Source organism: Rossellomorea sp. y25 (assembly GCF_038049935.1).
GTDB lineage: Bacteria > Bacillota > Bacilli > Bacillales > Bacillaceae_B > Rossellomorea.
The window spans coordinates 310,001-367,671 of the sequence record NZ_CP145886.1 but is presented as its reverse complement, the minus strand read 5'-3'; the positions used below and the strand labels follow the sequence as shown (position 1 = coordinate 367,671).

51 protein-coding genes, 2 rRNA genes and 1 riboswitch (2 of these 54 running past the window's edge) are annotated in these 57,671 nt (G+C 43.7%); of the genes, 7 read left to right on the top strand and 46 right to left on the bottom strand.

From position 1 onward, the window contains the following. A protein-coding gene (locus AAEM60_RS01955) for a diacylglycerol kinase (protein ID WP_299741348.1) crosses the window boundary here: on the bottom strand, window positions 1-747 show its 5' portion. It extends 168 nt beyond the left edge of the window; 747 of the gene's 915 nt are visible here — the first part of the coding sequence; it begins with the start codon at window positions 745-747; its stop codon lies beyond the left edge, outside the window. 285 nt (window positions 748-1,032) lie between these two features. Here AAEM60_RS01955 and AAEM60_RS01950 point away from each other — a divergent pair, with 285 nt between their 5' ends. Beyond that, window positions 1,033-1,488 carry a DUF2269 family protein gene (locus AAEM60_RS01950; RefSeq protein WP_299741347.1) on the top strand — a complete coding sequence of 152 codons (456 nt, stop codon included), beginning with the start codon at window positions 1,033-1,035 and terminating at the stop codon, window positions 1,486-1,488. 49 nt (window positions 1,489-1,537) lie between these two features. Here the strand turns inward: AAEM60_RS01950 and AAEM60_RS01945 are convergent, their stop codons facing one another. The 6 genes from AAEM60_RS01945 to AAEM60_RS01920 all read right to left on the bottom strand — a co-directional run bounded on the left by AAEM60_RS01945 (window position 1,538) and on the right by AAEM60_RS01920 (window position 5,602). After that, the gene (locus AAEM60_RS01945; RefSeq protein ID WP_299741346.1) at window positions 1,538-2,335 is read right to left on the bottom strand and encodes an arylamine N-acetyltransferase; all 798 of its coding nucleotides are present in this window, start codon (window positions 2,333-2,335) and stop codon (window positions 1,538-1,540) included. Between the two features lie 14 nt (window positions 2,336-2,349). Continuing rightward, complete coding sequence (locus AAEM60_RS01940) at window positions 2,350-3,129, bottom strand: class I SAM-dependent methyltransferase (protein WP_299741345.1); 780 nt, start codon at window positions 3,127-3,129, stop codon at window positions 2,350-2,352. Window positions 3,130-3,483: 354 nt separating this feature from the next. Further along, window positions 3,484-3,864: a helix-turn-helix transcriptional regulator gene (locus tag AAEM60_RS01935; protein ID WP_299741344.1), complete on the bottom strand. Its 381-nt coding sequence runs from the start codon at window positions 3,862-3,864 to the stop codon at window positions 3,484-3,486. A gap of 182 nt (window positions 3,865-4,046) precedes the next feature. Beyond that, the gene (locus AAEM60_RS01930; RefSeq protein WP_299741343.1) at window positions 4,047-4,613 is read right to left on the bottom strand and encodes a thioredoxin family protein; all 567 of its coding nucleotides are present in this window, start codon (window positions 4,611-4,613) and stop codon (window positions 4,047-4,049) included. A 430-nt stretch (window positions 4,614-5,043) separates the two neighbouring features. Beyond that, the gene (locus AAEM60_RS01925; protein ID WP_156142419.1) at window positions 5,044-5,208 is read right to left on the bottom strand and encodes a hypothetical protein; all 165 of its coding nucleotides are present in this window, start codon (window positions 5,206-5,208) and stop codon (window positions 5,044-5,046) included. Next, entirely contained in the window at window positions 5,174-5,602 is a 429-nt protein-coding gene (locus tag AAEM60_RS01920; protein ID WP_299741342.1) for a DUF4257 domain-containing protein, read from the bottom strand. Before AAEM60_RS01920 ends, AAEM60_RS01925 begins: the two co-directional genes overlap by 35 nt. A 101-nt stretch (window positions 5,603-5,703) precedes the next feature. Here AAEM60_RS01920 and AAEM60_RS01915 point away from each other — a divergent pair, with 101 nt between their 5' ends. Continuing rightward, on the top strand, window positions 5,704-5,859 hold the full coding sequence (locus AAEM60_RS01915; protein WP_299741341.1) for a hypothetical protein: 156 nt from the start codon (window positions 5,704-5,706) through the stop codon (window positions 5,857-5,859). A gap of 101 nt (window positions 5,860-5,960) precedes the next feature. Here the strand turns inward: AAEM60_RS01915 and AAEM60_RS01910 are convergent, their stop codons facing one another. From AAEM60_RS01910 to gatC, 4 genes are all read right to left on the bottom strand, one after another. Next, on the bottom strand, window positions 5,961-7,631 hold the full coding sequence (locus tag AAEM60_RS01910; protein WP_299741340.1) for a M4 family metallopeptidase: 1,671 nt from the start codon (window positions 7,629-7,631) through the stop codon (window positions 5,961-5,963). A 275-nt stretch (window positions 7,632-7,906) separates the two neighbouring features. After that, on the bottom strand, window positions 7,907-9,337 hold the full coding sequence (gatB, locus tag AAEM60_RS01905; protein ID WP_341357283.1) for an Asp-tRNA(Asn)/Glu-tRNA(Gln) amidotransferase subunit GatB: 1,431 nt from the start codon (window positions 9,335-9,337) through the stop codon (window positions 7,907-7,909). Between the two features lie 12 nt (window positions 9,338-9,349). Continuing rightward, entirely contained in the window at window positions 9,350-10,810 is a 1,461-nt protein-coding gene (gene gatA / locus AAEM60_RS01900) for an Asp-tRNA(Asn)/Glu-tRNA(Gln) amidotransferase subunit GatA (protein WP_341357282.1), read from the bottom strand. A 12-nt stretch (window positions 10,811-10,822) separates the two neighbouring features. After that, window positions 10,823-11,113 carry an Asp-tRNA(Asn)/Glu-tRNA(Gln) amidotransferase subunit GatC gene (gatC, locus tag AAEM60_RS01895; RefSeq protein WP_034760864.1) on the bottom strand — a complete coding sequence of 97 codons (291 nt, stop codon included), beginning with the start codon at window positions 11,111-11,113 and terminating at the stop codon, window positions 10,823-10,825. Between the two features lie 201 nt (window positions 11,114-11,314). Between gatC and AAEM60_RS01890 the strand changes: the two genes are divergently transcribed. From AAEM60_RS01890 to AAEM60_RS01880, 3 genes are all read left to right on the top strand, one after another. After that, on the top strand, window positions 11,315-11,482 hold the full coding sequence (locus tag AAEM60_RS01890; RefSeq protein WP_341357281.1) for a hypothetical protein: 168 nt from the start codon (window positions 11,315-11,317) through the stop codon (window positions 11,480-11,482). Window positions 11,483-11,743: 261 nt separating this feature from the next. Further along, complete coding sequence (locus AAEM60_RS01885; protein ID WP_341357280.1) at window positions 11,744-12,100, top strand: cupin; 357 nt, start codon at window positions 11,744-11,746, stop codon at window positions 12,098-12,100. Window positions 12,101-12,155: 55 nt separating this feature from the next. After that, complete coding sequence (locus AAEM60_RS01880) at window positions 12,156-13,238, top strand: AbrB family transcriptional regulator (RefSeq protein WP_341357279.1); 1,083 nt, start codon at window positions 12,156-12,158, stop codon at window positions 13,236-13,238. On the opposite strand, the gene AAEM60_RS01875 is transcribed toward AAEM60_RS01880, so the two are convergent. The 18 genes from AAEM60_RS01875 to AAEM60_RS01790 all read right to left on the bottom strand — a co-directional run bounded on the left by AAEM60_RS01875 (window position 13,235) and on the right by AAEM60_RS01790 (window position 39,066). Next, window positions 13,235-13,696 (bottom strand): YueI family protein, encoded by a 462-nt coding sequence (locus AAEM60_RS01875; protein WP_341357278.1) that lies wholly within the window; start codon window positions 13,694-13,696, stop codon window positions 13,235-13,237. The two genes, AAEM60_RS01880 and AAEM60_RS01875, sit on opposite strands and share 4 nt — an antisense overlap. A 375-nt stretch (window positions 13,697-14,071) precedes the next feature. Further along, window positions 14,072-15,019: an ornithine carbamoyltransferase gene (gene argF / locus AAEM60_RS01870; protein WP_299741333.1), complete on the bottom strand. Its 948-nt coding sequence runs from the start codon at window positions 15,017-15,019 to the stop codon at window positions 14,072-14,074. Next, window positions 15,016-18,093: a carbamoyl phosphate synthase large subunit gene (locus tag AAEM60_RS01865; RefSeq protein WP_341357277.1), complete on the bottom strand. Its 3,078-nt coding sequence runs from the start codon at window positions 18,091-18,093 to the stop codon at window positions 15,016-15,018. Before AAEM60_RS01865 ends, argF begins: the two co-directional genes overlap by 4 nt. Next, the gene (locus AAEM60_RS01860; protein WP_299741331.1) at window positions 18,086-19,150 is read right to left on the bottom strand and encodes a carbamoyl phosphate synthase small subunit; all 1,065 of its coding nucleotides are present in this window, start codon (window positions 19,148-19,150) and stop codon (window positions 18,086-18,088) included. Before AAEM60_RS01860 ends, AAEM60_RS01865 begins: the two co-directional genes overlap by 8 nt. Before the next feature lie 73 nt (window positions 19,151-19,223). Beyond that, window positions 19,224-20,384, bottom strand: a complete 1,161-nt coding sequence (locus AAEM60_RS01855) for an acetylornithine transaminase (RefSeq protein ID WP_299741330.1) — start codon at window positions 20,382-20,384, stop codon at window positions 19,224-19,226. Continuing rightward, window positions 20,381-21,190, bottom strand: a complete 810-nt coding sequence (argB, locus tag AAEM60_RS01850) for an acetylglutamate kinase (RefSeq protein WP_299741329.1) — start codon at window positions 21,188-21,190, stop codon at window positions 20,381-20,383. Before argB ends, AAEM60_RS01855 begins: the two co-directional genes overlap by 4 nt. Continuing rightward, complete coding sequence (gene argJ, locus AAEM60_RS01845) at window positions 21,153-22,382, bottom strand: bifunctional ornithine acetyltransferase/N-acetylglutamate synthase (protein WP_299741328.1); 1,230 nt, start codon at window positions 22,380-22,382, stop codon at window positions 21,153-21,155. Before argJ ends, argB begins: the two co-directional genes overlap by 38 nt. Before the next feature lie 14 nt (window positions 22,383-22,396). Next, window positions 22,397-23,431 carry an N-acetyl-gamma-glutamyl-phosphate reductase gene (gene argC / locus AAEM60_RS01840; protein WP_299741327.1) on the bottom strand — a complete coding sequence of 345 codons (1,035 nt, stop codon included), beginning with the start codon at window positions 23,429-23,431 and terminating at the stop codon, window positions 22,397-22,399. 224 nt (window positions 23,432-23,655) lie between these two features. Beyond that, window positions 23,656-24,936 carry an isocitrate lyase gene (gene aceA, locus AAEM60_RS01835; protein WP_299741326.1) on the bottom strand — a complete coding sequence of 427 codons (1,281 nt, stop codon included), beginning with the start codon at window positions 24,934-24,936 and terminating at the stop codon, window positions 23,656-23,658. Between the two features lie 205 nt (window positions 24,937-25,141). Then, on the bottom strand, window positions 25,142-26,734 hold the full coding sequence (gene aceB / locus AAEM60_RS01830) for a malate synthase A (protein ID WP_341357276.1): 1,593 nt from the start codon (window positions 26,732-26,734) through the stop codon (window positions 25,142-25,144). Between the two features lie 269 nt (window positions 26,735-27,003). Next, window positions 27,004-28,512 carry a sodium/proline symporter PutP gene (putP, locus tag AAEM60_RS01825; protein WP_299741324.1) on the bottom strand — a complete coding sequence of 503 codons (1,509 nt, stop codon included), beginning with the start codon at window positions 28,510-28,512 and terminating at the stop codon, window positions 27,004-27,006. Between the two features lie 994 nt (window positions 28,513-29,506). After that, window positions 29,507-30,658 (bottom strand): CamS family sex pheromone protein, encoded by a 1,152-nt coding sequence (locus AAEM60_RS01820; protein ID WP_341357275.1) that lies wholly within the window; start codon window positions 30,656-30,658, stop codon window positions 29,507-29,509. 15 nt (window positions 30,659-30,673) lie between these two features. Beyond that, window positions 30,674-32,680: an NAD-dependent DNA ligase LigA gene (ligA, locus tag AAEM60_RS01815; protein WP_299741322.1), complete on the bottom strand. Its 2,007-nt coding sequence runs from the start codon at window positions 32,678-32,680 to the stop codon at window positions 30,674-30,676. Window positions 32,681-32,751: 71 nt separating this feature from the next. Continuing rightward, complete coding sequence (gene pcrA, locus AAEM60_RS01810) at window positions 32,752-34,977, bottom strand: DNA helicase PcrA (protein WP_299741321.1); 2,226 nt, start codon at window positions 34,975-34,977, stop codon at window positions 32,752-32,754. Window positions 34,978-35,061: 84 nt separating this feature from the next. Further along, the gene (locus tag AAEM60_RS01805; RefSeq protein ID WP_299741320.1) at window positions 35,062-35,748 is read right to left on the bottom strand and encodes a heptaprenylglyceryl phosphate synthase; all 687 of its coding nucleotides are present in this window, start codon (window positions 35,746-35,748) and stop codon (window positions 35,062-35,064) included. A gap of 167 nt (window positions 35,749-35,915) precedes the next feature. Then, entirely contained in the window at window positions 35,916-36,215 is a 300-nt protein-coding gene (locus AAEM60_RS01800) for a YerC/YecD family TrpR-related protein (RefSeq protein ID WP_034760840.1), read from the bottom strand. A gap of 21 nt (window positions 36,216-36,236) precedes the next feature. Continuing rightward, on the bottom strand, window positions 36,237-37,274 hold the full coding sequence (locus AAEM60_RS01795; protein ID WP_299741319.1) for a DUF3048 domain-containing protein: 1,038 nt from the start codon (window positions 37,272-37,274) through the stop codon (window positions 36,237-36,239). A 52-nt stretch (window positions 37,275-37,326) separates the two neighbouring features. Further along, window positions 37,327-39,066, bottom strand: a complete 1,740-nt coding sequence (locus AAEM60_RS01790; RefSeq protein WP_341357274.1) for an adenine deaminase C-terminal domain-containing protein — start codon at window positions 39,064-39,066, stop codon at window positions 37,327-37,329. A 125-nt stretch (window positions 39,067-39,191) separates the two neighbouring features. On the opposite strand from AAEM60_RS01790, the gene AAEM60_RS01785 reads away from it, so the two are divergent. Further along, the gene (locus AAEM60_RS01785) at window positions 39,192-39,638 is read left to right on the top strand and encodes a DUF2892 domain-containing protein (RefSeq protein ID WP_341357273.1); all 447 of its coding nucleotides are present in this window, start codon (window positions 39,192-39,194) and stop codon (window positions 39,636-39,638) included. 166 nt (window positions 39,639-39,804) lie between these two features. Continuing rightward, complete coding sequence (locus AAEM60_RS01780; RefSeq protein WP_324746437.1) at window positions 39,805-39,918, top strand: EYxxD motif small membrane protein; 114 nt, start codon at window positions 39,805-39,807, stop codon at window positions 39,916-39,918. Here AAEM60_RS01780 and purD read toward each other — a convergent pair. From purD to AAEM60_RS01695, 17 genes are all read right to left on the bottom strand, one after another. After that, the gene (gene purD / locus AAEM60_RS01775) at window positions 39,896-41,170 is read right to left on the bottom strand and encodes a phosphoribosylamine--glycine ligase (protein WP_341357272.1); all 1,275 of its coding nucleotides are present in this window, start codon (window positions 41,168-41,170) and stop codon (window positions 39,896-39,898) included. The genes AAEM60_RS01780 and purD overlap by 23 nt on opposite strands. Window positions 41,171-41,415: 245 nt before the next feature. Further along, window positions 41,416-42,951 carry a bifunctional phosphoribosylaminoimidazolecarboxamide formyltransferase/IMP cyclohydrolase gene (purH, locus tag AAEM60_RS01770; RefSeq protein WP_299741316.1) on the bottom strand — a complete coding sequence of 512 codons (1,536 nt, stop codon included), beginning with the start codon at window positions 42,949-42,951 and terminating at the stop codon, window positions 41,416-41,418. A 347-nt stretch (window positions 42,952-43,298) separates the two neighbouring features. Next, window positions 43,299-43,874 carry a phosphoribosylglycinamide formyltransferase gene (gene purN, locus AAEM60_RS01765; RefSeq protein ID WP_299741315.1) on the bottom strand — a complete coding sequence of 192 codons (576 nt, stop codon included), beginning with the start codon at window positions 43,872-43,874 and terminating at the stop codon, window positions 43,299-43,301. Window positions 43,875-43,910: 36 nt separating this feature from the next. Next, complete coding sequence (purM, locus tag AAEM60_RS01760) at window positions 43,911-44,939, bottom strand: phosphoribosylformylglycinamidine cyclo-ligase (RefSeq protein WP_341357960.1); 1,029 nt, start codon at window positions 44,937-44,939, stop codon at window positions 43,911-43,913. 11 nt (window positions 44,940-44,950) lie between these two features. Beyond that, a complete protein-coding gene (purF, locus tag AAEM60_RS01755) occupies window positions 44,951-46,372 on the bottom strand; it encodes an amidophosphoribosyltransferase (RefSeq protein ID WP_299741314.1) in 1,422 nt (473 codons plus the stop codon). Next, a complete protein-coding gene (purL, locus tag AAEM60_RS01750; protein ID WP_299741313.1) occupies window positions 46,348-48,582 on the bottom strand; it encodes a phosphoribosylformylglycinamidine synthase subunit PurL in 2,235 nt (744 codons plus the stop codon). Before purL ends, purF begins: the two co-directional genes overlap by 25 nt. After that, a complete protein-coding gene (purQ, locus tag AAEM60_RS01745) occupies window positions 48,566-49,252 on the bottom strand; it encodes a phosphoribosylformylglycinamidine synthase subunit PurQ (protein WP_341357271.1) in 687 nt (228 codons plus the stop codon). The genes purL and purQ overlap by 17 nt, the downstream gene beginning before the upstream one ends. Beyond that, window positions 49,249-49,503: a phosphoribosylformylglycinamidine synthase subunit PurS gene (purS, locus tag AAEM60_RS01740; RefSeq protein WP_299741311.1), complete on the bottom strand. Its 255-nt coding sequence runs from the start codon at window positions 49,501-49,503 to the stop codon at window positions 49,249-49,251. The genes purQ and purS overlap by 4 nt, the downstream gene beginning before the upstream one ends. Next, the gene (gene purC / locus AAEM60_RS01735; RefSeq protein ID WP_299741310.1) at window positions 49,491-50,216 is read right to left on the bottom strand and encodes a phosphoribosylaminoimidazolesuccinocarboxamide synthase; all 726 of its coding nucleotides are present in this window, start codon (window positions 50,214-50,216) and stop codon (window positions 49,491-49,493) included. Before purC ends, purS begins: the two co-directional genes overlap by 13 nt. A gap of 107 nt (window positions 50,217-50,323) precedes the next feature. Next, a complete protein-coding gene (gene purB, locus AAEM60_RS01730) occupies window positions 50,324-51,622 on the bottom strand; it encodes an adenylosuccinate lyase (protein ID WP_299741309.1) in 1,299 nt (432 codons plus the stop codon). After that, a complete protein-coding gene (gene purK / locus AAEM60_RS01725) occupies window positions 51,619-52,779 on the bottom strand; it encodes a 5-(carboxyamino)imidazole ribonucleotide synthase (protein ID WP_341357270.1) in 1,161 nt (386 codons plus the stop codon). Before purK ends, purB begins: the two co-directional genes overlap by 4 nt. Beyond that, entirely contained in the window at window positions 52,766-53,245 is a 480-nt protein-coding gene (gene purE / locus AAEM60_RS01720; protein WP_299741307.1) for a 5-(carboxyamino)imidazole ribonucleotide mutase, read from the bottom strand. Before purE ends, purK begins: the two co-directional genes overlap by 14 nt. A 153-nt stretch (window positions 53,246-53,398) precedes the next feature. Further along, window positions 53,399-53,500: riboswitch (purine riboswitch) on the bottom strand. Between the two features lie 86 nt (window positions 53,501-53,586). After that, window positions 53,587-53,787, bottom strand: a complete 201-nt coding sequence (locus AAEM60_RS01715; RefSeq protein WP_299741306.1) for an NETI motif-containing protein — start codon at window positions 53,785-53,787, stop codon at window positions 53,587-53,589. Further along, window positions 53,784-54,335 (bottom strand): DUF5698 domain-containing protein, encoded by a 552-nt coding sequence (locus AAEM60_RS01710; RefSeq protein ID WP_299741305.1) that lies wholly within the window; start codon window positions 54,333-54,335, stop codon window positions 53,784-53,786. The genes AAEM60_RS01715 and AAEM60_RS01710 overlap by 4 nt, the downstream gene beginning before the upstream one ends. A gap of 233 nt (window positions 54,336-54,568) precedes the next feature. Beyond that, a complete protein-coding gene (locus AAEM60_RS01705; protein ID WP_341357269.1) occupies window positions 54,569-55,219 on the bottom strand; it encodes a peroxiredoxin-like family protein in 651 nt (216 codons plus the stop codon). Window positions 55,220-55,758: 539 nt separating this feature from the next. Next, window positions 55,759-55,875 (bottom strand): 5S ribosomal RNA (gene rrf, locus AAEM60_RS01700). A 100-nt stretch (window positions 55,876-55,975) separates the two neighbouring features. Next, a 23S ribosomal RNA gene (locus tag AAEM60_RS01695) occupies window positions 55,976-57,671 on the bottom strand (it continues 1,239 nt past the right edge of the window).

Here is a 57,671-nt window from a genome sequence, read left to right as displayed (position 1 = left end):
CACGTTAGGATCATTTACGTGCTCGCCACGAACGGCTAATGTCGCAATGCGGATAAACTCAGCCAGATTTGTTTTCTTTAAAATTAAGAGAGAAAATAAGCCATCATTGATCGAGGCATCCGGTGCCAACTTTTCAAAGCCCCCGACAGAGTTCGTTAAACCAATGAGGAATAGCATCGCTTCTCCTTCAAATAGCTTTCCATCATACTCAATGGAAACATCAGTCGGCTTGATGGATGGAAGCATTTCAATTCCTTTTAAATAGTAGGCCAGCTGCCCCATCATCGTTTTAAGCTTACTTGGCACTTCATAGGTCAATTCTGTGATTCTTCCTCCACCGGCTATGTTAATGAAGTAGCGTTCATTCATGCGCCCGATATCGACAGGAATGGATTCACCCTTAGTGATGACATCAATGGCTGATCCAATATCCTTTGGAATGTGAAGAGCCCGTGCGAAGTCATTCGTTGTCCCCATTGGAACAATTCCAAGTTTCGGTCGGTAATCCTGTTCGGCTAAACCGTTGACTACTTCATTTAGAGTGCCATCTCCTCCTGCAGCGACAACAATATCGTACTTGCGTTCTACAGCAATGCGCGCAGCTTCTGTCGCATCTCCTTCGCAAATGGTTGCGTGAACAGAGGTTTCATATCCAGCTTGTTCTAATTTAATTAATACTTCTGCAAGGTGCTTTTTAAATAGCTCTCGGCCAGAAGTAGGATTATAAATAATTCTTGCTCGTTTCATACCCCATCATCCTAATCTGTATTAATTCCAAAAACTCGTCCTGTTATATTCCATCTTTTAACATCATATACTAATTATTTTTTTTCATGCAATTTTAATTCAATAGGCTATCTATTATAAAGCGTCTACCGGTCAATATCATAACTCTTTTCGCTGGAAAAATCTAATGAAAAATGAAAATTGTTATGTCGTATAGCAGCCTCCCCCGCTCATTGTTATAAAAAATACATAAATCGGCACTCTCTTTCGTAATGTTTATAGATTACTCATCATGGAGGTGCTCAGATGGAATGGTTGATTCTTTTACATGTACTGTCTGCCATTATCGGGGTTGGGCCAACGTTTTTCGCACATGTTTTGACCCGGCCTGACAAAAGCGTTGAACAATTGAAGGTGACGACAGAATTGAATAGACGATTAGAATATTTCCCTAAAATTGGTGGAAGCATTGCCGTGTTAACAGGATTTATCCTTTTTTATAAAGGGGATTATGGGAGTTTTGCACAGTTGTGGATTCTGGGGTCTGTTATACTTTATATTCTCATTCAAATCATCGTCATTGGTTTCATCACACCCCTCTCCAAAAAAATAAGCGAATGGATATCCTTGCCGGAGAATGAGCACCTTACAGGGGCGCCACCCGAAGAAATCCAACGTCACTTAGTGAAAGTTGACCGTTACTTTTATATGGCTTCCACTCTCGGAGTTCTACTATTCATTCTTATGATTATGAAACCTTAAGTATAAACAAAAAAACCATCCAGAATATCAGTTCGATATTCCAGACGGCTTATGGGAACAGTTTGATATTCCGCTGATGTAAAAACTGGATGGATTCCTGTAGGGACGAAGAATCAAAGTGGTAGACTTCCCCGACGATATCTTTCCACTTATCAAGATCCTTCATCTGATATTCACGGATGTTCCGGTAGGTCATCACTTTCAATGTCTCATTACGCAGGAAGTAGCACTGATTGCCCTGGAAGCGAACGGCGGTGATTCTTCTCATTGTAATGTTATCATCGGAATCCAAGTAGGATGCTTCTATGTCGGCTTCTAATTCTTCTTCCTCTAATGGGATCCACTCAATGGTTTTTTTCACAAAGGATTTGCCATTTGAACGGCGATCCACTTCAAATTCACGAATGTCTTTCTGGGTGAAAATAATTTCTTCCCCGAAGCCGTGAAGAAGATGTCTTTGTCTCGCTTCAAGCTCGACAGGCTTCATGATCGGTGACCCATATCCCACATCCACGTAGAGCTTACGGTTATCAATGGTAATCATCAATCCAAGGTGACCCGGCTGCACTCTGACAAATTGACAATCAAATCCCAATTTCTTCAATAGTCTCCCAAAATTAATATTTAATGTAAAACAGGTGCCTCCCCACCCTTTGGAGTGGAGATTTTCTGCGAAGGTGTGTAAAGAAGGCACAAAGGATTCACCTTGAGAGAAATAATAAAATTTACTGAAGGTTTCATATGGAATCCTGATTAAGTGCTGCTGGATTAGTCGTTGCAAATAGTTTAACGTTGGGGGCTCTATATCCATATTTAAATAGTTTACATATTTTTTTACTGCTTCCAATCCGATCACTCTTTCTACTTTTTCATCAGGCAGACTGTAAACTGGTGCTGAAGAGTAAACTCATGAAGAGCATCGTAACGTTCGGACAGGAACGTATGTAATGATTGCAGTAATCCCTCTCTCTCACTATCCTCTAAATGAGTGAGCCAGGATAAGGAGCCTACTCGCTCACACCAAGACTGTAACGTAAAGTCGACTGGGTAATAAAATGTGTAAAAATCTTTCAAGTTAAAGTCAGCTTCCTGCCATTCTAACAGCCATTCCACTGGAAATCCATTCAACCGTTTCACTGAATCGACTTTTGATCCTGGTGGGGTTATCTCTATATGTTCATGTAAAAACGTCATCGTATCCTTTACCACTTCGTGATGTGGAAGGAAGCTTGAATCACTCACAATGAACATTCCTTTTTCCTTAAGTATCCGCTTCATTTCGCTAATCGCTTTCGGGCGGTCGAATAAATGCCAGCTTCTGTGGATCATGGTAATATCATAGTATTGATCCGGCAGATTCGTAGATTCAGCTGTACCTGTAAGATATGGGATTTCCAAGTATTTCTTACTCTCTAATGCCTTGGCAGCTTTCCTAAGTTCAATAGACGGCTCGACCCCTATCACTTCGGCTCCACGCTTGTGAAGCTTTCGAGTCATAGCACCGGTACCAGAACCAATTTCAGCCACTTTTCTGCCTTCCCACACAATTCCCCTGACCTTTAACGTATCAAAAAATTGATGCGGTATATCATCACAAGACGCAGCATAACGAGAGGTCACATGACCAAAATTAACTTCCATTTACTCTCTTCCCCTATCATAATTGATTTTCACTAAAATGAACGTTACGATTTCATTTCAACTCCAACACAAAAACCTGGCTATTCCATACATACTACATTCTGTATCCTGTCCCAAAACTCCTGCTGTCTGAATGTTAGAGGGACGGACCTCCATGGTCTTTATATCGTTATAGTTAAAAAACTGCTAAATTATTACTTACCTTAAGGAATTATCCTGTTTTGACTAGTTGTAAACCTTGAAATATATTATATTTCTATCATTTGACATGGGAATATGAATAAGAAATAGAGGTCCGTCCCCAACCTAAAAAAAAACGGCCATCAGAAATGACCGTTTGAGATGCAATGATGTTTAGTTGTTTGCTCCAGCTGCGATTCGCTTTACATTTTGTTCAGCGGTTTTTGTCAGGTCAGGAGTAAATCCGTTTTTCATTCGTTGATTTTCTTCATTGAAGTAGTCCCGAACTTCTTGATCAAATTCTATTTCGATGAGATCACGAATGTCTGTAATTCTAAGGGCGATCATAATGGAAACAAGATGAGCCACCGTTAAGGATTTCTTCTTGAAATTCACTAGCTCATTGATCGTAGCCACTCTTAGCCCTGTTAAGCGATGAAGATCGCCTTGTGTCAATCCTCGTTCACGCAGGATTTCTCCCAATTTAATGTGAATTTTATGGGGAAATTTATTTAGCGCTTCTATAACAATTGTATTTGTCTTTTGGTGAATCATGATGCTTCAACTCCTCATCCTATACCATATTAACGCGAATTCCGTCATTCGTGAACCGGCAAAAAATCCCATGTCGACGGGTACTTTTTACCATTCTATTTTGAGTGAGTATGAAGACATCATGCCTTTTAAAAAAGAAGACTCCAGAAACGACCGGATGTCTTCTTATATTCGGATCCTTTTTACATCAGCACATTCTGGACAAGACTTGTTTTCAAGCTTTCATACACTTCCTGCCATACTTCTTCATCTTTCGAATATTGAGAAGTTAAGCGTTGAATCATTTCCCTCTGCTTTTTTGGAAAAAGCTCATGATCCTTCGGTGGCAGCTTCGCCCGTTCATCATCCACGATCTTCTTTACCATAGGGGCTCTGGGTCCCCATACCAGCTTTTCATTTCCATCACGATCGATGAAAATGAAAATGGGGATCGCTCTCGAGATGCCATTCGTTAAGTATTGATCCATCAGTTCAAGGTTTTCATCCCGTAAAATCATCCGTACGTCCATGTCAGCGGATTTTGCCAGTTTCAACAGAATCGGGATATTCAGCATGGCATCTCCACACCAATCTTCCGTGATGGCAATCACCCGTAAGGAGTGTTCTCCGAGTTTAGCCAAAACTTCTATGTCTTCTTGTGGAATCGTAAAGTTCTTCCTGATCGCTTCGGTATTTTCTTTATGTACACTCATATATTCCAAGTAATCTTCAGGTGTCATCCCTTTAGTGAACCATTGCTCTAAGTTCATGTTTCTTCCTCCTCCAGCCCCACACTCATTCCAGTGAAGCACCAACATCTTTTCTCTCTTAAATTCTCCTTATAGCATATTCATGTTTCTCGTATTTCACAAGGAAAATATAATTTTCATTCTATTCAAAATTTCAATTGTACGATTATGCCTGTAGGAATATAATATAAGAAAAGCACCGTAACGGGCAGGTTTACAGGTTCTTATGAACTCTATTTCTTATAATCCTTCAATCTAAAAAAAGGAATAGCATAGTGCTACTCCCAGACTATTTTTTTCCAGAGGGGGATGGAATAAGTAAGTATGTGAAGAGAACTATCTTTCATACATCTTTTCTTAACAGAAAAAAAGCTGACTCAATTGTCAGTTTCACCCTCACATTTTTTGGTTAAAGTAGATAGGTATAGGACTACTCTTGAATTGAACCATCTTAAACATTTTGTGATTTTTCTATAATTTTTGCCACTTTATTATAGTAGTAGTTCAGCTCGACTAGGCTATCTGCCTCCTTCAGTCTTTTTAGATAATGATTTGCTTTTTCATAATCTTCTGGTGGCAGCTCAACCTTGATTCTCTTTTTCTTCCACTTCGCCAACAGGTTTCACCTCATTATGGTTTGGAGTCCCTCCCTTAGAGGTCGGTTCGAGCTGATAATGAGATAGCTCTTGAATATAAGACGCTTTGGTGCTTGCTAAATTTTGTTCGATTTTTCGTGTGATGACGGAACTTCCCCCGATACCTGATAATAAACTAATATAGATGACATACCAGATCGGGACCGTTTCAACAACCGGTAATACTGACAGATACCCTGCTAGAATGCCTATGATAATATCCTTTGTTGAACCAAAAAGATAGTGCCTCTCACCTTGGTCATCGATAAATTTTCGCGGAAAAGTGAAATGACCATTTTTGAAAACCAGAATATGTCCTAAGCCTCCAATACCACCCATTAACATTGGCAACAAGATCACTTCGAATAAGGACATTCTATCCACCCTCTGGAATCATTTACTATTATTATACATTATTTACAGAAAATTCAGAATAGATAATTGGACGCAATTTTGTCCACTAAAGGAGTGCCGAAATGAGAAAAATTGTGATGAAAGTCTCGTCCGTCGACAAACTTCGATTCCAAAACTATATGATGCAGCTAAAGAGAGCTGAATCAAAAGTCGAAGCGGATACGTATTATCGACTAGCCAAGAAGATTCTGGAAAAAGCAAAGAAGAAACAAATATAGCCATGACCACATGTAGGATTCAAATAAAACCCGCACCATATAGTACCAGGAAGAACAAAGAAAAGAAGAGCCATTACAGCCCTTCTCCTCATTCAGCATATTTAGTTGACGCCAACCGCATTATACGCGGCATTCACACTCGCCACCTCAGCACTTCCTGCACCATATAAATCTGTAGCAGCTTGAACCGCTGCTGAACGAAGCTGGCTGAAGTTTGAAGATGGTGTTAAGTATTGAGTTAACGCACGGTAATAGATTGCCCCTGTTTTATCGGTTCCGATTCCCGTCACCTTCACACCATAGTGAGTGCCACCTTGACTTAGCAAGTAGGCTGCTTTATTTCCTATTCCACTATTGATATGAACCCCACCGTTGTCCTGCGTCCCTGTGTATCTTACAGAATAGTGGTCAGGATCACCGTATTTTGCCGGATCTGACATGGAGCGAAGTGCATCGCCACTCTTATTAGGTGTGTAAATGTCTTCCCCGATTTCCCAATCCGGATTATTATTCGTATCGTATTCTACCAATGTTCCAAAAATATCGGACATAGATTCATTGATAGCCCCGGACTCATTTTGATAAATTAGATCCGCTGTTGTATCCGTTACGGCATGTGTCAGCTCATGGGCAATGACATCCAGTCCTCCTGATAATGGAACGAATGTCGTTCCATCCCCATCACCATATACCATTTGCTGCCCATTCCAGAATGCATTATTATAGTTTCTTCCATAGTGAACAGTCGACTTCAGTGCTGCCCCATTGCCATCATAGCTATTACGATTATGTGTGTTCAAATAGTAATCGTATGTCTGCCCCGCATAATAATGAGCATCAACAGCAGCTCCATCATAGCTTGCGTTGAAAAGATTGTCGCTATCCGCCCACAGTGATCCCGGCAGACGTGTCCTGTTCGAAGCGTCATACGTGAACACTCCGTTACCTCTCGTGCGGTCCTGTAAATAATAAGTTGAAGAAGAAAGATACGTGTTCAACGATTTCGTATCGCCCAATACTCCCTTTCCTGAGCCGACAGTATCTGTTCCTCCAACGGCTCCACCTCCGCCGCCTGGTTTACCAGCTCCGTTGTTCGCTTCATGGATATTATTTACTTTGCCTAGAATGTCGCCGGTTACAGCATCAACGAAATAATTCCAGTTCCCTGGTTCCGGAGCAAGGAAATTATAGTTTACGAGATACGCATAATGGGCTTCTCCATCTTTTACATAAATCACGGATTCAGATTTAGGTGCATATTCATAGTCAGGCTGGCTGCCTACGTGTTTCACTAAATCAGTTTCCCCTTTAGAAAGGGCTTCTTTTTTAGATAATTTTTTGGTTTGCTTTAAGTTTTGTTTTTCATCTAAATTAGCTATCGGAGCCCCGGATAATGCAGTCAGGACACCATCTTTATTCACATGAGCAGTCAGGACGGCGCCGTATACAGGCGTTCCTTTATATACTTGTTGAATGCGTAGATATGTATACCCTAAGTCATCTTTACGCTTTTCTTTCACTTGAAAAGATAGCTTTGCGTCTCCTTTGAACTTGAACGCCTGCTGTTTTTCCATTAAATAATCAAATACGATCGATTCCGGGGCATTGGTAGATGCCTTTGTTAATTTACCGGATATAAATTGGGGAGTCCCCAACTTCGCATTGAAGTTCACCTTTTCACTCACATTTGATGCACCCAATGCTTCCGGAGAAAATACCGGGCTCATCATTAATCCTGCTGTTAAACCTAATGCTACGACTTTTTTCTTCAATTACAACACCTCTTTATAAGAATTTTCCAACTATTTAAAATATTAAATATACTATAGTACAAGCACTATCCACCTCGAACGAGCCAAAAGACCTACATATTTCCTTTTTCAACATCGGGTTAAAATACCTACATAAAACGCAGAAAAATCATGTTTTTCAGGAAAACTTGAACTAAAAAAGAGGGACGGACCTTGATTTAAATCAAGGTCCGTCCCTCTTTCACAAAAAAATCACCCCTGGAAATATTAGGTTTCCAGGGGCTGCGATTATATTTTTAGCGTTTTTGAATTTCTTGAAGCAGCAGCTTGTTAACAAGCGGCGGGTTGGCCTGTCCTTTTGTTGCTTTCATGATTTGACCAACCAAGAAGCCGATGGCGCGATCTTTCCCGTTCTTATAATCTTCGATGGATTGTGGATTGGCATCAAGCGTCTCCGTCACGATCTTGAGCAAGGCACCTTCGTCAGAGATTTGAACGAGACCCTTCTCTTTGACGATTTGTTCTGGATCTCCACCGTTTTCCACTAGTTCCTTGAACACTTTCTTCGCAATTTTGGAAGAAATCGTTCCTTTTTCGATTAATTCGATCATGCCTGCCAGTCCTTGAGGAGTCAGCTTAACATCTTCAAGTTCTTTTTGCTGTGCATTTAAGTAAGCTGAAACCTCACCCATCAGCCAGTTGGACGCAAGCTTCGCGTCTGCACCCGCTTCAACGGTTTCCTGGAAGAAATCGGACATTTCTTTCGTTAATGTCAGAACCATGGCATCATACGCAGGTAAGCCTAAATCTTCTACATAGCGCTTTTTACGCTCATCCGGAAGCTCAGGGATCTCTGCACGGATGCGGTCCATCCACTCTTGATCGATGTGAAGGTGTAATAAATCAGGTTCAGGGAAGTAACGGTAATCATCCGATCCTTCTTTTACACGCATAAGGATCGTTTTACCTGTTGATTCATCGAAACGAAGCGTTTCCTGTTGAATCATTCCTCCGGATAAAAGAACCTTTTCCTGACGGACGATTTCATACTCCAATCCTTTTTTAACAAAGTTAAAGGAGTTCAGGTTTTTAAGCTCGGCCTTCGTACCGAATTTCTCTTGTCCGATTGGACGAAGGGAAATGTTGGCGTCACAGCGAAGCGATCCTTCTTCCATCTTACAGTCGGAAACCCCTGTATATTGAATGATGGATTTAAGTTTCTCAAGATACGCATACGCTTCTTCCGGTGTGCGGATGTCTGGCTCAGATACAATCTCAATAAGAGGAGTACCTTGGCGGTTATAGTCGACAAGGGAATAACCGTCGCCTGAGTGTGTCAGCTTTCCAGCATCCTCTTCCAGGTGAAGACGAGTGATTCCGATGCGTTTCTTCTCACCGTTCACTTCAATTTCGATCCAACCGTTTTCACCGATCGGCTTGTCAAATTGAGAAATTTGGTAGGCTTTCGGGTTATCCGGATAGAAATAGTTTTTACGGTCAAACTTCGTATCCGTTGCGATTTCACAGTTCAATGCGATCGCTGCTTTCATCCCGAACTCAATGGCACGTTTGTTAACGACCGGAAGAACACCGGGATATCCAAGGTCGATTACGTTTGTGTTAGTGTTTGGCTCTGCTCCGAAATGGTTCGGTGCCGGAGAGAACATCTTACTGTCCGTTTTTAATTCTACGTGGACTTCTAGTCCGATTACTGGTTCAAAGTTCATTGATTTCACCCCTTACAGTTGTGGTCTTTTTGTATGGAAATCTGTAGCTTGCTCGAATGCATGGGCTACGCGATAAATCGTGCTTTCGTCAAAATGCTTCCCGATAATTTGCAGTCCAAGTGGCAGTCCAGTTGAAGAGAATCCACAAGGAACAGAAATTCCCGGTACTCCTGCAAGGTTTACTGGAATCGTTAAAATATCATTGGCATACATCGTTAATGGATCATTGATTTTTTCCCCGATTTTAAACGCCGGAGTCGGTGTTGTTGGTCCGATGATGACATCATATTTCGCAAATACGTCTTCAAAGTCTTTCTTGATCAGTGTACGTGCCTGCTGTGCTTTTTTGTAGTAGGCATCATAGTATCCAGAACTTAATGCAAACGTTCCAAGCATAATACGACGCTTCACTTCGTCCCCAAATCCTTCTGCACGGGTTTTCTTGTAGAGATCAAGAAGATTCTCTGCGTTCGCAGTGCGGTAACCGTAACGGACACCATCGAAACGTGCAAGGTTGGCAGATGCTTCAGACGATGCTAACAGGTAGTATGTTGACACACCAAATTTAGAATGAGGAAGAGAAACTTCTTCCCATGTAGCTCCCATGCCTTCCAACACTTTTAATGAAGCAAGCACTGCTTGACGGGCTTCCTCACCGACACCTTCACCTAAATATTCTTTTGGAACAGCAATCTTTAAGCCTTTCACATCACCTGTCAGAGCTGCCGCGTAGTTCGGAACCTCAACATTGGCTGAAGTAGAATCATTCGGATCAAGACCAGCGATCGCTTGCAGTAGGTATGCATTATCTTCTACGTTACGAGTGATCGGTCCGATTTGATCCAGTGAAGAAGCGAATGCCACTAGACCGAAACGGGATACCCTTCCGTACGTAGGTTTTAAACCGACAGTACCTGTAAATGCTGCTGGCTGGCGAATCGATCCGCCTGTATCTGAACCAAGTGAGAAAGGTACTTCTCCAGCTGCAACGGATGCTGCTGACCCACCTGAAGATCCCCCGGGAACCGTTTCCAGATTCCATGGATTGCTCGTCTTTTGGAAACCGGAGTTCTCAGTAGATGAACCCATCGCGAATTCATCCATATTCAGTTTTCCGATCGTAATCGTATCGGCACTATGTAATTTATTGATAACCGTAGCATCATAAATAGGATTGAAGTTTTCAAGGATTTTACTGGCACATGTTGTACGGAGCCCTTTTGTGACGATATTATCCTTAATTCCGATCGGCATTCCGAAAAGAAGACCTTTGCTTTCGTCTGTACCAAGCTTTGCATCCATTTCTTTCGCTTTATTGCGGGCATTTTCTTCATCTAATGTTAAAAATGCTTTTACTTTATCTTCAACGGCATCAATACGTTTGTATGATTCGTCTACTAGATCTGTGACAGATACTTCTTTCTTATGTAAAAGCTCATGAAGCTCTGATAATTTATGGTCAAATAATGACATGAGGTCCCCTCCTTAGTCCAAGATCGATGGAACGCGTACTTGTCCATCTTGTTTGTCTGGTGCGTTCTTTAATACTTCTTCACGTGGCAGTCCTTCAACAGGCTTATCTTCACGCATAACGTTCTTCATATCCAACACATGACTCGTCGCTTCCACATTTGAAGTATCCAATTCATTCAGCTGCTCGGCAAACCCGATGATCGCATCTAATTGAGTTGTAAACTTTTTCGCTTCGTCCTCTGTGATGGCTAGTCGCGCAAGGTGCGCTACGTGCTTCACCTGCTCTTCAGAAATTCTAGACATCTTCTTCACCTCCGTATATGTTCGAACACTCACAATACTATTGATAATACCAAAATTCGCTTCATTAAAGCAACTATGATAAGAGATAACGATTGTTAGGAGCATGGCTGATTCTTGTCCATACCTCCATTCATTCTACCACGAATCAGGGAGGGGATGTGCCATTTTGTGAGGGACGGACCTTGGGTGGGGGTTCTCTGTATGGTCCCCAAGAAGAATCGAGGATTCAAGATGGTAGCAATCGATGAGTTGGACACGATTTTGGGAGGATTTTCAAAGGGGAAAACTGGTCCATTTGTGTATGGTCTGATGGACGAAGGACCGTCAACGTGGACCAGTGCGCGGGGGATTGCGTCTTTTTCCGGATAATCGCGTCGTTTCAGGCTTTGATCGCGTCTTTTTCCGGATAATTGCGTCATTTCAGGCTTCGATTGCGTCTTTTTCCGGATAATTGCGTCATTTCAGGCTTCGATTGCGTCTTTTTCCGGATAATTGCGTCAATTTCACACTTAATTGCGTCAATATCCTTATAATTGCGTCATTTCCCATATAAAGGCCAAAACTTCATTCTCTCCTCCCCGTTAAAGGATATCTCATCCCCAAAACCGAACCTATAAAAGAGGTGATTCCATGAAAATTTATAGCTTCAAACAAAATACCGGTAAATCCATTCAAAAATTCAACAGCCGAAACGTGAGCATCCATCCATTATTAAAGCCTGATGAGCCATTTCAGATCGGTTACTTTTATTTAGAAGCAAACAGCGTACTGGGAATGCATCCCGCCATGTGCGATCAGCTTCTGATGATCACATCGGGAAGTGGATGGGTGAGAGTCGAAGGGGAAGAAAAGATCGTAGTGGAACCAGGAATGGCCGTCTTTTGGGAGGAAGGGGAAATGCATGAATCCGGATCTGATGGCGGAATGACTGCAATTGTTGCAGAAGGAAGCAGACTCGACCCCGAGCGATATCTCCCTACCAACTAAAGCATTCCATTTGCTTCCTCTCTTCCATTTGATTACCTTTAAATAGAGTAATGAAATGGAGAGGATTTTCAATATGCATCCCATTCTATTAGCCTTTATAGCCGGAGCTATAGGCGGGTTGGTGTTCACGCTCCTTGATCTTCCCCTGTCCTGGCTGCTCGGTTCCATGGTTTCTGTCTTTCTCATCAACAAATGCACGACCCTTGAGCTCGCCTGGCCATCCTATTTCAGAGATCTTGGATTGATTATCGTAGGCTATACCATCGGGCAATCTTTCAGTCAGAAAACCATGATCGAAATTTTCACTCAGCTCCCTTCTATGCTGACGATGACGATTGCGATTATTGTGTTCAGTATGGTCCTTGCCTATATCACGTCTAAGATGACGGGAATCGGCCTGCCTTCGACGATAACCGGGAGTATCCCCGGTGGACTTTCGCAAATGGTGGCACTTGGGGAGGAGATGAAGAGTATCGACTTAACGGTCGTGACGATCCTTCAGGTCATCCGGCTGCTGTCTGTCATCTTTGTCGTACCGTTCCTCGTCTTCAGTCCCCTTTTGAGTGGAGAAGGAGGCGGCGCGGGGACGGCCGCGCGTTCGTTTGAGATGCCTGCCTTACACTGGGAGTTTGTCCTCTTTTTCACAATTGCCGTCGCAGCAGGGTTCCTGGCTAAAAAAATCCACCTGCCCACCGCGACCTTGCTTGGCCCGATCCTGGTCATCGGCGGCTTCATGGTGGCTGAATCACCGGTCCCGCATATGCCCGGACTGTTCATCATCCTGGCTCAATTATCACTCGGCATTTACTTTAGCTTCATGATGAATTTCTCGTCGTCCAAAACGATGGGCAAGTTTATCATGTGGTCTTTATTCACGTCACTCTGCCTGCTCCTATACTGTGCTGGCCTTAGCTTTTTATTAAGTCGCTGGCATGACATTTCATTCCTGACTGCCTTTATCAGCCTGGCTCCCGGAGGCATGGCCGAGATGGCGCTGGTAGGGCAAGCCGTCAACGCAGATCTTTCCATCATTACCGGGTACCATTTATTTCGGATCCTGTTCATTCTTTTCATCATCCCCGCGACTTTGAAAGGACTGTTTAGACTCTCTATTTTCCAAAAGGGCAGACAAAATTAGAAAAGCTTGTTTTTAATGGATGAAAATAGGCTTTTCTTTTGCTTCTGCTTTGCCTTTGGTTTTTCTTCAGCGGCTTTTTCATTTTTTTTCTTCACATAGATTTCCTCTTTATCAATGGCATGATCATAAGCGAGGACGAGGCCTATATCGGTTTCGATCTCCTTATTGGTCACCATTGAAAAAGAGACATGATACGTATCAGCGAGCTTGATGTATTTAGATAAGAAAGAGTAGCTCATATTACCATTTAATAAAAGCTTCGCCTCAGGATGCTTCTTCAGACTCTCCTGAACTTCCTTGTATACTCCCTTTTCCCTTACCTGACTCTGAGTCAGGGCAACGACGATTCGTTCCCGCAGGCTTCCGAGAAACTTTCTTCTTTCATCAGGCTTTGTTTGCTTCTGGCCATATATTCCATTATCCAGGTAATCATCAATCGTTGGTTTACTCAAAACCACAAGCACCTCCAAAACGGTCTAATTACAGTTTCTCCTACACTATATGTTTACATGTGTTTGTTTGGTTCAGTCTTATTTTCTCTTATGGAAATGCTTTCAGGCAACTAAAAGATCCGCTTCCATCCAGAAGCGGACCTTTTTGATTTATATGGATGTAACTAGATAACCAATAGCGAGTAGTGGTTGATTTCCTCTACAGGGGTTCACTTTCCGCAGGGCGGGCGGCGGGCCTCCTCGACGCTGCGCTCCTGCGGTGCCTCACCTGTCCTTCTATTCCCTCAGGAGTCGAACACTTTCCGGTCCAATCAACTTATCTTAGGTCGACTTTCACAAAATCATTTATATAAACGACAATCTTTCAGAAAAATAATGACCTTATACAAACAGTGATTGCAATATAGCCTTCTGTACATGTAGTCGATTTTCCGCTTGCTGAAATACGGCAGAACATGGTCCGTCAATGACAGCCGCTGTCACCTCTTCTTCACGGTGTGCCGGGAGACAATGAAGAAATTTCACTTGGGGTGCAGCATGCTGTAGCAGCTGTTCATTCACTTGATAAGGTTTGAAGTCTTTAAGACGCTTAATCGCTTCTTCCTCCTGACCCATGCTTGCCCATACATCAGTGTATACGATATCCGCATTCTTAACTGCTTCTACCGGATCGTAAGAAAGAGTAAAGCTTCCTCCGTTCATTCCGGCAAGCTCAACCGTCTTACCGATAATTTCTTTAACGGGTTCATATCCTTCAGGACAAGAAATGACGACATCCATTCCAAGCTTCGCACATAGAATCATAAAGGAGTGTGCCACATTATTCCCGTCCCCAATATACACAACCTTCAATCCTTTTAGCGTTCCCTTAAGCTCCAAAATCGTGAGAACATCCGCCAATGCCTGACAAGGATGGTACGTATCGCAAAGTCCGTTGATGACTGGGACCTTCGCGTACTGGGCAAGTTCCATAACCTTCTCAGTTTCAAACGTACGGATCATGATTCCATCCACATAAGAGGAAAGGACACGTGCCGTATCTGCAATCGACTCTCCTCTACCCAGTTGTATATCACGGGCATTGAGGTAGATGGCATGACCTCCCATCTGGAGCATTCCCGCTTCAAAAGAGACACGGGTTCTTGTGGACGACTTTTCAAAAATCATCCCAAGTGTCTTTCCTTCCAACACCTTTGAATAAGGATTTTTCTTCAAGTACTGAGCCAGTGCTAAGAGCTCATCTACCTCTTCCGTTGAGTAATCCAACCACGTGACAAGATCTCTCCCTTTCAAGGAAACCGGCGACGTCGCAACATTTGGATTCATCATACTCTGCTCACTCCCTGTACGGATTTTGATGGTGCCAATGAAATGGGGTTCACTTTATTCACTTTCATACTTCGAAAAAAGGCCAATAAGGTCTCTGCTTCCGTTAAAACGGTGACCCCTGCTTCTAACGCTGCAATTCTTCTCTTCTTCATTTCAACAGTTTCTTCATGACTGAAATACACAGAAGCATTGCTTGTTTCAACCCAGTCACTAAACGAAGTTTCCGTAGAAGTCTGATACTGTTTTAATTCTTTCTGGTCACTATCGATATAAACCGTCCCACCAGTTTCTATAGCTTCATGCAGCCCTTCAAATACTTTATACAGGGCTTCTTCAACCGTCTTACCAAGACATAATCCTTCTCCCGTTGACTTCATATTGGCCCCGAGTGTTTGATCGATCTCCGGCAGGGCATGTGATGAAAATACAGGATATTTCACTCCTACAACGTCTATTTCTGCAGGAGGGCTAAAGGCGTCTATCTTCAACGACTCATCGCACATAAGGTCTGTCGCCATATCGATTAATGAGTAACCAAGAACCTTGCTGACCACCGGAACCGTCCGGCTTGCTCTCGGGTTCACTTCCAACACGAAAACCTCTTCACCCTGCAGCAAAAATTGAATATTCATGATCCCTTTGTAATGAAGGGAAGACACAATCTTTTGAGCATAGCCTTCAATCGTTCTCTTGATTTCAATTGACAGGGATTCAGAAGGAAAAATAGACATGCTGTCCCCTGAATGGACGCCTGCCCGTTCAATATGCTCCATGACTCCGGGAACATACACTCCGTCTCCGTCCCCCACCAAGTCAACTTCGATTTCCTGACCCTCTTTGAATTCATCAATTAAAATAGGGAAGTACTCTTCATCCGCTTCCTGTATGAACTTCTCGATTTCGGCTTGTGTCGTTACTTTCACCATCCCTTTCCCTCCAATCACATAGGATGGACGGCAAAGAAGAGGAAAGGTTAAATACTGTGCTACTTTTAATGCTTCCTCTTTACTGTGGCAGATATCTCCCTTCACACGAGGAATCCCCAGTTCGTCCAGCAGTTGATAAAAGCGTTCGCGATCTTCTACACGGTCAATGATGTCTGAAGATGTCCCAAATAATTGGATGCCCTTCTTCTCTAAAATAGAAGCCAGGTTTAAGGCCGTTTGTCCGCCGAATTGAACGAGTACGGTATCGACTTTCTCGTGCTGGATAATGGAAAGGACCGATTCTTTCGTAATAGGTTCAAAGTACAATCGATCTGCCGTCTCATAATCCGTACTCACGGTTTCCGGGTTATTGTTCACCATGATGGTCGTATATCCATGCTCTTTCAATCGGTGAATCGCTTTAACGGCACTATAGTCAAACTCGACACCCTGACCGATTCGAATCGGACCCGCTCCAACAATCAGGACCTTTTTCTCTCCTTGTAACGGTTGAATCTCATTGTCTCCATAATAAGTAGAGTAGGCATAATTGGTGATCGCTTCGAATTCACCTGCACATGTATCCACCATTTTAAAGGCGGGCACGATTCCTTCGTCCACTCTCATTTTTTCAATGGACGCTTCCGGTTTCCCCATTAATCCGGCAATGGTTTTATCCTCAAACCGGAATTGCTTTGCTTCTTTCAAAAGAACAGAAGTGAAGTCGGATGTTCTCAGCTTATTTTCCATGAATACTAAGTTACTCAAGATAGACAAGAACAGCTTATCGATTCCTGTCTTTTCATGAAGAGTGTGAATCGAATGGTCTCGTCTCAACAATTCCAACAGTTCAAAAAAGCGGAGATCTGTTGGTATTCCAATCCTCTCTTCAAGCTCTTCCTGAGATAAGCCGGCCAGTTCGCTATAAATGTTTTCTAAGGACAGATCCAACGACTGAAGAGCTTTATGAAAGGCAGCCTCTAACGAACGCTCGATCGACATCACTTCTCCCGTTGCTTTCATCTTCGTTCCGAGCACCCGATTCGCCTCTGGAAATTTATCGAATGGCCATCTTGGAAACTTGACGACCACGTAATCAAGAGCAGGTTCAAAGCTTGCAAAAGTGGTTCTCGTCAGTGGGTTGATAATTTCGTTCAATGTATAGCCAACAGCAAGCTTCACCGCAATTTTGGCAATGGGATAGCCCGTTGCCTTCGATGCCAAAGCAGAAGACCTGCTCACCCTTGGGTTCACTTCAATCACATAGTATTGGTTACTGTTAGGGTCTAAAGCAAATTGTATATTGCATCCTCCCACCACTTCTAGCGCACTGATAATATTAAACGCTGCTGTACGAAGCATATGAAACTCTTGATCTGTCAGAGTTTGAGAAGGAGCGACGACGATGGAATCACCCGTATGGACACCAACAGGGTCGAAATTTTCCATATTACAGACGGATATACAATTTCCTTTCGAATCTCTCATGACTTCATACTCAATCTCTTTGAACCCGGCAATGCTTTTTTCCACCAGTACTTGATGAATCGGGCTAGCCTTTAATCCGGTTTGAACGAGTTTACTATATTCCTCCCTGGTAGAAGCGATGCCGCCTCCTCTTCCCCCCAATGTATAAGCCGGGCGCACAATGATCGGGAAGGAAATCTTTTCAGAAAAAAGGATAGCCCCTTGAAGGTCGTGTACGATAGCACTTTCTGCCGTTGGATGTCCCAATGTGTTCATCAAGGTTCGAAATTTCTCTCTGTCTTCCCCTTTTTGAATCGAATCCACAGAGGTCCCAAGCAGTGTCACTCCATATTCCGCGAGAACTCCTCTTTCATCCAGCTCCACTGCGAGATTCAGAGCGGTTTGACCTCCAAGATTTGCGACGATTCCGTCTGGGCGTTCAGCAGCGATAATCGCAGTTAATGTTTTGACCGTTAAGGGCTCGCAGTACACTTTGTCAGCGTAGGTCGTATCTGTCATGATCGTCGCCGGATTATGATTCACGAGAATCACTTCATACCCTTCATCCTTCAGGGCAAGGCAGCCTTGTGTACCTGAGTAATCAAACTCTGCTGCTTGCCCGATGATGATAGGGCCTGATCCGATTATGAGGATTTTTTGAATACTGGAATCTTTAGGCATACATCTTCTCTCTCCCTGGTTGTTTAATCGTTTGATAGAATTGTTGGAATATCCACGAAGCATCTTCAGGACCCGGACGCGCTTCAGGATGAAATTGAACCGAAAGAATAGGCTTGCTATTATGTTGAAGCCCTTCAAGGGAACCGTCATTGACGTTCATAAAACGCGGTTCTAACCCGGTTCCTGTTAAACTGGCCCCGTTCACGACGTAATTATGATTTTGTGATGTGATAAACACCTCTCCGGTTTGGTTATCAATGACAGGATGATTCGCCCCTCTATGACCGAATAATAATCGTTCGGTATTCCCTCCGAGTGCCAGTGCGATTAATTGATGTCCTAAACAAATTCCGAGGGTCGGAAGCTCCATGATTTTCTCCTTCAGCTTAGGTAAAAGACTCATCATTTCTTTCGGATCTCCAGGACCGTTCGACAGAACCAGTCCGTCAACATTCATCTGATCCAGAAGCTCAAGCTGATGATAGGGAATGACGGTAACAAGACAATCCATCTTTATCAAACTGGATACAATCGATTTCTTCACACCGAAATCGACGACGGCTATATGCTTGTTTCCACTACCCATCTTGCGGATCTGAGTAAGGGCTACCTTTTCAACTTGGCCTGTGAGTTTCTCTTTTCCTGGAAGTACTTCTGTATAAGATATACACGCGTTTTGAGTTCCAACATCTCTGATCGCCTTCACTACCTGCCTCGTATCCACACCTGTCATGAATGGGATCTTCCACTTTTTGAGATAGTCTTTAAGGGAAGAAGTCGCATGATAATGGGAGTACAGCGCAGGTGATTGGAGCATGATGACTCCCTTCACCTGCGGCTGTGAGCTCTCGAAGTCATCTTCGTTTACGCCATATTGACCGATGAGCGGATACGTGAAAACAACGATTTGATCTTTGTAGGAAGGATCGGTCAGTACTTCCTGATACCCCGTCATTCCCGTAAAAAATACAATCTCACCCTGAACGGGATCTTCTTCATCCATTGTGACTTCACCTATAAAGGTCTTTCCGTTTTCTAAACATAAGTAACCTGTCATGAGATCGCCCCTTAAATTGAATTTTTATTTATATTAAAGAATTTTTATACATTTGCTGCTAAAAAAAAATAGATTAGTATACACCAGCTGATTGATGCTGTTTCAGCGTATCGACCAGTATGTGAAGTGCCTGATCGAGCTCGTCATAGTTGACCGTTAAAGGTGGTAATAGACGGATCACATGCGTACCTGCCGGCAGCGTCAATAATCCATTTTCCCGCAGCTCATCGATGATTTCTTTTACTTCCATATCGAATTGGATGCCGATCATAAAGCCTATCCCTTTTACCTCTTTTACGCAACGAAATTCTTGTAGTTGATTCTTCAGCTTTTGCATAAAGTACTCAGATTTACTTTGTACTTCTTTTAGAAACACTTCATCAAAAATCGTTTCAAGAGTCGCTTTCACTGCTGCCATCGCTAATGGATTACCTCCGAATGTCGACCCGTGAGTTCCTGGCGAAAAGGAGGAAACAAGATCTTTTTCACCCATCATCGCACCTACTGGAAAACCACTTCCCAGTCCTTTAGCCGTCGTGACGATATCCGGTTGCAGGGAATAATGCTGGTAAGCAAATGGAACTCCCGTACGACCGATCCCTGTTTGGACTTCATCAACAATGAATAAAGCATCCATCTCCTTGCACTTCATTTCTACTGCCTGTAAAAAAGAAAGAATACCAGGATTCACCCCGCCTTCCCCTTGAATCACTTCCACCATGATGGCCGCAACGTCATTTCCTTCCACTTTCGAAAGAGCCTGTTCATCGTTATAAGGAAGATAGTCAAAGGTTGGAACCAATGGACCGAATCCGCTATGAATCTTCTCCTGCCCCGTTGCACTCATGGTCGCAAAGGTCCGGCCATGAAACGATTGCTTGAAAGTCAGGATCTTCGTTTTACCCGTATGCTTTTTGGCTAACTTAATCGCTGCTTCGTTCGCTTCAGCTCCACTATTACAGAAGAAAACAGCATCTAAGCCGCTGGCGGAAGCAAGGAGTGAAGCTGCATCTTCCTGCAGCGTAATCGGAAACAGGTTGGATACATGCCAAAGTTTATCCAATTGTTGTTCAAGAGCCTCTTTAACAACATAAGGAGAGTGACCTAAATTACAAACCGCAATACCTGAAATGAAATCCAAATAGGATTTCCCGTTTTGATCTTGAACAACCGTGCCGTTTCCTGAAACCAATTCAATATCCAACCGATTATAAGTAGGAAATAAGTGACTCATACCGCCCCGACTCCTCCTCCGTCTGTTATACGTGTACCTAGCATTTCGCCATCTTGAAAGATCGTGTCCTGACACCCGACGATCATGACTTCTTTAATGTTAAACCCAAGAACCGACAGGGCTGCCTGCACCTTCGGAATCATTCCGCCGTGGATGATTCCGGTTTCTATATATTGAAGGATCTCTTCCTTTGTTACACGTGAAACAATTTCCCCTTCTTTTAAAATTCCGGGAACGTCTGTGACAAAGACCAGCTTCTCTACCTCCAGGGCTTCTGCTATGGCAGATGCAGCCAGATCTGCATTCACATTTAGCTTTTCCCCATTGTTTGTAGTGGCAAGGGGAGTGATAACAGGCACGTAGTTAAGCGAAAGCAGATTGTTTAATAAGGTAAGATTAACCTTTTCAATTTTGCCAACATAACCTAGTGACCCTTCATCCATGATGCTGGCCTTTAACAAATGGGCATCGTACCCGCTTAATCCGATTGCTTTTATCCCTGCCAGATTGAGTTGATGTGTTAACTCGCTATTCACTTTGCCCTTTAACACCTGTTCGACGACTCCAAAAACCTTCTTTGTGGTTTTTCGCTGGCCATTAATGAAGGTGGATTCGATGGCCAGTTTATTCAGCATGGCCGTGATCTCAGGACCTCCCCCGTGAACAAGTACTACATGGTAGTGTTGCTGAAGGTCTTTTATACTTTCATAAAAAAGGGATGAGAGCTTAGAAAGGACACTTCCTCCCAGTTTGATTGCAATCACTGGCTTAGGTTCGATAACTTGCATTGATTTTGACGTAATCATACGTAAGATCACACCCCCAGGCTTTTCCTTTTCCTTCTCCACCATGCAACGCGATGGATATGTTAACATGTTCAGCTTGCATATACTGACTTACACTCTCTTCATTGAATGGCTGAGGAGTACCATTTGAAAACACGAGTGTTTCTCCAATATAAATGTCACATTGATGGGGCTCGATCGTCACCTCACTGTGTCCCATGGCACCAACAATCCTTCCCCAGTTTGGGTCACCGCCAAAGAGTGCCGTTTTGACTAAATTGGAACCGACGATTTTTTTTGCTAAAATGTTTGCGTCTTGATGGGAGTGAGCTCCTGTGACGTTCACTTCCACAAGTTTGGTCGCTCCTTCACCATCCCGGGCAATTTGTTTGGCCAGATCTTGACATACGTGAATTAACCCCTCTTGAAAGTGATGCCAATCAGGATGGCTTTCATGTAAAGTGTCGTGCTCTACCATCCCGTTTGCCATCGCAATGACCATATCATTCGTAGACGTTTCTCCATCTACAGTGATCTGATTAAAAGATTGATCGATTGCTGTTTTAAGAGCTTTTTGAAGGTCGGTGGATGAAATCGAAGCATCCGTTGTGATGAAGCCAAGCATCGTCGCCATATTGGGATGAATCATACCTGATCCCTTTGCACATCCTCCGATTGTGACCGTTTCCCCATCTATTTTTACTCCATAGCATGAAGTCTTTTCGATAAGATCCGTCGTTAGGATGGCCTGTTGAAAAGACTCTGCACTCTGTTCCGTCGAATCAACCTCGATTTCGTTGCAGCCCTTTTCAATCTTCTCCATAGGAAGCCACTCACCAATGACTCCTGTCGAAGCGACGGCTACGTACTCTTCCGGAATTTGAAATCGCTTGGCCGCCCACTCCCTCGTTTGATAGGCATCTTTTAATCCTTGTTTACCCGTACAGGCATTTGCGATCGCACTGTTGACAACAATTGCTTGTAGAGTGCGTGATTTCAAGATACTTTCTTGTGTGACTTTAAGGGGAGCAGCTTGAAAATGACTTTGCGTATAAACAGCTCCGACTCGTGCAGGTTTCTCACTGTAGATGACTCCAAAGTCTTTCTTTGCGTATCGAAGACCGGTATGCATCCCCCCTGCCTTGTATCCAAAAGGCGAAAGAATCGTTCCTCCAGGAATGTGCTGAACAGCCTTTTCTTTTACTAGTTTCATTGATTCTCCCCCTCTTATGGATAAATTGGATAGTGATGAAGTCCTGTCGTTTCGTCTAACCCCAGCATTACATTCATATTTTGAACCGCCTGGCCGGCAGCTCCTTTAAGTAAGTTATCGATCACAGACACAATCGTCACGCGATTCGTCCGTGAATCTACTTTTATCGCAATATCGCAGAAATTCGTGCCGAATACTTCTTTTGTACTTGGGAACTGGCCCTTAGGACGAATCCTGATGAATGGGTGAATCTCGTAATAGGCTTGGTAAATGTTGTGTAACTGCTCAGTGGTGTATGTGCTTTTTAATTCCGTGTACATCGTAGCCATAATCCCACGGGTCATGGGAATAAGGTGTGTCGTAAAGGTAATGGGTCCCGCTTCGCTGTGCCACTCCTTCAATTGTTGTTCAATTTCAGGAGTGTGCTGGTGTTGATGAACCTTATAGATTCGTAGATTTTCTTGAGTCTCTGAAAAATGACTGGATTGAGTCGCTTTTCTCCCTGCTCCCGATAATCCCGTTTTGGCATCGATAATGATGGAGTGGGGCTCAACAAGCTCATGGTGAAAAAGCGGCGCCAATCCTAGAAGGGTGGCTGTCGGAAAGCAGCCTGGGTTCGCGATCAGTTCCGCCTCTTGAATGGATTGTCGATTGCATTCTGTGAGACCATACACCGCTTTCTGTAAAACATCTGAAGATGCTGATTCTCCTTTGTACCACTCTTCGTATTCTTGAGGATTCTTCAAACGCAAGTCCCCTGAAAGATCGATCACTTTCGCCTTTTCACCGAGTAGATTCTGAGATAATTCCTTCGATACACCGGAAGGAACGGCCAAAAAGACGAAATCAAGCTGCTTCATTTCCTCGATTTTAATAGGATTCACTACTTCATGTGACAGGTTAAAGAGGTGTGGATATTGATCTGCATATAGTGCCCCCTCCAAAGAAGATGAATACAAAATACAATTATCCACATTCGGATGATTTACCAACAATCGATGAAGCTCCACTCCACCGTAACCCGTACTACCAACAATACCAACATTCATATCTATTCACCACGCAGATTAAATTTAAATTAGCTCTAATTATATGTATGTATATTAATAAAATCAATAGTATATTTATAAATATTTTCTATAAAGTTAATTTATTCACAAATTTGCATCGATAGTACTACCCGGAGAAGCGCCCAAAAGAAAGGTCCGTCCCTCAGGGTATAGCAACCCCCGAGGGACGGACCTTCATTTATATTTTTATGCAATTGAATTCTTTAGAATTGAGCAGCCTCTGTTGAACCTTTAAGGGCTGTTGTAGAGGATGTTCCACCTGAGATCACCATCGATACTTCATCAAAGTAGCCTGTTCCTACTTCGCGCTGATGTCTCGTAGCTGAATAGCCATATTTCTCGCTGGCAAATTCCGCTTCTTGAAGCTGAGAATATGCAGCCATTCCGCGCTCTTTGTATCCTCTCGCAAGCTCGAACATGCTATGGTTCAGTGCATGGAATCCTGCAAGCGTTACGAACTGGAACTTATAGCCCATTTTCCCAAGCTCCTTTTGGAACTTAGCGATCGTTTCATCGTCCAGTTTCTTTTTCCAGTTAAAGGATGGTGAGCAGTTATACGCCAATAATTTCCCTGGATGCTCAGCGTGAATCGCCTCAGCAAATTGGCGAGCTTCTTCAAGGCTCGGTTCTGATGTTTCACACCACACAAGATCTGCATAAGGAGCATAAGCCAAGCCTCTTGCAATCGCCTGATCAAGTCCCGCTCTTGTACGGAAGAACCCTTCAGGAGTGCGTTCCCCTGTAATGAACTGCGCATCGTACGGATCCACATCACTCGTGATTAAATCTGCGGCATTCGCATCTGTACGGGCTACGATTAATGTTGGTACACCCATTACATCAGCTGCCAGACGTGCTGAAATTAAATTCTTCACGGACGTTTGTGTCGGCAGTAATACTTTGCCTCCCAAGTGTCCGCATTTCTTTTCAGAAGAAAGCTGATCTTCAAAGTGGACGGCTGAAGCCCCTGATTCGATCATACCCTTCATGAGTTCGAATACATTAAGCTGTCCTCCGAAGCCCGCTTCTGCATCGGCTACAATCGGCACAAACCAATCAATCGATTCATCCCCTTCTACATAATGAACCTGGTCTGCACGCTGCAGGGCTTGATTGATTCTCTTTACCACGGATGGTACTGAGTTCGCAGGATATAAGCTTTGGTCGGGATACATTTGCCCGGCAAGGTTGGCATCGGCCGCTACCTGCCATCCACTTAAGTAAATCGCTTTCAGGCCGGCTCTGACTTGTTGGACAGCCTGGTTTCCGGTCAAGGCACCAAGTGCATTGATATAGTCCTCTTTGTGAAGCAGATCCCACAGCTTTTCAGATCCGCGTCGAGCAAGAGTATGCTCGATATCAATTGATCCTCTTAAACGAATGACATCTTCAGCCGAATACGGTCGGGATACACCCTTCCATCTTTGATCCAATTCCCAGTTTTCTTGTAGTGCTTTTACGCGTTCGTTATTTGCTTTTACCATTGATAATCTCTCCCTTTTGTTTGCTTATTGGTTTTGTATTTCTATAAGAATTAAGCGAAGTTCTTTGTTGAATTCTATTTAACCGGTGTGCAGTTAGTTTGAGAGGTCCGTCCCTCCATTCACTGCAGCGGTAATTTATTAAAGTAATTAGGCTTGTGTATTCAACCTTTTTAGCTTTGATGATGCTTTTTGCAGGTCCGTCCCTTTAAAGGATACGGTAGCCCGGGATGGTGAGGAAGTCTGTGAATTGGTCGTTCTGGATGAGTTGGTCGAATAGTTGGACGGCTTCTGTGAACCGGCGCTCTTTGTACAGTTGTTCTCCCATTTGGCTTTTGAGTTTGGTTAGTTCTTCTTGCTTTAGTCGTTCGTAGAGATCGATGGTGATGTTTCGGCCGTCGTCAAGAACTCCTTTAGGATGGCGGATCCATTGCCATAGCTGAGCCCGGGAAATTTCAGCCGTCGCCACGTCTTCCATTAAGTTGTGGATCGGTGCTGCACCTTGGCCGCTCAGCCAAGAAGAGATATATTGAATTCCGACGTTTATATTTAAGCGGACACCTTCTTCTGTTATCTCCCCTTGAGGAACTTCAAGAAGATCCTGCTCTGACACTTCGAGATCATCTAAAGTTTTCTCTGCAATTTGATTATCATTTTTCATTTCCTGATTGAAAACGTCCATGGCAACCGGCACAAGCCCAGGATGAGCTACCCAGGTGCCATCATGACCATCCTGCGCTTCTCTTTCTTTATCTGCTCTCACCTTGTTAAACGCCTCTTCGTTTTTCACAGGATCGTTCTTTACAGGAATTTGTGCCGCCATCCCTCCGATTGCAGGAGCTCCTCTTCTGTGACAAGTTTTAATCGTGAGCAAAGAATACGATCTCATAAAAGGAGCTGTCATTGTGACCGTTGAACGGTCCGGTAAGATAACATCCTCTTGGTCCCGAAGTTTTTTAATATAACTGAAAATATAATCCCATCTTCCACAGTTCAAACCCGCTGAATGCTCCTTTAGTTCATAAAGGATTTCATCCATTTCAAACGCGGCCGTGATGGTTTCAATCAGTACAGTTGCTTTAATCGTTCCTTGAGGAATCCCGATATATTCCTGGGCAAATATAAACACGTCATTCCAGAAGCGCGCTTCCAGGTGACTTTCTAATTTAGGTAAGTAAAAATAAGGGCCTTTGTTCGTTGAGGTTAAATGAGTCGCATTATGAAAAAAGAATAATCCAAAGTCGACAAGGCTTGCCGATATTGATTTCCCATCCAGTTCGATATGTTTCTCTTCCAGATGTAATCCTCTGGGTCGAACAATTAATACAGCATGTTCTTTGTTTAATTCATAACGCTTACCATTTGGATTCGTGAAGTCTATTGTTTGATGTACTGCATCTTTGAGGTTGATTTGTCCTTCTATGAGGTTCGTCCATGTAGGTGAAGTGGCATCTTCAAAACATGCCATAAAACATTTTGCGCCTGAGTTCAATGCGTTGATGACCATTTTCCGATCAACCGGTCCAGTGATCTCTACCCTTCGATCTTGTAAAGCTTGAGGAATCGGACTTACTTTCCATTCACTTTGTCGAATCGATTCTGTTTCAGACAAAAAGTGAGGAAGCTCTCCTCCATTGATTCGTTCCTGCTGTTTCTCTCTGTTGTGTAACAGTTCTCTCCGTTTTGCTCCGAATCGGCGCTCCAGTTGTTCCAAAAACTGCAATGCTTGTTTAGATAAAATTTTATCAAAGCCTGGCTGAAGCTCCCCAGTTACCTTGATACCAACCATTTTTGTAGACATTGAACACCATCACTCCTTAGCAGTATTAAACAAGTCTTCATTGTTATAATACAGATTATTTAACATGTTTGTATTATATAACAGTATATTTGGTTTTGGAACAACTTTTTGGTAATTTTCTTTCGACAAATTTCGCAACACCTACAAAGGAGGACATGTATCACAAATTCTCCCCTGAAACATAAATATCAAGACTAGCCAACAAAAAAGAGGTCCGTCCCTCAGCCACTCTTTAGTGACGAAGGACGGACCTCTTATCGATACTCTAATTATTTAACGATGTCTTTGGCAACTGCTTCATCGAATTCAGCTTGGATTTCAGCACTTGGCTGTGGTCCAACCTTACTGAAGATCACGATTGCCAGAATAGCAAGGAAGAATCCTGGAACAATTTCATACAGTTCGAATGGAATAACTCCAGCTGCAGTCAGCTGTTTCCAAACGACGACTGTTACAGCACCAGTGATCATACCTGCCAATGCCCCGTTTCGTGTCATACCTTTCCAGTATAGAGACAACAGGACGATTGGTCCGAACGCGGCACCAAATCCACCCCAAGCGTAACTTACCAGATCGAGGATCTTCGTACCGCCGCCATTCGCAGGGTTACCTTGAATAGCAAGCATAATCGCGATAAATGCAATTAGAAGCACTCCGATACGACCCACCCATACAAGTTCGTTGTCAGAAGCATTCTTACGGATGATCGCTTTATAGAAATCCTCTGCTAACGCACTGGAAGAAACAAGTAATTGGGAATCGATTGTACTCATGATAGCAGATAGAATCGCTGCTAACAGAATACCAGATACCCATGGGTTAAATAAGACATCTGTAAAAAAGATAAATACTTTCTCAGAATTATCAACATCACCTGTAATCAATGGCATATCAGCAAAATAGGCGATACCGGAGAAACCAACCAGTACAGCACCAATCATTGATAATGTCATCCAGCTCATACCAATCCAGCGTGCCTTTGGTACATCTTTGGTGGATTTAAGTGCCATAAAACGGGTGATGATATGCGGCTGACCGAAGTAACCAAGTCCCCAGGCGAGGAGTGAAATGACTCCCATAACCGTCATCGTGTTCATTGTATCAAGATTTGCCGCGTCAACAGAACGAACAGCATCAACTGTAGCATTCCATCCACCCAGCTCTGTAATAGCAACGATTGGTGTAATGATTAACGCAAGGAACATTAGAATACCTTGTACGAAGTCAGTCCAGCTTACTGCTAAGAATCCTCCAAGGAATGTGTAAGAAATGATTACTGCAGCACCAATCCAAAGTGATTGATTGTAAGACATTCCGAACGTTTCCTGGAATAATAACGCTCCGCCTACAAGACCTGAAGATGTGTAGAAGGTAAAGAATACCAAGATAATAACTGCTGAAATAACACGAAGGAGACGGGAACCATCTCTAAAACGATTTTCAAAGAAGTCCGGAACCGTAATAGAATCGTTTGCAACCTCCGTGTAAGCGCGTAGTCTTGAAGCTACGAATCTCCAGTTTAAATAAGCACCAATTACTAACCCAATACTTAACCAGATCGAACCTAAACCAATTGCATAAGCAAGGCCAGGCAGTCCCAGTAATAACCATGAACTCATATCTGAAGCACCAGCACTTAATGCTGCTACCCCCGGTCCTAAACTACGTCCTCCAAGAACGTAATCCGATAAATTGCTTGTTAATTTGTAAGAGATAATACCGATTGCGAGCATTCCAACTAAATATACGATAAAGGTGACTAAAGTAGCTATATCCATTGTGTAGTTAGCATTCTCCTTTCAAGAAATTTGTACTGCTTTTCGTTAGGTGCTTAATCTAACTTTCGAACCATGCTAAAAGACCTCTCGAATTGTAAATCCAACAGTTCTTTACCCCATGCATACGGGTTGTAAACTTATTCACTCAATAATGTTTGAAAAAGTTTTTTCTGCGAAGCGACGTTCCGTAACAAGTTCACAACGTTATTAATACTAACATACATTTACCACATTAACAGACGGAATTTTCTAAATACATTCATTCGTATGAATAATTATTCAAGTAAAATGCATATATTTTTATGAAAGCGCTTTTTTAGCTATATCTATTCATAAAAATTTATAAAATTAAGTTACTTTTTGTTCACCATTCTGTTACGATTACAGTTTTTCACTAACGTTAGCATCTTTATTTTGCAACAAATGATACATCCATATACATGGTGAGACGGTGGGGAATAGGAAATTTCCTGGATGGCTTTTTGAAACTGGTTAATTGTCGCTGATGCAGATAGGTCATTTCTATGTAAAAGCCAAACAAAAAAGCCTGAGATTCCCCAAGCTTTTTACCGATTACATTTTGTCCTCCAATTTCTTCACTCTCTTTTCTAATTTCTTGTTTTGTTCAAGAAGGATCATGACAATCGAGAAAGCCCCTCCGGCTAAAACAAATGCGATTATTTCCATCAGCCTTTTCCCCTTTCCTGTCTTCAATCTATATATGTATTACGTATATCCGTCACATTTGGTTTCGTTTTTTGTAAATATCGTGAAGTACATGACAATGGTAGGATCAGGTTTATCGACCCTTGTTGAGATTTATCAACCCTTACTCAATCTCATCAACCTTTAAAATGATTTATCGGCCGTATTTTCAATATACCAACCTTATTTTTATTTATCGAAAGGATCCGCCTAATTTCTGTGACACTTCTACAGTTCTATCCCTCAACAAAAAAAAGAACTAACCTATAAGATTAGTCCTTTTCCTCTTTTATTCATAAATGTGCAAATACGTTTCTTTACTTCCAGGCTTCTTCACGATCAGAGCTTCCGGTCCATAGGACGATGACACGAGGAGTTCCACATCCCAGGTATCTGGCGTCTGCTTGCTGATCATGCTGGAAAGATGCTGGGAAAATCCGATGGTTTCAGCTTTTCCTTGGAAGGACAGGGCAACCTCGAATTTCATATTGGACAGCTTTTGGTTCTGGTAAAGTGCTTGTCCCGTCAGACCCGTGTAAACAGGAAAGTATTTTTCGATATCCGTTTTCAGCTCGTTAAATACTTTGTAATCGTTTGGATGATTTTCTTGTGCTTCCGGTGAAGGGAATAAGTAAAATTCTTCATTGATTCCTTCCCAGTTTTGGATACTGCTTTCGTTCGCTTCAACGGTTGTGTAGGCAAAGAAATGACCCGGTACGACCTGTTCTTTCGGAGCCTGTTTATAAAGTGAGATCATGATCGGAACGTTTTGAAGTTCTTTTTTCTGACGAAGACGATTGAGGACTTCGTCGGCAATTCTCGCTCCTTGTTCCTTTAAGACATCATTGCTAATGTTCTTTACTGTCCTTGTTCCAGATGAGAGATTGGTTTCGTACTGAACAGAATTCAACGAAAGAGCGATTGCCACTCCACCCAGGTGGACCTTGTTGTCTTCTTTTTTCATCAAGTAATTATGTTCAATCACATGTGCTAAGTAGATGGGTGCGCTCTCACCGTTTGCCTGGACAGGGTTAAGCCCTACATTCTCAGACTCTTGAATTCCCTTTTCTTTCAACTGTTCACTTGTATATTTTCGTTGAAGCCAGCTATCAACTGTTTTCTTCGTGAGGAATTGGCCTTCTTTGAAAAAGTATTCATCCGTTGAGAAACGATTTTGGGCTACCCTCAATAAGCCCGTTTCGATTTCATTGATATCGTATCTTGATCCTAAATCATTAACGACCACTCCACGGGTTTTACTCGTTTCATATGGAAGCATCGTCTTGTAGTATTCCTTGGATATCTGGAAGCTTGGAATGATCGCTTTTTTTGCTTCGCTATCTTGATTTTCCTGAACGACCTGATCCTGCTTTTCAAATGTCGGAGCACAGCCTCCTAATAACAATAGTGCGGAGAGAGCGACCGAGATCCCTTTTTTCATTACTCGTTACACCTCTTATCGGTTAAGTTCTTCCATCAGCTTGTCCTCATCCCATACTTCAATGTTCAGTTCATTGGCTTTCGTAAGCTTTGATCCTGCTTCTTCCCCTGCGATGACAAGATCGGTTTTCTTACTGACACTGCCAGTGACTTTTCCACCGAGCATTTCGATCTTTTCTTTTGCTTCATTTCTGCTTAATCGTTCAATCTTTCCGGTTAACACAATGGTTTTTCCTGCAAAATAAGAGTCGACTTCACTTGCAGCTACCGGCTTTGGTCCTTTGTATTCAAGATTGACACCGGCATCCTTCAATTCCTGGATCAGTTCTTTCGCTTCATCATTTTCAAAGTAGGCCACAATGGCATCTGCCATTTTATCACCGATTTCGTTTACATTGGTCAGCTCTTCTTTGCCCAAGGTCATTAACTTATCCATTGATCCGAACTCTTGAGCCAATGTTTTCGCCGCTTTTGCTCCAACATGACGGATTCCAAGTCCAAAGAGCAATTTTTCCAGGGAATTGGCTTTTGATGCTTGAATGGCATCCAATAGGTTATCTGCGGATTTTTCACCCATGCGCTCCAGTTGAAGAAGCTGCTCCCGCTCTAAACGGTATAGATCTGCCACATCTTCAATCAATTTCTCCCTGAATAACTGGCTGATCACTTTTTCTCCAAGACCATCGATGTTCATGGCGTTTCGGGACACAAAGTGAATCAGACCTTCCCGAATCTGAGCAGGACATTTGGGATTGATGCAGCGAAGGGCGACTTCCCCTTCCAGTCTGACCAGCTCACTTTCGCATTCAGGACAATGAGTAGGCATATGGAATTCCTGTTCATCACCAGTTCTCTTTTCTTCTAATACGTTGACCACTTCAGGGATGATATCCCCGGCTTTTTTAATCACGACATGATCACCGATTTTGATATCTTTTTCTCGAATAAGATCTTCATTATGAAGAGACGCACGTTGAACCGTTGTACCCGCAACACGGACCGGTTCCAAAATCGCTGTAGGTGTCACCACCCCGGTACGGCCTACGCTTAATTCAATCTCTTTTAACACGGTTACCACTTCTTCAGCAGGGAACTTGAAGGCAATCGCCCATCGTGGACTTTTTGCTGTCGTTCCGAGCTGCTTCTGATGCTCTAAGGAATTGACCTTAATCACAATCCCGTCAATATCATAGGAAAGATTAGGACGTTGATCGGTCCACTTTCCAACAAATTCAATCACTTCTTCAATCGTGGCACATTGTTTTCGTTCAGGATTTGTTTTAAATCCCAAACCTTCTAATTTATCTAATCCTTCACTATGCGAATGAATTCCCGTATCCCCAATATCCGCTAACGCATATAAGAAGATATCGAGATTTCGTGAAGCTGCAATTTTAGGGTCCAATTGACGAAGTGAACCTGCCGCTGCATTGCGGGGGTTGGCAAAAGGCTCTTCTCCTTTTTCGTCTTTGATTTTATTTAACGCCTCGAAGGATCTTTTTGGCATAAATGCTTCACCGCGAACTTCAAAGGAAATCTTTTCAGAAATCTTCAATGGAATGGAACGGATTGTCTTCAGATTCGATGTAATATCTTCACCTATTGAGCCATCTCCCCTTGTTGCTCCTTGGATAAACACACCATCCTCGTAACGAAGGGACACTGCCAACCCATCGATCTTGAGCTCACAAACATAGGAGAAGTCCTCCCCGACTGCTTGACGGACACGACGATCAAAGTCACGAAGATCCTCTTCATTGAAGGCATTCCCTAAGCTGAGCATGGGCGTACGGTGTTCCACTTTTTCAAAGGCATCCAGTATCGCTCCTCCAACGCGTTGAGAAGGTGAATCGGATGTTTTCAGATCAGGGAATTGATCTTCGAGTTCGATAAGTTCCCTCAGTAGTTGATCATATTCAGAATCTGGCACAGAAGGTTTGTCGAGCACATGGTACTCATAATTGTATTGATTTAACAGTTCATGTAATTCATTTAAACGGTTTTCGGCTGATTGTCGATCCATTTCCACAACCCTTTCTTGCTAAAGTGTTCAGATATTTAAAGATAGCCGAGAGGGAATTCCCTCTCGACAAGCTACGCTTTTTCAATAGGAGCAAATTTGGCAAGAAGACGCTTGATTCCCATTGGGCTCGGGAACGCAATGTCAAGCTCTACACTGTCTCCAGAGCCTTTCACACTGACGACCGTCCCTGTCCCCCATTTCTTATGCTGTGCTTTGTCCCCTACTTGCCATGCAACAGATTCTCCACCGGTTGTCGTTTGAACCGGTCGTGAAACGGGCTTACGCGGGGCAGGACGCGCTGGTGCTTTCGCTGCTGATTTCCCGAAAGGTGTGAAGGCACTCTTCTTTTCTGCCATCACATCATCCAACAGTTCAGCTGGGATCTCCTGAATGAACCGGGACACAGGGTTCATCTTCGTTTGCCCGAAGAGAGTTCTCATTTGTGCATTTGTTAAATAGAGCTGTTCCTCAGCACGGGTAATTCCTACATAAGCCAGTCTGCGCTCTTCTTCCATCTCATCTTCTTCCATCAGGGAACGGCTGTGAGGGAAAACCCCTTCCTCCATCCCCATTAAGAATACGACAGGGAACTCAAGACCTTTTGCAGCATGAAGGGTCATCAAAATAACCGAGTCTTTTGGCTGATCGTCTTCATCAAGCTTATCGATATCCGCCACTAATGCCAGGTCCGTTAAAAATGCAACCAGACTCTTGTCATCGTTGGATTGCTCAAAGCTTTTCGTCACAGACAGGAACTCGTCCAAGTTCTCCAAGCGACTTTGAGACTCGATCGACTTTTCTGCTTTTAACATCTCGATGTAGCCGGATTTCTCCAGTATTTCTTCTACAAGCTCGGTTACGGACAGATATTCCTGCATGGCCGTATAGCCTTTCACCATTTCCTTGAATTCAATGACAGCTTTCGTTATTTTCGGACTGAGCCCGATAAAGTCCGCTTCTTCCAACGCTCTGAACATGGAAATATCATGATCCTGTGCATAACGGGCAATTTTATCCACAGAGGTTGCCCCTACGCCCCGCTTCGGAACATTAATGACACGTATTAGGCTGATGTCATCATCCGGATTCGAGATGAGTCTCAGGTAAGCCAATATGTCCTTGATCTCTTTGCGGTCATAGAACTTGATGCCGCCGACGATGGAGTACTCGATATTCGATTTGAGTAAAACTTCCTCCATCACACGGGACTGAGCGTTTGTACGATAAAGGATGGCGAAATCAGAGTACTTCCTCTTACCGCTTTCCATCATCTCTTTGATTTTACCGGTAACAAATTGAGCCTCGGTCTGCTCGGTATCCGCTCTGAAATACGAGATCTTTTCACCGTCATGATTTTCCGTCCATAGATTCTTCGGTTTACGATTCGAGTTCTTCTGGATCACTTCGTTTGCTGCCTGCAGGATCCTCTTCGTTGAACGATAATTTTGTTCAAGGAAAATAACGGTTGCTCTTGGATAATCCTTTTCAAAGGAAAGGATATTGGCAATGTCCGCACCTCGCCAGCGATATATCGATTGATCGGAATCCCCGACGACACACAAGTTCTGAAAACGGGAAGCCAGCAGTTTAACGAGCATATATTGAGCCCTGTTCGTATCTTGATACTCATCGACATGGATGTATTGGAACTTTCTTTGATAGAATTCCAATACTTCCGGTACACGCTGAAACAACTGGATCGTCGTCATGATCAAATCATCAAAATCGAGGGCCTGATTCTTCCGTAAACGCTTCTGATATTCTGTATACACATCAGATACCACTTGATCGTAATAACCCCCTACTTGCTTGGACAATTCTTCAGGAGTCGTCAGCTCATTTTTTGCAGAGCTGATGGATCCCAAAAGCGAACGGGGATCAAATTTTTTCGGGTCTATATTTTTTTCTTTTAAAATCGCTTTGATAACCGACTGCTGATCGGTAGAATCAAGGATCGTAAAATTACGGTTCATCCCGATGCGATCAATATCCCGTCGCAGGATTCGCACACACATGCTGTGGAAGGTTGAGATCCAAATGTTCTCAGAAGCCCCGCCCAGTATGTTATGAATACGATCCTTCATTTCTCTCGCTGCTTTATTTGTAAAGGTAATCGCTAAAATATTATAAGGATTGACCCCTTTTTCCACCATTAAATACGCAATTCGATGCGTCAATACTCTCGTCTTCCCGGAGCCTGCCCCTGCCATGATCAGTAACGGCCCTTCTGTCGCCTTCACAGCTTCCGCCTGCTCGGGATTCATTCCATTCAACAATCGATCAGTCAAAAATTGCATACTCTCACACCACCATAACGAACGTACGTTCTATATTTATGTTTCCATTATATCCTATTTAGGGACGGATCTCCAGTTCAATCCTTACCCTTTTACTGCTTTTACTGTTTTTAACGCTTCTTTCAAATTGTCATAGACAGCATTTCCTACTACGACAACATCTGATACTGCAGCCATTTCATTCGCCTGCTCGACGGTTTTGATGCCACCACCGTAGAATAATGTTGTGTTTTCCAGTGAATCTCTTACCTCTTTCACCGTTTCAACATCCCCATATGTACCACTGTACTCCAGGTAAAAGATCGGCAGATTGAACATTCTTTCTGCCATCATGGCATATGCAGCCGCGTCTTCACTTGAAATATCTGTATCGGCCTCCGTAACCTGTGCCGCCTTACAGTCTTTGTTTAATATACAATATCCTTCTACAAGGATTTCATCCCAATTCATGATCTCCCCATATTCCTTTACAGCACGGTGATGCAATCCTGTCACCCAGTTCATATCCCTGCTGTTCATCACCATCGGAATGAAATATAAATCAAAGCCCGGAGTAATCGACTCCAAATTTGATACCTCCAGAATACAAGGAACAGTATATCGTCTCACCCGTGCCATCAAATCAAGAACCTTTTCAAGGGTTACACCGTCCGTTCCCCCTACAATAATGGCGTCTGTCCCTGATTCACATACAGCTTCTAAATCTCCATCATCGATTGTCTTATTCGGATCTAGTTTAAATACATGGCTCCATTTTTGGACATCATACATGCTTTGTTCCTCCATTCTTACATCCATCTAACGTATTATATCATTTGTAGGAAGGGGCCGCATCACCTCGTCTATTGTTAAACTTTGTATGATTCTAAGGGGGAGATCGATGAAATCACACAAAAAAACAAAGACCGCTCATCATGACGACAGCGGTCCTTCTTCTATTATTTCTCTTCCTGATGTACACGATCCAATACCAGCTGATAGGCATCATTTCCGTAGTTTAAACAACGCTTCACACGGGAAATGGTTGCAGTACTTGCACCTGTTTCTGTTTCAATCTTATGATATGTTTTCCCATCCTGCAGCATACGAGCTACTTCAAGGCGCTGAGCAAGAGATTGAATTTCATTGATTGTGCAAAGGTCATCGAAGAAACGATAACATTCTTCAAGATCTTGTAGAGATAGAACAGCATTGAATAACTGATCCAACTCCTTGCCTCTTAGTTTATTTATTTGCATTAAAAAGACTCCTTTTTCCATCTATTCTTGATATGATACCGACCCCGCCAAGCCTGAAGAACTTGGAATGATATTGATCCACGTAGATCCTTTTCGCAAACTGATAGGTTTATTATTTTCAAAAGGTAGAATTCTACCTTCTACGTTCTTCCACTGAACTTCCCGGAGTTTTCCTTCTTGAATCAAGTACGCATTCCCGCCGGAATCAAAATCAATGTTTCTCCTGCCAGCATCGTCGACTATTTTATGCGACGCTTCCACTATAAAGAGATTTTCTACTAAAACAGGGTCATTGGAATCGTAATCGATGGTCTGTTCACCATTTGAGTAGCGTTCGTATTTGCCCTCTTCTTCGTTGAAATCATACACTACGTTAAACAGCGGATTATCGTTATATGAAATCATGACCGATTGGGATGCTTCTCCGCTTACAGGCCCTTTGTCACTAAAGTTCAATGCTTCCGGTGGACGTTTCATATCAAAGCCGTTCTGCTCCGCTCCCTCTTTGATATGCTCAAAGGAGATATAGGAATTATGAGGAGCTTTGCGGAAGCTTGCACGCTTAAACAGCGTTCCATCATATTTCATGCCGTTTAAATTGTCGATGAAGCCGCTAGTCAGCATTTCTTGTGCTTCGGGACTATATCCATGAGCTACATATAGACTATCATATCCTTTGGCAAGCTCCACATAGTAATCTCTGGCACTTCGTACAGGACCGATTTCTTTAGGCTTTTGGCTTTGATATATAGCCAGGAACCGAGTGACATCACCTTCTGCTAAGACTTCATATACAATGTCTGCTTTTGAAAGTCCTGATTGTGGACGGGCCTTTGGGTGATTATTCACCATGACCGCAATCGCTCGCGCCGTGGATTCTCTCTCTTGTACCTCACCAGTTAAAGGTGATTGGTTTTTCTCTTCCGTTTCTACTCCTGTCTCCTCTTTCACAACCGGAGTTGCAGCTTCTTTATCAGATTCTTTCTTTATCTCTTTATCTGAACTACATGCGACAAGTGTAAACGAGCTTAAAGCAATGATCAAAGCTCTTTTCAGCATGTTTTTAGACACCCCTATTTTATAGAAATCCTTTTCCCTATACTTTACTATTTTAACGCATTATCGTTGGAAAGAGTACCGTTTTCTTCATTACATCATAGATTCCCTTTTGTGTCATCCGTATATAAGGCAGATGAGTAGACTGAAGGAATAGCAATGTATAAATGGGATCCGAAAAGCGATAGCCCCTTTCTTTTAACAAACCTTTAAGTGCTTTTTCTTCCTCAATAAGCTCCGGCATCTCTTTATGAGAGAGCATGCCGCTTAATGGAAGTGGAATTTCGTGAAGGACTTCCCCCTTCTCCGTCAAAACAATTCCGCCTCCGATTTCCTTCATTCTTTTAAAGGCAGCAATCATATCTGATTTGTTTTTTCCAATTAAAATGATGTCCCCTGTATTCGAATAGGAAGAAGCAAATCCCATGACACCCGTTGAGAATCCCTTGATCATTGTACTGATTCTCCATTCTCCCTTTCGATCAAGAAGCATGAGGAACGATTGATCATGATCAAGATCCAGCTCATCAGTAGATGGATTGATGGATATGGAGTAAGGCTTGGTGATGACATCGTTCACCATTTCAATTCCAAAGGGCATGGAAAACTGGAGGTCATCATATCCCACTTCCCAGTTCAGGGACAATGGCTTGAATCCGTTTGATGCCCAGTTTATTTCTGTCGAATCCTCCATTTCCTCGCCATCTCTACGTACCCAATTCCCCTTTGAGAGAACAGAAATCGGAGTCGGGTCATCAATTGCCGAAAGGAAGTTAATATTCGCCACTCTGCCTGTAGCGATCATCCCATGCAAATGAGTGATGTGATAGTAATTGGAGACGTTGTAGCTAGCCATATTATATGCTTCGATTGGTGGTACGCCCTTATCAATCGCCATTTTTATCATGAAATCCAATACACCTTGTTCATAAAAGCCTGGTGTCGATCCGTCCGTTGTAAACAATAAGGAATCATACGAATCGATGCCCTTTTCTTTTAAGCCGTCTAATAGGACCGGCAAATCCGGCCTGATGGAGGAATGACGCAATGTGACGGTCAGCCCTTGAATAAGCCGCTTGTATACATCCTCACCCGTCATGGCTTCATGATCACCATCAATCCCCAGTAAGCCAAGCTTGGCAATGGTTTTGTCAGATGCCCCCGGCAGATGCCCTTCAACGATCTTGCCCATTCTTTTCGCTTCCTGCATCCAGTGGAGAATCAGGTCATCTCCCTGAAGCAGTCTCGGCCAAGCAGTCAATTCTCCTCCTTGAAGTACGGAATCATGTTCCAGCCATGATTTCACTTCACCATTTGAAAAGGTTACCTCTTCATTCGCCATCTCCGTTTGAGAATCGAACCTTGTCCACCAATACATGGTGACAGGTAGCTTATTGAATTCCCTCAATAAAGAAAACGCTTTCTTTTTTTCCAATTGTAAAAACATCATCAGGTTATCATTTACGAATGTCGTTGTACCAGTTTGGGATGCATACTTGGAAAAAGATTGGGGATTATAAAGCTGAAACGGATGTACATGCGGTTCGATATATCCGGGAACGAGGTACTGTGAGTCACAGTCCACTATTTCGCAATTCTCAAGGTTTTCCGGGAGCAGATCGCCTGTATAGACAATTCGATCACGGTAAACCCAAATGTGTCCCTGCACCCATTTCTTTAGAGTCGAGTGAAGGTACGTTGCATTCTTTAAAAGAAGGCTCGGAGATATTTCTCCGTTCAGTACTTGTACATGTTCTCGTAGTTGTTTGTTCTTCCATCTGTAGCGCTGTTCCAATGTGAACACTCCTCTAGTGGAATGGTATTAGTTTAAGTTTCATTTTATGTTAACATATTTTACTATTTAACGCATTAACGGTTTACAACAATTATGTGAATTTTCTATTAAGGAGGAGTTTACAAATGAAAGTATCATCAAACATCGGCATTATCAATGCCCTGATCCGCATCACCGTTGGTTTCACGATTCTGGCTTGGAGCACATCAAAGCTTGCGAGACGTCCTTGGAGAGACTCTTATCTCGTGATGGCTGTGATTGGCGCCATGAAAGTAGGAGAAGGAATTCTGCGCTACTGCCCTGTTACAGCCTTATTTGAAAAAGGCGCAGAGGGAAATGGCGGAAGCGGAGGATTTGCCGGATTCAAAGCCAAGGATATGATGAACTTTAAAGACATGCTGAAATCCGACAAATCAACAGGTCACCAAGATCACCATCAAGCAAACGAACACAAACAAGACCCGCTCGACAATACAAAAAAAGAATCCAACTTCAATCCCGAAGAACTCACCAACAAAGAAGTCCAAGCAGCACTAAATGGCGATAATGTGGAAGGGAAGGACCTCCGCTGAGGGACGGACCTCTCCCTCCCTTTCCCAATTCAAAGGCATGTTTACCTGAACTGAATTCCGCCTTTGAATTCCAATAATGGCAAGAGTGCCGAGGTCCGTCCCTTAAATGGGGTAGGACCTGGCACTCTTGATTTAATATATTTTTATTAATAAGGAGTTGTTATTTATGTTTTGGGAGTATTTAACGGATATGTCGTATGTGTTGTTTTCCCTGATTGGCGGCATTATTGCCATTGCTTTTGTTTATGTTCGCAGAACTAGGAAGAGACGTGTTCGATAGCTTTCTTCCCGATGTCACTTCTATAGAACAATCCATTAAATTCTACCTTATTTAATTCTTTATACACTTTAGCCTGCGCTTCTTCAACGGAAGCGGCAGAGGAAGCTACAAGTAACACTCTTCCACCATTTGAAACGAGGGCACCTTTATCATCTAACTCAGTTCCAGCGTGGTACACAAGGGTTCCTTCTTTTAATGACTGATTAAGATTTGGGATGGCAATCCCTTTTTCATATTTACCGGGATAACCATCTGCCGCCAAAACGACTCCAAGAACTGCTTCATCTGACCATTCTAATTGCACAGGCTTTCCTTCGATCATGTTCTTTACAACGAGACCGAAATCAGAAGTTAAACGCGGCAGTACCACCTGTGTTTCCGGATCGCCAAACCGGGCATTGAATTCGATGACCTTTGGGCCCTCATTTGTGAACATTAGACCTGCATACAGAATGCCGGTAAACGGACGTTTCTCCTTTACCATCGCTTGAGCCGTAGGATAAAGAACAGTTGAAATCGCTTCTTGCACGACTTCGTCCGAAATATGAGGAACCGGGGAATACGCACCCATTCCGCCTGTATTCGGTCCTTGATCACCATCAAAGGCTCGCTTATGGTCTTGTGCAATCACCATCGGATAAACGGATTCACCATTTACAAAGGCCATTAAAGAAAACTCTTCCCCAAACAGACACTCTTCCACTACCACTTTAGAAGAAGCATCTCCAAATTTTTCATCAAGAAGCATTTCTTCCAATGCACCAATCGCTTCTTCTTCCGTTTCAGCAACTACTACACCCTTGCCTGCTGCCAACCCATCCGCCTTCACGACTATAGGTGCGCCAACTTCTTTTACATATTCGATTGCTTTCTCAACACTTGTGAATACCTCATATCTTGCCGTAGGAATGCTATATTTTTTCATTAAATCCTTAGAAAAAGATTTGCTTCCTTCTATGATGGCGGCTTCTTTGGTCGGGCCAAAAATTTGCAGACCTTCAGCTTGGAAGCTGTTAACGATTCCATCCAATAATGGATTTTCAGGTCCAACAAAGGTATAAGCAACGTTCTCGCTTTTTGCAAAAGCGATTAATTCACTCACATTGGATTCACTATAAGGAAGATTTGTAGCAACACCGGCAATCCCTGCGTTCCCAGGTGCGCAAAACACCTCTGTCACACTTTCACTTTCCGCTAACTTCTTACATATGGCATGCTCACGACCACCGCGACCGATAACAAGTACTTTCATCTTGAAAAGCCCCCTTTTTAAGAAAACCTCTCCTACCAGAGTTGAAGATGAGGAGAGGTTGTATGTGGAATGGATCTATGGTTAGGCGGGGGTAGAGATATGGTAATGGGTATGAGCTTGGCCGAGGTCCGTCCCTCTGCCCACTCTCTGACTAATCACCCAGTTCCCAACAAATCGTTCCCCCACATGGTTTATACGGTAATTTCACAAAAGCTTCTTTCTATAAGGGAGGTCCGTCCCTCAAATTAATGTTTGAAGTGGCGGATTCCGGTGAAGACCATGGTGATGCCGTATTGGTCGGCTTTTTTGATGGAGTCTTCGTCCCGGATGGAGCCTCCTGGCTGGATGATGGCTGTTATGCCTGCTTTGGCTGCTGCTTCTACGGTGTCGTCCATTGGGAAGAAGGCGTCAGATGCCATCGCTGCTCCTTTTGCTTTTTCGCCTGCTTGCTCCAAGGCAATATTTGCAGCTCCTACGCGGTTCATTTGACCTGCCCCGACTCCCACTGTCATGTGAGCATCCGTTACAACGATTGCGTTGGATTTCACGTGCTTAACAACTTTCCAACCTAATTTCATGCTTGCCCACTCTGCTTCTGTTGGCTGACGTTTTGTTACCACTCTCAGATCAGCATCATCAAGGGTAAATGTGTCATCCGCCTGAACAAGCAATCCACCTTCAACGGTTGTCAATTTACGTTCCATTTTGTTTGTGGATTCAAATGGAACCGTTAATAAACGGATATTCTTCTTGCTTGAAAGAATCTCAAATGCTTCATCGCTAAAAGCAGGAGCAATGACAATCTCCAAGAAAATTTCATGAAGCTGCTTGGCCGTTTCTTCATCCACGATACGGTTCAGTGCCACGATTCCACCAAAAATAGAAGTAGAATCGGCTTCATAGGCTTTAGAGAAGGCTTCATAAATCGTCGTACCTACTCCAACACCACATGGATTCATATGCTTTACAGCGACTGCCGCTGGTTCCGTAAACTCTTTCACAATTTGAAGAGCCGCATTCGCGTCATTGATATTATTATAAGAGAGCTCTTTTCCGTGAAGCTGTCTTGCCATGGCTACAGAGAATTCAGAGCCAAGTGGTGCACGGTAGAAAGAGGCCTGCTGATGAGGGTTTTCCCCATAGCGCAACGTCTGTTTTAACTCGTACGTTCTTGTAAAGCGCTCCGGGTTTTCTTCACCTGAAATGTCAGTCATGTACTCAGCGATAAATGCATCATAAGCTGCCGTATGACGGAACACCTTAGCCGCCAGCTTGCGGCGTTTTTCTAATGATAATTCCCCTTGCAGCTTCAAGTCATTGATGACTTCATCGTAGTCCAGCGCATCGACTACCACCGTTACGTATTGATGATTTTTTGCTGCCGCTCGCAGCATCGTTGGACCGCCGATATCGATATTCTCGATTGCTTCTTCTACGCCGACATTCGGTTTAGCGATGGTTTGTTGAAACGGATAAAGGTTGACACATACCAGGTCGATTCCTTCGATTCCTTGCTCCTGAAGCTGCTGGCGATGGCTTTCTTCCCCGCGTTTCGCAAGTAGCCCACCGTGGATATTAGGATGAAGGGTCTTCACACGGCCTTCTAAAATTTCAGGAAAACCTGTTACTTCTTCAACTCCCATAACGTCAACGTCACTTTCCAGAAGAAGCTTTTTTGTTCCACCTGTAGAAATGATCTCGTACCCGAGTGACTTTAATTCTTTAGCAAATTCGATGACTCCGCTTTTATCTGAAACACTGATCAATGCTCTCTTTTTCAATGTCTGATCCTCCTCTGCCTGCTGTAATGCTGATTTTATTTCATTATTTTCTTAAATTGGAGATTGATTAGAGGGCTTTCATAAAATAAAAGGGTGGAAAGGCGGGGCGGGGTTTATGAAACGGTTTATCTGGGCTGTTTTGTTTACTCCATTCCACCCGGATTGGGGAATGTTGTGCCACTTTCAGCTTTTGTTGTGCCAAATTGCAAATAACGCACCCAACCCTGACCGTATGCCCACGCTATCACTGCTCCACCCATTCCTTATAATGAAATCAAACCCAAGGTCCGTCCCTCAACACTTTACCACACTACCACGATAAAGCAATCCCTTTTCACTCTACACCTTTAGTGGCCTGTGGTGAGGAAGAGGTGGTTGAGGGTAGTTGGGTATAGGTGGTGCTCGACGTGCTGGATTTTGTCCTGGAGTGATTGTTTGGTTTCGCCTGTTGTCACCCGGACGATTTCCTGTGCGATGATTTCGCCTGTATCCATTCCAGCGTCTACATAGTGAATGGTGACGCCGGTGATCTTCACTCCCCCATCGATGGCTTGACCGATGGCATCTTTTCCCGGAAAGGATGGAAGAAGGGAAGGGTGGATATTCACGATCCGTCCTCCGAAGCTTTCCAATAAGGTAGGGCCAATCAATCTCATATACCCTGCTAATACAATAAAATCAACACCCAAATGAGCCAGCTCATTTAGGATTTCCTGTTCAAACGCCTGCTTGTTTTCATAATCTTTCGCCCTAAAAATGAAAACAGGGATACCTGCTGATTGGGCGCGTTGAATAACGAACGCTCCCGGCTGATCACATACAAGAAGTTTAATATTCGCTTTCAGTGTTCCACCTTGAACAGCATCTACCAATGCTTGAAAATTACTTCCGCTTCCTGATGCAAAAATGGCAATCTGTCTCATGACTCGCCCCCGATATTGACTTACTCACCCTTCATTTCAACGAACGAAACGTACCCCGGTTCCACTGGTCACACGTCCGATGATAAAGGCTTCTTCACCCTGTTCGTTGAAGAATTGAAGAATGTCTTCTGCTTCCTTTTCTTCAACCGCTAACACAAATCCAATTCCCATATTAAATATGTTGTACATTTCGCTGCGGGGAATTTCCCCATAGTGCTCAATGGCCGTGAAAATACTTGGGATATCCCAGCTTCCTTCTGTAATGTCTGCTTGCAAATGATCCGGCAGCATCCGTGGGATATTTTCAATGAAGCCTCCGCCTGTAATATGGGACATCCCCTTGATGGAGAATTGCTTCAGTGCAGCTAACACTGGTTTCACGTAAATCTTGGTTGGTGTCAGTAACGCTTCTTTTAGTGTGGTTCCAAGCTCTGGTAATGTTTCTTCCAAAGAGAACGACTGATCTTCGAAGAATACTTTTCGTACTAAAGAGTACCCATTACTGTGTATACCACTGGAACCCAGTCCGACTAACACATTTCCTTCAGAAATTTTTTCACCTGTTATGATCTCTTTTTTTTCACAAGCCCCTACTGCAAAGCCGGCGATATCATATTCTTCGTCAGAATACATACCAGGCATCTCGGCAGTTTCGCCACCGATCAGCGCACAGCCAGCCATTTCACATCCGTCCGCAATACCCTTTACAATACCTTCTATCTTCTCTGGAATTGCTTTTCCAGTCGCTATATAATCTAAGAAATACAGGGGTTCCGCCCCCTGAACGACAATGTCATTCACACACATGGCCACACAATCAATCCCGATCGTATCGTGCTTATCTGCCATGAACGCAAGCTTCAGCTTCGTTCCGACTCCATCCGTACCTGATACAAGAACAGGCTCTTTTAAATTCAAAGGAGATAAATCGAACATTCCGCCAAAGCTGCCTAATTGACCAAGAACCCCTTCTCGAGCTGTTCTTTTCACATGCTTTTTGATGCGGTCGACTGATTCGTATCCCGCTTCTATATCTACTCCTGCTTGACGATACGCGTTTGCCATCATGATTCCCCCTATTTCACTAACTCTTTTTCATGTGGATGAAGTGTATCCGGGTAGATTTCGGTTGGATACTTCCCTGTAAAGCAAGCCAAGCATTGACCGCGATTCTCTGACGAATCATTTCGGTCAATCGCTTTTAACACACCATCTGTACTCAAGAAGGTCAGGGAGTCGGCTCCGATGATCTGGCGCATTTCCTCCACTGAATTGGAAGAAGCGATCAGCTCTTCATGAGTCGACGTATCAATCCCGTAGAAGCAAGGGTTCTTGATGGGCGGCGAACTGATGCACACATGAACTTCCTTGGCTCCGGCTTCTTTCAGCATGCTGACGATTCGTCTACTTGTTGTTCCGCGTACGATCGAATCATCTACCATTACCACACGTTTCCCTTCTACCACTCCTCTGACTGGCGAAAGCTTCATCTTCACTCCCTGCTCACGAAGAGATTGAGAAGGCTGGATAAACGTGCGACCTACATAACGGTTCTTAATAAGGCCTAATTCGTACGGAATTCCTGATGCTTCTGCATAGCCGATCGCACTGGAGATGCTGGAGTCAGGTACACCCGTTACAACATCCGCTTCAATCGGCGCTTCTTTCGCTAGTTCCATTCCCATTCTTTTTCTGGCGGAATGGACATTGATTCCTTGAATGTTGCTGTCAGGTCTTGAGAAGTATACGTATTCCATCGTACACATCGCATTCCCACCTGAAAAACTGAACCGTTCTGAGGTCATTCCCTCATCATTGATGATCACAAGCTCCCCGGGCTCGATATCCCGTACAAATTCAGCCCCCACGATATCAAAGGCACATGTTTCTGACGCAACACAGTAAGCATCCCCAAGCTTACCAAGTGATAGTGGGCGTAGACCGTGCGGATCCAGGGCCACCATCATTTCTGTTTCCGTCATCACCACAAATGCATAGGCGCCCTTCAACATGGTCAGCGCATTTTTCACGCGGTCCTTCAAGTTGAAATAGCCGCTTCTTTTAATCAAGTGAGCTAACACTTCTGTATCCGAGCTTGTTTGAAAAATACTCCCCTGTCCTTCAAGCTGATGCTTCAAGGCGTTCGCATTGACTAGATTTCCATTATGGGCAAGAGCAAGGCTGCCATTCTGGGAGTTGAAAAGAAGAGGCTGAACATTTTCATAGCCTCCGCCCCCAGCAGTCGCATATCGTACATGACCGATGGCTGCATCCCCATCAAGCTTCTCGATGGTACCCTCCTGGAACACTTCCGTTACGAGGCCTTCCCCTTTTAAGCAACGTAACTTGTCACCGTCAGAAACGACGATCCCTGTTCCCTCTTGTCCCCTATGCTGTAAACTATGAAGTCCATAATACGTAATTTGTGCGGCATTAGGATGTCCCCAAATGCCAAACACTCCACATTCTTCGTTTAAGCCTTTGATTTCAGCAGGCATGGGATGGCTCCTTTCCAAGCTGACTCTAATTCCTCAACTGAAGCTTGTAAGATGATTTCTCCATTTCCTGATGACACCGTAATTGATTCATGATCTGCTACGTTTCCTACTGCCTTGGCATCCGGAACAAGCTTCTCGAACTCGTCTTTGTTTTCAGGTTTAACTGAAACGATGAAACGTGATTGTGTTTCACTGAAAAGGTCCGCTATATTGTTTTCTCCCGAAAGCTCTACTTTTGCTCCTAATCCATTTGTTCCAAACGTGGATTCTGCAAGAGCGACGGCGAAACCACCTTCAGCGATATCATGGGCCGATGCCACAAGACCTTTTTGAATCGCTTCTAAAAGCTGCATTTGACGACGAAGCTCCGTTTTCAAGTCAATTTTCGGTGCCTTACCGAAGATTTTTCCTTCAGTCAGCTTTTGAAGCTCACTTCCGCCAAACTCTTCATGGGTTTCACCAATGACAAAGATATAATCTCCAGCTTCCTTAAAGCTTTGTGTAGTAATATGGTCGACGTCTTCAATCAATCCAACCATTCCAACTACCGGAGTTGGATAAACGGCAGTACCCATTGATTCGTTATAAAGGGATACATTTCCACCGATGACAGGAGTCGATAGCTCACGGCACGCCTCACTCATTCCGTCAACTGATTTTTCAATCTGCCAGAAGATTTCCGGTTTCTCTGGATTCCCGAAGTTTAAGCAGTCCGTAATCGCCAGTGGAATCGCTCCTGAACAAACGATATTACGTGCCGCTTCAGCTACCGCAATCTTTCCTCCGACCTCCGGATCCAGGTAAAGGTAACGGGAATTACAATCCGTTGTCATGGCAAGGGCTTTTCTAGTGCCGCGTACCCGTACAACCGCTGCATCAGAACCCGGACTTACAACCGTACTTGTTCTTACTTGATGATCATATTGATCGTAAACCCATTCTTTACTCGCAATCGTCGGCTGCTGCAAGAGCGCCTTAAGGGTTTCTTTATAATCGTCTACTTTTGGAGATACTGTTTCCATTGCTTGAAACTCTTTGTAGTAAGCCGCTTCTTGAGATGGCTTATGATAAACCGGTGCTTCCTCAGCAAGTGCATCTACCGGCACATCCGCCACGACTTCCCCTTTATGAAGAAGACGTAGACGCTTATCATCCGTTACTTTACCGATCGAAACTGCCTCTAAGTCATATTTTGAAAAAAGATCAACGATTTCTTGCTCACGTCCTTTTTCAACGACGATCAGCATACGCTCCTGGGATTCTGAAAGCATCATTTCATATGCCGTCATGCCTCTTTCGCGCTGCGGGACAAGGTCAAGATTCATTTCGATCCCGGATCCCGCTTTACTTGCCATTTCAGCTGATGAACTTGTAAGACCAGCCGCTCCCATATCTTGTATACCAACAAGGGCATCGTTCTGAACGAGTTCAAGACACGCTTCAAGAAGTAATTTTTCCATGAATGGATCTCCCACTTGAACCGCCGGGCGCTTCTCTTCTGACCCTTCATTTAATTCCTCGGATGCGAAGGTGGCTCCGTGAATTCCATCACGCCCTGTTTTCGCCCCGACATACATCACCGTGTTACCAACACCATGGGCCTGACCTTTTTTAATATCTTTATGATCAATCAAACCGACACACATGGCGTTTACAAGTGGATTTCCTTCGTAAGAGGCATCAAATTGAACTTCCCCTCCTACCGTTGGGATCCCGATACAGTTTCCATACCCGGCAATACCTGCTACGACTTCTTTAAATAGATACTGAACACGAGGAGAATCCAGCTCTCCAAAGCGTAAAGAGTTGAGGAGTGCGATAGGTCTTGCCCCCATCGAGAATACGTCTCGTATAATACCCCCGACACCCGTTGCCGCTCCTTGGAAAGGCTCGATGGCTGACGGATGATTGTGACTCTCGATTTTGAACACCACTGCTTGATCATCGCCAATATCAACAATTCCAGCTCCTTCTCCAGGTCCTTGAAGAACCCTTTCACCTGTCGTTGGAAATTTCATAAGTACAGGTTTCGAATTTTTATAGCTGCAATGCTCTGACCACATAACAGAGAAAAGCCCGGTCTCTGTGTAGTTCGGTGTTCTTCCCAGGATGTTTTCCACCATTGAAAATTCTTCGTCTGTTAAACCCATCTCACGATAAAGCTGTTCTTCTTTCACTTTTGTTGAAGTTGGTTCAAGCATTAACGACATGTTTTTCCCTCCAGTGTTTCACAATCGATTGAAATAGTTTCTTCCCGTCTTCACTACCTAATAAAGTGTCCATGGCCCGTTCCGGATGAGGCATCATACCGAGGACATTTCCAGCCTCATTTGTAATCCCCGCAATGTTCTCCACACTACCGTTGGGATTTTCATCACTATACGTGAAAACAATTTGGTTGTTTTCCTTAAGAGTGTTCATCGTATCTTCATCACAGAAGTAATTTCCTTCTCCGTGTGCTATCGGAATTTGGATTACTTCATTCTTTTCATAACCATTCGTAAACATCGTTTCATTGTTCTCTACCGTCAACGGAAAGGTTTTACAAATGAACTTCAAGCTATCATTTCTGCGCATAGCTCCCGGAAGTAAGCCTGTTTCTAGTAAAATCTGAAATCCGTTACATACACCTAAAACCGGCTTTCCTTGCTCCGCCGCTTTCACGACCTCTTTCATGACGTTTGAGAAGCGGGCAATCGCACCTGAACGAAGGTAATCCCCGTAAGAGAATCCGCCTGGTAATAGAATAGCATCATAGTTTTCCAGATTATCAGCATCGTGCCAAACGTATTCGACTTCTTCGCCGATTTCGTCTTTAATCGCATGGTACATATCGATGTCACAGTTAGAACCTGGGAATACAATCACTGCAAACTTCATTGAGCCACACTCTCCTCGATTTCATATCGATAATCCTCAATGACAGGGTTTGCGAGTAGTCGGTGACACATTTCTTCAACCGCAGCCTCCACGTTTTCCACAGAAGATGGAAGAGTAAGCTCCATATACTTACCGACGCGCACATCTTCAACAGCCTTGAATTCCATTGAATGTAACGCATGTTTAACAGCACTTCCTTGAGGGTCCAATACACTTTCTCTTAATGTGATATAAACTTTTACTTTGTACATAGCTTGTTTCCTCCTAAGCGTTCTAAAATAATTGAATATACTTCTGTTAAACTGCCTAAATCTCTTCTGAAAACATCTTTATCCAGCTTTTGGTTGGTCTCTGCATCCCATAAACGGCATGTGTCAGGCGATATTTCATCCCCTAATAAAATTGAACCGTTACGATCTTTCCCAAACTCTAATTTGAAATCGACAAGTGTGACTCCCACTTCTTTGAAAATCCCTTGAAGGACCTCATTTACTCCAAGAGCCATTTCTCTTATCTCAGCGCGTTCTTCCCGTGAAGCAATCTCCAGGAAATCAATGTGATCATCCGTTATGAGTGGGTCACCCAGATCATCATCCTTATAGTAAAATTCGATGATCGGCTTCTGAAGTGGGGTTCCCTCTTCTTTACCGAGTCGCTTCGAAAGGCTTCCCGCAATCACATTGCGAACCACGACTTCAAGCGGGATGATACGTACACGTTTGACCAGCTGCTCATAATCCGATAACTGTTTAATAAAGTGACTCTGTATCCCTTTTTCAGCAAGCTTTGAAAATAGCAAGCTCGAAATCTTATTATTTAAAACCCCTTTGCCGTCGATGTCCGCTTTTTTCTCCCCGTTAAAAGCAGTGGCGGAATTCTTATATTGAATCCAAACAACATCTTCATCCTGTGTTGCAAAGATTTGTTTCGCTTTGCCTTCATATAAAAGTGTCCCTTTTTCCATATGAAATCCCCCTGTTAACGTAATATTGCCAATCTTCAGTCTATATTTCCATAAAAAAAGGGAGGGATTCTGCTAAAACCCCTGCCCTATTCAATTATCAGAAGGACTTATTCTACCAAGCCGCAACGTTCAAAAATCGTATCCACATGCTTCAAATGATAATTGTAATCGAAACAATCATCAATGTCCGCTGGAGAAAGCTTTGACGTAATCGTGTCGTCTTCTTCAATCAAGGAACGGAATGCCACTTGCTTCTCCCATGCCTCCATCGCTTTCGGCTGAACCGTATCATACGCTTCTTCACGTGTCATCCCTTTATCGATAAGGGCCAAAAGAACACGTTGAGAGTAGATCAAGCCAAGCGTACGATCCATATTGCGCTGCATATTCTCCGGGAAGACCGTCAAGTTCTTGATGATATTCCCAAAACGGTTCAGCATGTAATTAAGAGCAATCGTCGCATCCGGCAGGATTACACGCTCCGCTGATGAGTGAGAGATATCACGCTCATGCCATAGAGGCACGTTTTCATAAGCTGTCAGCATGTAGCCTCTGATTACACGAGCCATTCCCGTCATATTCTCTGAACCGATCGGGTTACGTTTATGAGGCATGGCCGATGATCCTTTTTGACCTTTTGCGAAGAACTCTTCCACCTCACGGGTTTCACTCTTTTGAAGACCACGGACCTCAACGGCAAATTTTTCGATCGAAGTCGCGATCAGGGCAAGTATCCCCATGTAATGAGCATGACGATCACGCTGAAGTGTTTGTGTTGAAACTGGTGCCGGCTTAATGCCAAGTTTTTCACACACATACGATTCTACAAATGGATCGATATTCGCATACGTTCCAACTGCACCGGAAATCTTACCGAATTCCACTCCATCTGCCGCTGCTTTGAAACGTTCAACATTACGCTTCATTTCTTCATACCAAAGGGCGAGCTTCAAACCGAAAGTAGTCGGCTCAGCATGAACTCCGTGCGTACGGCCCATCATGACCGTATGTTTGTGCTCGATCGCTTTGTTCTTTAAAATTTCTACGAATCGCTCTAAGTCTTTTAGAATGATGTCATTGGCCTGCTTTAATTGATAAGAAAGTGCCGTATCCACTACGTCAGTAGAAGTCAATCCGTAATGAACCCATTTTCTTTCTTCTCCGAGGGTTTCAGAAACCGCTCTGGTGAAAGCTACAACATCGTGTCGCGTTTCTTCTTCTATTTCCTTAATGCGATCTACATTGAATCCCGCGTTCTCACGAATCTTCGCAACATCCTCTTTCGGAATGTCCCCGATTTCAGCCCACGCTTCACAAGCCAAAATTTCTACTTCAAGCCATGCTTGAAAACGATTTTCCTCTGTCCAAATTGCTCCCATTTCAGGGCGTGTATAACGTTCTATCATACCAGTCGTCCTCCGATCTTCTCTTGAACCTTCCAAATTCCAGCTTCGTTTATGTTCATCAAGGTCTCTTCAATATCATTTGTTAAAAGAGTGACATGCCCCATCTTACGTTTCGGCTTTGGTACATCCTTGCCGTAAAGATGAATAAACCAGTCTGGATGCTTTGGAACAGCCTTCATAATAGGCTCGATATGCTCTCCTAATAGGTTAACCATCACAGCGTCCTTTAATAAGGTTGGTTGAACAAGCGGCCAGTTACAAACAGCTTTGATATGTTGGGCGAATTGTGAGAAGTCGCACGCTTCAATTGAGTAGTGACCGGAATTATGAGGTCTTGGAGCCAGCTCATTGATATAGATGTCTCCACCCTCCGTCAGGAACATTTCAATGGCCAGAGTTCCGACTAGATCAAGAGTCTCACTGATTCTCTTCGCCATCTCGATCGCATTATCTGCTACTTCTTCACTCACCCTTGCCGGCGCAATCGTTTCATGTAAGATATTATCCACATGAATATTTTCCACTACCGGGAAGTTGGTTTGTTGTCCATCGGGATTTCGTGTCACGATGACGGATAATTCTTTTTCAAAAGGTATCCATTTCTCTAACACACATGGACCGTTCTCCAATAAAGCAGCGGCTTCTTCTATCCCGCTCTCTTCACGGATCACATACTGTCCTTTCCCGTCATAACCACCTCTTGATGTTTTCAGAACCACTGGATAGCCAAGCTTTTCTATATTATCATAGATATCCTGTTGTTGTTTAATCACAGCATAAGGAGCTACTTTCACCCCTGCAAGTGTAAGGGCTTCCTTTTCCATGATGCGATCCTGTGTAATGCGGATGAGCTCTGCCCCTTGAGGTAAAAAGGCACGCTCCGACAACCATTTAAGTGCTTCATAATCGATGTTTTCAAATTCATATGTGATTACGTCACACTCTTCTGCCAATCTATAAAGGGCATCATATTGGTCAAAACCGGCCGTGATCACAAGATCTGCCACTTGGGCACATGGTGATTGTGGTGCCGGATCTAAAACGGCCACACGAAAGCCATTTTGTTTCGCAGCAAGGGCCATCATTCGTCCAAGCTGTCCTCCGCCGATGATCCCGATCATCTGTCCTGGTAAAATCGTTTTTTTATTCAAGGTCATCACTGCTTTCCATCACTTTTTCCCGTAGTGCATCTCTTCTATTTTCCAAAGTTGCAGCCAACTCTGTATTTTCTATCGAAAGAATCTGTGCGGCAAGGAGTCCTGCGTTGGTAGCTCCTGCCTTCCCGATCGCCACCGTCGCCACCGGAACGCCGCCCGGCATCTGCACGATCGACAACAGTGAATCCATTCCGTTCAAGGCCTTAGACTGAACCGGTACCCCGATCACAGGCAATGTGGTCTTCGCAGCCACCATTCCCGGCAGATGAGCAGCCCCGCCTGCACCTGCAATAATGACCTTCACTCCGCGAGCTCTTGCACCTTCCGCAAACTCAAACATATAATCGGGTGTCCTGTGAGCCGATACAACTCGTTTCTCAAACGGAATCTCTAACTCTTCCAATACCTCACACGCATGCTTCATTGTCTCCCAGTCCGATGTACTTCCCATGATTACTGATATCATAATGGTGACAGGCACCTCCCCTAGTTTAATCCCTCTTAACAAAAAATACCCAGATCAATTGTTCTCTACTTTTTGAGAGAAAGCAATTGATCTGGGTATTTTACAGAGAATGGTCCCGTTTTATCCGATAGGGTCCACAAACGAGCTCGTATCCAGACAGCTACTTTCCCTCATAGTCCGACCATTTAAGGTAGTCAGGTAGAAACTCATGGGCCATATTCCCATTATTATATGAGGGTATTCGGTTTATTTGTCTCCATCATAACGTGATATAGAGGCTCTGTCAACGAATAATCGAACGATAATAAAAGTCTGAAAATTAATGTTCGGATTTGAAGCGTTTACTCTTCAATCTTCTTCCCCTCGAAGACAATTGTCTGTTTAATAGGGACATACTCTGTTTTCTTTCCATCTTTTTGTTCTTCAAACACAGGTTTTTCCATCCGTCTTACCGGTATATAACCCATTTCTTTCATACGGTCTAAACAATCCGCAATCTTCTCGTTTTCTTGTACTTCAAATAATAATTTCTTTTTACTCATTCTTTTATTTTTCCTTTACGAATATTTCGGACTGTCTTCACCCAGAACCCTCCGTGAATCGCTTTCGGTTCATACGCAATGATAAATGCCTTTGGGTCAAGCTCTTTAATTGTATTATACAGCTTCATCTCATACTTTCGCGGAGTCAGGATCTGCAGGGCCATCCGGTTTCCTTCCAGTCCATTGGCTTCCCAGTTCGTGACCCCGTAGCCCCTTGCACGGAGTTCATTCGGAAGGGCCTTATCATATTCTTTCGTAATCACATTGACCGTAATATAGCCAAGCGCAAGCTTCTCTTCGATTTTCATCCCTACAATCACCCCGAGGCCATAACCGACCGCATACGCAATCAGATTCTGAATCTCATTCAAATTGTCCAGAACCAGCCCTAGACCCACAACATAAATCACTACTTCAAATGTACTAACAAAAGCAGCAATATATCGATAACCCTTTAACGTCAAAATCATTCTGATCGTAAAAAAGGATACGTATACAACATTGATGATCAAAATAATCGCTACCATCACAAAACTATTGTCTAACACCAAGATGCTCCTCTCTCCACTACTACTTGTAGTATGCTCAAATTAAGTTCCTATTTTACTAGAAAAATTCCATAATATGAACCACTTCAAGAAAAATTACGAATGATTTCCCGATGACAATTTCTAGAAAATCTGATCTCCTACTTTGTGTCTTTCCTATTTTGACCTGATTAAAACAAAAAACGGCTTTATGGCAGCGTGTCATCGCAGCCATAAAGCCGTCTTGCTTTGGATTATAACGATTTTAACTTCTCAACAACCTCAGAAGGTTCCACACGATCTTTATAATCGGCTTTTGTGTATTCGTAAGCAATCGTTCCGTCCTGCTTAATAATATACGTTGCTGAAACAGGAAGCGTCCATGAATCACTGTCATTCGCTTTCTCCAGATCCAGACCTTTGCCTTTGTATATCTCTACTAAGTAAGGAGGAAGCTTATAAACAAGCTTATATTCATCTGCCACTTTATTTCCTTCATCGCTTAAAACAACGTAATCAAGCTCATTCTTTTCTTTTGTAGAAAGGGATGCATCCGGTGTTTGTGGACTAACAGCAATCAGTTCAGCACCCGCTTCTTTAATGTCTTCCATCAGCTGTTGGTATGCACGCAGCTCCATATTGCAATATGGGCACCATCCGCCACGGTAGAATGTAAGGATAACTGGACCCTTCTTAAGCATATCTTCCAGTTGAATCTCTTTGCCTGTCGCGTCAGGTAATGTGAAATTTGGTGCTTTCTCCCCTGCACGGAGACCTTTACCATCATCAGACTTCGCCAGCTCTTCAATCGCTTTTCCCATCATATCCTGGATTTCCTGAGGAGTTTTCTCTTTGAATTTTGAGATGTATTCATTGTATTGTTCACGCATGTTAGTAGTTGTCATGTGAATTACCTCCTTTAGAACTTGTATATAGTATAAGAGGGATCCATTAGAAAGAAAAGCGATGTGCTTGGCTGGGTATGTTGGTCGATTGGGATGGGGGGATGTTCATGACTTAGGTTTTTTAGTTGGTTTTGAATTTGGGGTTTAATTGGAAAGTTTTGAAAGAAGGATGTGATATTGGTAGTTAACAGAATGGTAGAATTGATTTTTTTACACGTTTTAGTAGAGAATGAGTGAATTATGGATAGACTCTATGAAAATTTAGTAATTTTTGCTTCCGACTTGGGGACAGAGACCTTTATTTCATTGGTTCTTTGGTTCTGACCTTAAGTGATTGCGTCTGAAGTGATAGTTATTGCGTCGTTTTTTAAATTTATGCGTCATTTCCGACAGTTTTTGCGTCTAATTTTCATTTTATGCGTCTTTTTCCAATCATCTCCCAATCCCACACAGAGGTGGAGAGGAAAATTCAAATCACTTATCGATTCACACACAACAAAAAAAGAGTAACCCCTAAGAGCTACTCTTTCTTCACATTTGCCTGGCGACGTCCTACTCTCACAGGGGGAGATCCCCCAACTACCATCGGCGCTGAAGAGCTTAACTTCCGTGTTCGGCATGGGAACGGGTGTGACCTCTTCGCCATTGTCACCAGACGAATATTCAATTGAAGGATTGTTCCTTCAAAACTAGATAAAGAATTGATGTCAAGAAAGCCAAATATCGACCAATGTGTTCATTTAAAAATGACTCTTTGTGGTTAAGTCCTCGATCGATTAGTATCAGTCAACTCCACATGTCGCCATGCTTCCATCTCTGACCTATCTACCTAGTCATCTTCTAGGGATCTTACTCACATACGTGATGGGAAATCTCATCTCGAGGGGGGCTTCATGCTTAGATGCTTTCAGCACTTATCCCTTCCGCACATAGCTACCCAGCGATGCCTTTGGCAAGACAACTGGTACACCAGCGGTGCGTCCATCCCGGTCCTCTCGTACTAAGGACAGCTCCTCTCAAATTTCCTGCGCCCACGACGGATAGGGACCGAACTGTCTCACGACGTTCTGAACCCAGCTCGCGTACCGCTTTAATGGGCGAACAGCCCAACCCTTGGGACCGACTACAGCCCCAGGATGCGATGAGCCGACATCGAGGTGCCAAACCTCCCCGTCGATGTGGACTCTTGGGGGAGATAAGCCTGTTATCCCCGGGGTAGCTTTTATCCGTTGAGCGATGGCCCTTCCATGCGGAACCACCGGATCACTAAGCCCGACTTTCGTCCCTGCTCGACTTGTAGGTCTCGCAGTCAAGCTCCCTTGTGCCTTTACACTCTGCGAATGATTTCCAACCATTCTGAGGGAACCTTTGGGCGCCTCCGTTACTCTTTAGGAGGCGACCGCCCCAGTCAAACTGCCCACCTGACACTGTCTCCCACCCCGATAAGGGGCGCGGGTTAGAATTTCAATACAGCCAGGGTAGTATCCCACCGATGCCTCCACCGAAGCTGGCGCTCCGGCTTCCAAGGCTCCTACCTATCCTGTACAAGCTGTACCAAAATTCAATATCAGGCTACAGTAAAGCTCCACGGGGTCTTTCCGTCCTGTCGCGGGTAACCTGCATCTTCACAGGTACTATAATTTCACCGAGTCTCTCGTTGAGACAGTGCCCAGATCGTTACGCCTTTCGTGCGGGTCGGAACTTACCCGACAAGGAATTTCGCTACCTTAGGACCGTTATAGTTACGGCCGCCGTTTACTGGGGCTTCGATTCGCACCTTCGCTTGCGCTAAGCACTCCTCTTAACCTTCCAGCACCGGGCAGGCGTCAGCCCCTATACTTCGCCTTACGGCTTCGCAGAGACCTGTGTTTTTGCTAAACAGTCGCCTGGGCCTATTCACTGCGGCTCTCTCGGGCTTGCACCCTACCAGAGCACCCCTTCTCCCGAAGTTACGGGGTCATTTTGCCGAGTTCCTTAACGAGAGTTCTCTCGCTCACCTTAGGATTCTCTCCTCGCCTACCTGTGTCGGTTTGCGGTACGGGCACCTTTTTCCTCGCTAGAGGCTTTTCTTGGCAGTGTGGAATCAGGAACTTCGCTACTATAATTCGCTCGCTATCACAGCTCAGCCTTCACGATGATGGGATTTGCCTCATCATCAGCCTAACTGCTTAGACGCACATATCCAGCAGTGCGCTTACCCTATCCTCCTGCGTCCCCCCATTGCTCAAACGGAAAAGAGGTGGTACAGGAATATCAACCTGTTGTCCATCGTCTACGCCTATCGGCCTCGACTTAGGTCCCGACTAACCCTGAGCGGACGAGCCTTCCTCAGGAAACCTTAGGCATTCGGTGGATGGGATTCTCACCCATCTTTCGCTACTCATACCGGCATTCTCACTTCTAAGCACTCCACCAGTCCTTACGGTCTAGCTTCGCAGTCCTTAGAACGCTC

Coding starts and splice junctions, on each gene's coding strand:
- AAEM60_RS01950 (WP_299741347.1), top strand. CDS start 1,033: ATGGAATGGTTGATTCTTTTACATGTACTGTCTGCCATTATCGGGGTT.
- AAEM60_RS01940 (WP_299741345.1), bottom strand. CDS start 3,129: ATGGAAGTTAATTTTGGTCATGTGACCTCTCGTTATGCTGCGTCTTGT.
- AAEM60_RS01935 (WP_299741344.1), bottom strand. CDS start 3,864: ATGATTCACCAAAAGACAAATACAATTGTTATAGAAGCGCTAAATAAA.
- AAEM60_RS01930 (WP_299741343.1), bottom strand. CDS start 4,613: ATGAACTTAGAGCAATGGTTCACTAAAGGGATGACACCTGAAGATTAC.
- AAEM60_RS01920 (WP_299741342.1), bottom strand. CDS start 5,602: ATGTCCTTATTCGAAGTGATCTTGTTGCCAATGTTAATGGGTGGTATT.
- AAEM60_RS01915 (WP_299741341.1), top strand. CDS start 5,704: ATGAGAAAAATTGTGATGAAAGTCTCGTCCGTCGACAAACTTCGATTC.
- gatB (WP_341357283.1), bottom strand. CDS start 9,337: ATGAACTTTGAACCAGTAATCGGACTAGAAGTCCACGTAGAATTAAAA.
- gatA (WP_341357282.1), bottom strand. CDS start 10,810: ATGTCATTATTTGACCATAAATTATCAGAGCTTCATGAGCTTTTACAT.
- gatC (WP_034760864.1), bottom strand. CDS start 11,113: ATGTCTAGAATTTCTGAAGAGCAGGTGAAGCACGTAGCGCACCTTGCG.
- AAEM60_RS01890 (WP_341357281.1), top strand. CDS start 11,315: ATGGTCCCCAAGAAGAATCGAGGATTCAAGATGGTAGCAATCGATGAG.
- AAEM60_RS01885 (WP_341357280.1), top strand. CDS start 11,744: ATGAAAATTTATAGCTTCAAACAAAATACCGGTAAATCCATTCAAAAA.
- AAEM60_RS01880 (WP_341357279.1), top strand. CDS start 12,156: ATGGAGAGGATTTTCAATATGCATCCCATTCTATTAGCCTTTATAGCC.
- argF (WP_299741333.1), bottom strand. CDS start 15,019: ATGATGAATCCAAATGTTGCGACGTCGCCGGTTTCCTTGAAAGGGAGA.
- AAEM60_RS01865 (WP_341357277.1), bottom strand. CDS start 18,093: ATGCCTAAAGATTCCAGTATTCAAAAAATCCTCATAATCGGATCAGGC.
- AAEM60_RS01860 (WP_299741331.1), bottom strand. CDS start 19,150: ATGACAGGTTACTTATGTTTAGAAAACGGAAAGACCTTTATAGGTGAA.
- AAEM60_RS01855 (WP_299741330.1), bottom strand. CDS start 20,384: ATGAGTCACTTATTTCCTACTTATAATCGGTTGGATATTGAATTGGTT.
- argB (WP_299741329.1), bottom strand. CDS start 21,190: ATGATTACGTCAAAATCAATGCAAGTTATCGAACCTAAGCCAGTGATT.
- argJ (WP_299741328.1), bottom strand. CDS start 22,382: ATGAAACTAGTAAAAGAAAAGGCTGTTCAGCACATTCCTGGAGGAACG.
- argC (WP_299741327.1), bottom strand. CDS start 23,431: ATGAATGTTGGTATTGTTGGTAGTACGGGTTACGGTGGAGTGGAGCTT.
- aceA (WP_299741326.1), bottom strand. CDS start 24,936: ATGGTAAAAGCAAATAACGAACGCGTAAAAGCACTACAAGAAAACTGG.
- aceB (WP_341357276.1), bottom strand. CDS start 26,734: ATGTCTACAAAAATGGTTGGTATCAAGGTAACTGGGGAGCTTCAGCCA.
- putP (WP_299741324.1), bottom strand. CDS start 28,512: ATGGATATAGCTACTTTAGTCACCTTTATCGTATATTTAGTTGGAATG.
- AAEM60_RS01820 (WP_341357275.1), bottom strand. CDS start 30,658: ATGAAAAAAGGGATCTCGGTCGCTCTCTCCGCACTATTGTTATTAGGA.
- ligA (WP_299741322.1), bottom strand. CDS start 32,680: ATGGATCGACAATCAGCCGAAAACCGTTTAAATGAATTACATGAACTG.
- pcrA (WP_299741321.1), bottom strand. CDS start 34,977: ATGCAATTTTTGACTGATCGATTGTTGAATGGAATGAATCCCGAGCAG.
- AAEM60_RS01805 (WP_299741320.1), bottom strand. CDS start 35,748: ATGTATGATGTCCAAAAATGGAGCCATGTATTTAAACTAGATCCGAAT.
- AAEM60_RS01800 (WP_034760840.1), bottom strand. CDS start 36,215: ATGCAAATAAATAAACTAAGAGGCAAGGAGTTGGATCAGTTATTCAAT.
- AAEM60_RS01795 (WP_299741319.1), bottom strand. CDS start 37,274: ATGCTGAAAAGAGCTTTGATCATTGCTTTAAGCTCGTTTACACTTGTC.
- AAEM60_RS01785 (WP_341357273.1), top strand. CDS start 39,192: ATGAAAGTATCATCAAACATCGGCATTATCAATGCCCTGATCCGCATC.
- AAEM60_RS01780 (WP_324746437.1), top strand. CDS start 39,805: ATGTTTTGGGAGTATTTAACGGATATGTCGTATGTGTTGTTTTCCCTG.
- purD (WP_341357272.1), bottom strand. CDS start 41,170: ATGAAAGTACTTGTTATCGGTCGCGGTGGTCGTGAGCATGCCATATGT.
- purN (WP_299741315.1), bottom strand. CDS start 43,874: ATGAGACAGATTGCCATTTTTGCATCAGGAAGCGGAAGTAATTTTCAA.
- purM (WP_341357960.1), bottom strand. CDS start 44,939: ATGGCAAACGCGTATCGTCAAGCAGGAGTAGATATAGAAGCGGGATAC.
- purF (WP_299741314.1), bottom strand. CDS start 46,372: ATGCCTGCTGAAATCAAAGGCTTAAACGAAGAATGTGGAGTGTTTGGC.
- purL (WP_299741313.1), bottom strand. CDS start 48,582: ATGTCGTTAATGCTTGAACCAACTTCAACAAAAGTGAAAGAAGAACAG.
- purQ (WP_341357271.1), bottom strand. CDS start 49,252: ATGAAGTTTGCAGTGATTGTATTCCCAGGTTCTAACTGTGACATCGAT.
- purS (WP_299741311.1), bottom strand. CDS start 49,503: ATGTACAAAGTAAAAGTTTATATCACATTAAGAGAAAGTGTATTGGAC.
- purC (WP_299741310.1), bottom strand. CDS start 50,216: ATGGAAAAAGGGACACTTTTATATGAAGGCAAAGCGAAACAAATCTTT.
- purB (WP_299741309.1), bottom strand. CDS start 51,622: ATGATAGAACGTTATACACGCCCTGAAATGGGAGCAATTTGGACAGAG.
- purK (WP_341357270.1), bottom strand. CDS start 52,779: ATGACCTTGAATAAAAAAACGATTTTACCAGGACAGATGATCGGGATC.
- purE (WP_299741307.1), bottom strand. CDS start 53,245: ATGATATCAGTAATCATGGGAAGTACATCGGACTGGGAGACAATGAAG.
- AAEM60_RS01715 (WP_299741306.1), bottom strand. CDS start 53,787: ATGAGTAAAAAGAAATTATTATTTGAAGTACAAGAAAACGAGAAGATT.
- AAEM60_RS01705 (WP_341357269.1), bottom strand. CDS start 55,219: ATGACAACTACTAACATGCGTGAACAATACAATGAATACATCTCAAAA.